Raw genomic sequence first — 46528 nt, forward strand, 5'->3', positions numbered from 1 at the left:
CTGGGCGACATGGAGCGGCTCTTCGCGGAAATCCCGCTGGAGCGCATGAACACCTCCATGACCATCAACGCCACCGCGCCCTGGCTGCTGGCGCTCTACATCGCCTGCGCGGAGAAGCAGGGTGTGGCGCGGGACCAGCTCACCGGCACGGTGCAGAACGACATCATCAAGGAGTATCTCTCCCGCGGCACCCACATCTTCCCGCCGCAGCCCTCCCTGACGCTGATCACCGACGTCATCGCCTTCGCCTATCGCGAGGTGCCGAAGTGGAACCCCACCAACGTCTGCTCCTATCACCTGCAGGAGGCCGGGGCGACGCCGGTGCAGGAGCTGGCCTTCGCGCTGGCCACCGCCATCGCGGTGCTGGATTCCCTGCGCGACTCCGGCCAGGTGCCCGAAGAGGATTTCCCCCGCGTGGTGGGGCGCATTTCGTTCTTCGTCAACGCCGGCCTGCGCTTCATCACCGAGCTTTGCAAGATGCGCGCCTTCACCCAGCTCTGGGACGAGATCTGCCGGGAGCGTTACGGCATCGAGGAGCCGAAGTACCGGCGCTTCCGCTACGGCGTGCAGGTGAACTCCCTGGGCCTCACCGAGCAGCAGCCGGAGAACAACGTCTACCGCATCCTGCTGGAAACCCTGGCGGTCACCCTCTCCAAGGACGCCCGCGCCCGCGCCGTGCAACTGCCGGCCTGGAACGAGGCGCTCGGCCTGCCGCGCCCCTGGGACCAGCAGTGGTCCTTGCGGCTGCAGCAGATCCTCGCCTTCGAGACCGACCTGCTGGACTATCCCGACATCTTCGAGGGCTCGACCGTGATCGCCGCCAAAGTGGAGGACCTGAAAGCCGAGGCGCGGGCGGAGCTGGCCCGCATCGAGGAGATGGGCGGCGCCGTCGCTGCCGTCGAGAACGCCTATATGAAGGAGCGGCTGGTCGAAAGCGCCACCCGGCGCCTGGAGGCCATCGAGGCCGGCGAGCAGATCGTGGTCGGCGTCAACGCCTATCAGGAGAGCGAGCCCTCGCCGCTGACCGAAGGGGCCGACGGCGGCTTCATGGCCCCGGATGCCGAGGCCGAGGCGGCGCAGATCGAAAACCTGACCGCCTGGCGCGGCGACCGCGATGGCGAGGCCGTCGCCCAGGCGCTGGCCGCCCTCGAAGCGGCAGCGCGCGAGGGCGCCAACATCATGGAGCCCTCCATCGCCTGCGCCCATGCCGGGGTGACTACCGGGGAGTGGGGGGAGGTCCTTCGCAAGGTCTTCGGCGAGTACCGCGCCCCCACCGGGGTCGGTGCCGCCACCTCCTTGGCAGCGGACGACGAACAGGCCCTGGCCGCCGTGCGCCGGCGGGTCGAGGCGCTGTCACGCCGCCTCGGACGGCGGCTGAAGATCCTGGTGGGCAAGCCGGGGCTCGACGGCCACTCCAACGGCGCCGAGCAGATCGCCGTGCGCGCCCGCGACGCCGGCTTCGAGGTGGTCTACGAGGGCATCCGCCTGACCCCGGCGCAGATCGTCGGCGCCGCCCTGGAAGAGGGCGTGCACGTGATCGGCCTCTCCATCCTCTCCGGCTCCCACGTCGCCCTGGTCACCGAGGTGCAGCGGCGCATGGAACGGGCCGGCCTCACCCGGGTGCCGCTGGTGGCCGGCGGCATCATCCCGCCGGAGGACGAAGCGGCCCTCAAGGCCGCCGGCGTCGCCGCCGTCTTCACCCCCAAGGACTACGACCTCACCGCCATCCTCGCCGAGGTCGTCGAAATCGTCGACCGCGCGACGCAGGAAGCGGCGTAGACCCAGGTCCCCCTCACCCAGCTCCGGCTAGGTTCGCTGCGCTCACCAAGCCTGCGCAACCCTCTCCCACGAGGGGAGAGGGATTCGAAGGGGCGCTCAACATAACCCTCTCCCCTGGTGGGAGAGGGAGGGGCCCGCGTGAGCGGGAGGGTGAGGGGGCCGACCCGCCGCTAGAATTTCCGGGGGAAGGCCGCTAGGCTCGCGGCCAACGCGGTTGGCTGCCACTGCGGCGCCGAACCAGAGAGTCTTGAGGGAGGAGACAGGGATGAAACGCCGGAACTTCATGAAGCGCGCGGGGCTGGCGGCGGCGGCCGGGGCGGCCTCGACCACGCTGGCGGCGCCGGCCATCGCCCAGGAGCGGTTCGAGCTGAACCTTGTCATGCCCTGGCCCAAGGGCACGCCGGGGGTGGGCGTCAATGCCGAGCGCTTCGTGCAGCGTGTGACGGCCATGAGCGGCGGGCGCATCGTCATCCGCCTGTTCGGCGCCGGCGAGTTGGTGCCGCCCTTCGAGAGCTTCGATGCGGTGCAGTCCGGCTCCGCCGACATCCTCCACGGCACGCCCTATTTCTGGGTCGGCAAGTCCAAGGCCTTCAACTACTTCACCACGCTGCCCTTCGGCCTCAACGCCATCGAGCTGCCGGCCTGGCTGACTTACGGCGGCGGCCAGGCGCTCTGGGACGAGGTCTATGCGGGCTTCGGCCTGAAGCCCTTCTACGCCGGCTCCAGCGGCGTGCAGGCCGGCGGCTGGTTCAAGACCGAGATCAACACCATCGAGGACCTGCAGGGCCTGAAGATCCGCATCGCCGGGCTGGGCGGCGAGGTGATGCGGCGCATCGGCGCCGTGGTCGTACTGCTGCCGCCGGGCGAGATCCTGCCCTCCATGCAGTCCGGCGCCATCGACGCGGCGGAGTGGATCGGCCCCTGGAACGATGTCGCCTTCGGCCTGCAGAAGGTGGCGAAGTACTACTACGTGCCGGCCTTCCACGAGCCGGGCCCGGGCCTGGAGATCACCCTCAACAAGGCCAGGTACGACGCCCTGCCCGCCGACCTGCAGGCGATCCTCCAGGCTGCCGCGGCGGCCACGGCGCAGGACACCACCACCGACTTCGCCTATCACAACATCCAGGCCTTCGAGCCGCTGATCCAGGACTACGACGTGGAACTCAGGGCCTTCTCCGACGAGATCATCGCGCGGCTGGGGGCGGTGACCCGGGAGGTGGCGGAGGAGATCGGCGCCACCGACGCCCTGACCCAAAAGGTCCATGCCTCCTACATCGATTTCGTGCGCAAATCGGCGGCCTATCAGGGCCGCTTCGAGGAGACCATGCTGCGCCAGCGCCGCGAGGTCTGGGCGTAGGGGGCCGGGGCGTAACGGATCGGGGCCGCGGTCCCCCGGGTTGACTTTTGTCCGCCGATCCATTCTGATCGGTCCGTTATGGACGTTCTCCGCCTGTTCGGCATCGCCATTCGAATTACGGACCCGGCACCCAGAGGGTAGCCGGGAACAGCCGATTCGACTTTGGTGACATCCGTTCAGGGGACTGAGAATGTCCTTTTCCATGACTGCCGCTTCCACGACTGCCGCGACCGCGCGGCCCCTTCCATCGCAGCACGACCTTAAACCGGCGCCGGGCGCCGCCGTCGTCGTCTACTGCTTTTCCATCCATGCCGAAGCCGAGCCCGGCGTCATGCCGCGGGTGCTGGAGCTTTTCGCCAAGCGCGGCCTGGTGCCGACGCGCTGGCACAGCGACGTCACCGGCCCCCTGAACGGCGATCTGGCCATCGACGTCCAGGTCGAAGGACTCGACGTTCGCACCGGCGACTACATCGCCCGCTGCCTGCGCCAGGTCCATCAGGTGGAAACCGTGCTGACCTCCCAAAAGCACATGGGGCGCGGGTAGAGCTCATAACATCGGCTTTGGGTGCCGTTTTCGGGGCCCGCTTCCGATCATTCCGTGATCCTGCTAGTCTTCTTCGGTTCACGCGGGGATGCTTCGGGCCCGGGCGCATTGCTCCGGGCCTGAAATGCAAAGAACCAACAAGACCCGAAACCATGGGAGACAGATTATGAGAGTGTCGTACGCCTTGGGCGCGGCCGTGCTTTGCGGCTTCGCCGGAACCGCCGCCGCCGATACCACCGACGTCACCTGGCAGACCAAGGTGGTGCTGGAAAAGCAGGGGGAGCACTGTGTCGACGATCCCAACTGCTTCAACCGCTATCACCCGGCGATCCCGCCGGCGGCGCGGGCCAAGCCGGGCGACATGATCGTGCTTCATACCCGCGACGCGCTTGATTCCGACTTGAATCTCGACTCCGTCGCCGACGACCTTGCGGCGGTGGACCTCAACCTGGTGCATCCCATGACCGGCCCCGTGCACATCGAGGGCGCGGAGCGCGGCGACGTCATCGCCGTCACCCTGGTGGACATCGAGCCGGATCAGTACGGCTACACCGTCATCGTGCCGGGCTTCGGCTTCCTGCGCGATCTCTACACCGAGCCCTATCTGGTGAACTGGAAGCAGTCGCGGACCCACGCGGTCTCCGACCAGATGCCCGGCGTCAAGGTGCCCTACGAGGCCTTCATGGGCTCGGTCGGTGTGCTGCCCGGCCAGCCGGAGGTGGAAAGCTGGCTGGCGCGGGAGGCGGCTCTGGGCGCGGCCGGCGGCATCGCCCTGCCGCCGCAGCCCGTAGGGGCGCTGCCCTCCGCCGTCTGCGGGCCGGAGGGCCCCCACAAGGACGAGTGCCTGCGTACCATCCCGCCGCGCGAGAACGGCGGCAACATGGACGTGCAGCAGATGCAGGTGGGCACCACCCTGCTGCTGCCCTGCTTCGTCGACGGTTGCGGGCTTTTCGCCGGCGATGTGCACTATGCCCAGGGCGACGGCGAGGTCTCCGGGACCGCCATCGAGACCGGCGCGGTGGTGACCCTCAGCGTCGAAATCCGCAAGGGCCAGGGCAGCGTCATCACCGGTCCCGAGGTGGAAGGCGGCACCCAGATCAAGGAGATCGAGCCCTCCAAGTTCTATCAGACCATCGGTCTGCCGCTGAAGGCCGCCGGCGAGGTCCCGCCGCCCCACGCCTATCTGGAGAGCGAGAAGATCGCCGACCTCACCAACCTCTCCGAGGACCTGGTGGTCGCGGCCCGCAACGCGCTGATCAAGATGATCGCCTATATCCAGCGCGAACACGGCCTCAACCGCGAACAGGCCTACATCCTCGCCAGCGTCGCCGTGGACCTGCGGATCGGCCAGGTGGTGGACGTGCCCAACTACATCGTCACCGCGGTGCTGAACGAGGACGTTTTCGAGGAGTGACCCGCGGGGATGTCCGGGGGCGTACCCGGCGCCTCGCGCGCCGGCACGTCCTGCGGCTGGGGGGCGGCTTGGCCGCCGCTCTGCTGCTGTGCGGCCACACGCCCTATGGCCATTGGGTTGTCTATCGCAAGAAGCACCTGCTGATCGGCTGCCACAGGGCGGACCCGGAGACCTATGCCCTGGCGAAGCGGGTGGTGGCCGAACTCGCCGCGCATCTGCCGGCGGCCAAGGCGCGGCCCGCCCGTGCCCCGGATGCCCGGCGCCTCGCCAGCCTGCTGGGAACCGAGCAGATGGACGTCGCGATCCTGAGCGCCGGCGACGCCGCCGCCATGGCGGGCGGCAGCGGCCCGTTCGAACCTTACGGCGCCATCGGCCTGCGGCTGCTGACCCCCGTCGGGGACCACCTGCTGATCTGCCGCCAGGACTTTCGCGAGCGCCACGCCTGGCTGGTCACCGGGGCTCTCTCGGGAACCTCCGTGGTGCCGGCGGGAGAGACGGCGGCGGGGGGCGCCATTCCCTGGCATCCCGGCAGCCGCGCTTTTCTGGAGGGAAAACCCGAACCGGCGCCCGACCCGCCCCCCGACGGGTCAAGCGCCGATCCGGACTGAGCGCTGGGATCGGGTAGTCAGCGCTTCAGCTTGCCGACGCCGGAGAAGCGGAAGGCTTCTTTTTCCAGGGCGTCGATCTCTTCCAGGCTCAACTGGTCGTGGGCGACGGTGATACGCCCGAGGAAGACCAGCGGCAGTTCCTCGGCCCGGCCCTCCATGTCGGCCTTGATGGCCTCGGCCGTCGCCGCGCCGACGTCGTCGCCCATGCGCATGGGCGTGGCGTTCAACTCGCCGCGGCGGATGGCATCGAGCTCCAGCCCGGTGCCGCCCCAGCCGGTGGAGAAGACCTCCTTGTGCTTGCCGGCGGCGACCTGGGCCTCCACCGAACCCATGGCCATGGCCGTGTTGGCGTTGTGGATGACGGTGGCCTCCGGATAGGCCTGGAGGATCAGGTTGGTGCCGTCGAAGCCGCCCTCGCGCTGGTATTCGCCATAGTGCTCGTAGGCGACTGTCCAGTTGCCCTTCTCCATGACGCAGTCCTTGAAGTCGCCGGAGCGCTGGTTGTCGGTCACCCCGGGGATGCCCCGGTTCATGGCGATGGTGACGTCCTTGCCCAGGCGGTCCAGCATGTAGCTGCAGATCACCTGCGCGCCGTAGGCCGAGGAGAAGTCGAACCAGACCGCCGGCTGCTGGTCGAACTGCTTCAGCGGGGTGTGGAAGGCCCAGACATAGGTGACGAAGCCGTCGTTCTTGGCCAGCTTGTCGATGTTGTCAGCCTGGGTCGCCAGCTCCGAAGGGCCGAAGATGACGTAGTCGTAGAGATCGGCGTCCTGCTCCACCTGGGTCGCGTAGGTCGACTGCAGGGAGTGCTCGATCTGGCGCGAGGCGAACTCGGTGGTGTTGTACTCGATGCCGAGCTGGTCCAGGCGCTTGGTCAGGGCGAGATAGTTGCGGGCCCAGAAGTCGGAGACGTCGGCCGAGGGATAGATCAGGGCGATCTCGACCGGCCGGTCCTGAGTGCCCTTGTACGTCACGGCCTCGCCGCCGGTGGCCGCCTGCAGGGCCTCCAGCTTGCCCGGCTCGTTGACCTGTTCCGGCAGCCAGTGGTCGCGCTCCGCATCGCCCGGCAGGGCCTTCAGCGGCAGGTCGGCGGAGAGCGCCGTGGTCGCCATCAGCGCCGAGGCGGCGAGGGCGAGGCCCGTCGTCTTGATCGTTGTCTTTCTCGTCATGTCATCCTCCCAGTCTTGGTTTTGTTTTCTGATTGAGTGTGTCCGCGGTCAGCCACTCGGGACTGAACCCGTGGAGAGCAGCATGCCGACGGCTGTGAGCAGCAGCAGGACCGCGACCAGCGCGCCGCCCAGCTTCAGCACCTTGAAATTGTCCGGGGTCATGAGGCTGTTGATGAGCCCCCGCGCGCCGTCGCGGTCCTTCTTCTGCAGCCAGGTGTAGAAGGCCACGGAGAGAATGATCACCACGCCGGAGGCCACCGACTGCCAGAAGAACTCGATGCGCAGGGTGACCAGGGCGTTGATCATCATGGAGAGCAGCAGCACGCCGGCCAGCGAGCCCAGCATGTAGGCGCGGCCGCCGAACAGCGAGGTGCCGCCCACCACCACGGCGGCGATGACATGGAGATTGAAGTAGGGCGCCGAGGTCGCCTGGATGGCGTTCAGCTTGCCGGTCAGCATCACCCCGGCGAGCCCCGCCATGGCGCCCATCAGCACGTAGGCATAGACCTTGTAGCGGTCGATGGCGATGCCGGTCATCTCCGCGGACTCCGGGTTGGAGCCGATGGCGATGGAATAACGCCCGAACCAGGTGCGCCGCAGCAGGATCGCGCCGATCACGAAGGTGGCGAGACCGACCAGCACGGGGATGGGCAGGAAGCCGGGAATGCGTCCGCGCCCCAGTTCGGTGATGAGGTCGGGAAAGCGCGCCAGCACCAGGCCCTTGGCCAGCACCAGCGCGAAGCCGCGGTAGACCAGGTCCATGGCCAGGGTGCCGATGAGGTCAGGCACCCGGAACTTGGTGATCACCAGACCGTTGATCAGCCCGAAGAGGCTGCCGATGACCAGCGCCAGGGGCAGGGCGACCCAGGCGGGAAAGCCGAACTCTTTGATGGCGAAGGCCATGATGATGCCGGTCAGCGCGGCGACCGAGCCGATGGAAAGGTCGATGCCGCGCTGGGTGATGACGAAGGTCATGGCCATGGCCATGGGCATGTAGAGGGCGGCTTCCAGCAGGATGATGTTGAGGTTGGAGGCGCGGAAGTAGCGCGCCGGCTCCGCCACCGCCATGAACAGCAGGATCAGGCCGATCATGGCCAGGGGACCGATGATCGCCAGATAGGGTTCCAGGCGCTGCTGGAGATCCCGGGGGGCCGTGTCCGCCATGCCGCGTTCCCCCCTCTAGGCCGCTTCTTCCGCCGCGCCGACGATCATCCCCAGGACCTCCTGGCGGCTGGTCTCGGCGGTGCGCACCACGCCGGCACGCCGGCCGCGGCGCATCACCTGGATACGGTCGGAGACGGCGAAGACGTCGTCCAGGGAGTGGGAGATCAGGATGATCGCCAGACCCTCCTCACGCAGCACCTCGATGAGCTTCAGAGTCCGCGCGGTCTCCTGCGGGCCCAGCGCCGCCGTCGGCTCGTCCATCACCAGCACCCTGAGGTCGGAGTGGTAGACCGCCCGCGCGATGGCCACCGCCTGGCGCTGCCCGCCGGAGAGGCTCTCGGTGGGCGCGTCCATGTTCTTGAGGCGCACGCCCAGGCGGTCGAAGAGCACGCGTTCGGCCTCAGAGCGCATCTTCTTGTTGTCGAGAAAGCGGAAGCCGAGGATCGAGGTGGTCAGCTCCGAGCCGAGGAACATGTTGGAGGCCGGGTCCAGATGATCGGCCAGGGCGAGGGTCTGGTAGACGGCGTCGATGCCCAGCGCGATGGCCTCGGAGTGGTTGCTCATGGAAAGCGTCTTGCCCTCCATCTGCACGGTCCCGCTGGTCGGCTGATAGACCCCGGTCAGGATCTTGATCAGGGTGGACTTGCCGGCGCCGTTGTCGCCGACGATGGCCAGCACCTCCCCGGAATAGGCGTCGAGATCGACGTCCTGCAGCGCCGTGATCCCGCCGAAGCGCTTGGTCACGCCGCGCATGGAAACGATCGGGTCCTGTACCGCCACTTTGCCTCCTCCCCATCCGGTCCGGACCTTTCGTTTCGGCCGAGAGCCCTCTCGCAAAGGCCCTCACAGGTCAGCGTTACCGGTAACGTTACGTTACCGATAACCCATTGAGAGTCAACCTCCACGACCGTTTCGGCCGATCCGACTTTCAGTCGGCGCCCCTGTCGCGGTGGCTCTCCTCAGCAGCGTCACGCTAGTCCCTTCGATACACGGCGAACGAGGGCGAAATCCGTGGCCAGGCTGTGCGGCAACGCGTAAGGTCCGCGCGCCGTGAGTTACCTTGATCGCATTGCCCGCTGTCATCGCTGGAACCCTGAGGACTACCTGCCCTTTCTGGTGGATGGCCGGCCGCTGGGCATGGTGGCGCGGGACTCGCTCGATCTGCTACGCGGCTTTCCCGAGGTCTTTGCGGTGGCCGACGCGTCGGTGGCCCTGGCACCCAAGCTGACGGGCTTCGAGGCGCGCAGTGCCGCCCTGGCGGCGGTGCTCGAAGGGCTGCGCGCGGAGCGCGGTGCCTTTCCCAACTGGCGCGGCGAGGACTATCCCATCGCCCCGCGCTGGGGCGAGGCGCCGCTGTTCAAGATGGAGCGCGCGGCGGTGCCCTTCTTCGGTCTGCCGGCCTACGGCGTGCACGTGAACGGCTTCGTGCGGCGGGCCGAGGGCCTGGCGGTCTGGGTCGGCCGCCGTTCGCGGCGCAAGCAGACGGCGCCGGGCAAGCTGGACCACCTCACCGCCGGCGGCCAGCCCTACGGTCTGGGTCTCATGGAAAACGTCATCAAGGAATGCGGGGAAGAGGCGGGTGTGCCGCCGGCGCTGGCGGCCCGGGCGGTGCCGGTCGGGGCGGTCAAGTACCGCTGCGCGATGCCCGACGGCCTGCGCAACGATGTCGCCTTCTGCTACGACCTGGAACTGCCGGAGGACTTCGTGCCGCAGAACCGCGACGGCGAAATGGAGTCCTTCGAGCTCTGGCCTCTGGAGCGCGCCCTGGCGGCGGTGCGCGACAGCGAGGCCTTCAAGTTCAACGTCGCCTTGGTGACCATCGACTTCGCCCTGCGCCACGGCGTCCTCGACCCCGACAGCGAGCCGGATTACCAGGCCATCGTCGAGGGTATCGGAGGGTCTATTTCTCCGGGAACAGCGGCGGGCGGTCGCCGTGCAGATAGTCGATCAGGCGCTGCGGCAGGGTGAGTTCGAAATATGCGTGGAGTTCTCAGTTGTCGGAATGGCTTTAGCTGCTAAACAACAACCGGACCATTGCTTGGATCAGGTCGATTGTACTCACCCAAGATGCGTGTGCGGTCATTACCAATCCCGGCTGTGCTCCAGCGATCAAGCCCGGTCCGATCGTCAAGAGTGCTGCTCCTCCGAAAAACCACAGCGCTGGTAGGTCTGGCCATGTGGACTGATCTGCCGCCCGTGGGTACATCTTTTCGGCGCGAAGATGAAACATGAGGATGAACAACGCCATCGCTATCCCAATCGTGACCGGTAGATAGGTGAGTAGGTTCTGCCCATAGATTGCGAATGCGTTGACACCATCTTCACAACGCAGCTTACACAGCTTCCGCGAACCCTTGGCTAGGTTCGATATCGTAGCCATTATTGTTCCGATGGCGCCAATCGCGACGACGACCGCAATGTTGTTGAATGCCCTATCGAGCAGGCTGATTCCAAACCGTTTATCTTCATGAGAGCTATTTAATACTATCTGTACTCGAAAATTACTGCGCGGTGAAATTGCCCGAAAGACAAAGTAAAAGAGATATATGCCTTTGAGAACCATCCATATAGAGAATGGTATGAAGAGAATTTGTATAAGAATCGCGAAGAAGATAAATGCGTAGAAATAGATATCTCCGTCACTTCCGTAATTTATCTTTCCGATCATCGAGATATTCTTGATACTCCATTGGCTAAATTCCCCTTCTTTTATTTCGCTCAAGCCGTCGATTCTTCGTCCAGAATCTTCTATTTCCTTTAGGTTTAGGTTCTCATAGCTCGAAATAAATGGCGCTTGCAGGTACCCAAAGGCTAGATGTTTGTAGTGCCCGGTTTTGCTATTGAACTCAGTAAAGATGACAACGAAGACTACGACCGTGAGCAGAGTAGTAGAAACGACAACCCAGATGAACCGAAGTGTATTAGTGCCTACGAGGCTTTGAATTGTTGGAGCGGACTGATCGATACGACTAACCAGCTGTCCTCTGTCTGCCAGATCTTCGAGTGCAATTCGCGCCCTCCAAAGGAAACGAGCGCCGAAAATGGCAAACAAAGGTGCGCCAAGTAAATAGAATGCTGCGGCGTTTAGCTCATATATGTAACCGAATTCTATGCGTTTACACCTTGGTTCTATGCAGTCTTCTATCTTACTTGCCTCTATTGAGGTCCCCATATAAAATTCTATTTGAATCAAACCTGCGCCAGAAACGACGCTTAACGTTGAGGTGACAAGGGCGAGAACAAAGAAGATCAACGCTATTCGGCCACCATTGAGGTCGCCTTCAGGTGTCAAAAAACGGGAGGCTTGCAATAGCTTTCGGATTGGGGCTGGCTTCCAATCAAATTCCGGAACAAGGGGGTTTATTTGGAAGCTACTTTGCGAAACCTGACCTTCTTGGGGCATTAAGAACACCCTTCATTTGACTCCACCTCGGACTCTGAAACTGGTTGAGTGGTTCAGCAACCTAGGTTTGCAGAATGGTAGAGCAATTTATCGGATTTCGCAATTACCAAGAAACTAGGTCAAGTATCGGAGGGGAAAATTGTGATCGCGGCATTATCGAAAGACGGACCTTCCATCGCGTAGACTTCTTTTTGGGGTTGGCTGAGGACTTTAAATTCGGTGATTGGAGTACCAGCTACTTTCTGATCAGTAACGATTTCTGACCTTGGAAGTCGGTGGCACGGTAAAGTGTTGGATGATGTCATTGCTCCACTAACTTCCCTAGTGTCTTCAGTCAGGCAAAGAAGCCACAGCCATTCTTATAGGGTTTCGAAGTTCGGACCGCAGAATTGAAATGAAAGGTTGGAGAAGTGTCTCGGCGAGATGCACCACAGCACTGAGAGGAGTTCAGGGGGCCCTCGCGGTGGTGCGCGACAGCGAGAGCTTCAAGTTCAACGTCGCTTTGGTGACCATCGACTTCGCCCTGCGCCACGGCGTCCTCGACCCCGACAGCGAGCCGGACTACCAGGCCATCGTCGAGGGGATGCGGGGAAACGTGGCGTGATCGCGCCAGAAGCTTGCGCTTAAGCTCGTCCTCCCTCCTTGCGGGGGAGGAAGAAAAATCTTGCGCTTGGCGGCGCTTCAGCGGCGTCAAGCGTTAGATTTTTCAGGAGGGGGGTGCGGTTGGTTTCCCCCCCCTCTTGCACAATCAAGGCGTTGCCCTCGGTGAGGCCAACACCATGATTCTGCTTTCTCCCCCGCAAGGGGGGAGAGGATCGGGTTAGCGCTCCGGGAACAGCGGCGGGCGGTCGCCGTGCAGATAGTCGATCAGGCGCTGCGGCAGAGTGAGTTCGACGGCCAGCCGGCGCACGTCCTCCTCGGCGTGTTCCAGGGAGCGGTTCAGGCGGCCGATCTCGAAGAGGTTCTCGCGCCGCGGGATGGCGATCAGAAAGCGGTTCTCCATGAAGGCGCAGTTGACCGCACCACGGCCGGCGGCATCTGCGATGGCCAGGAGCGAGTCCAACAGAGCCGGCTGCAGCAGGCCGCGCGCCTCCTCCGGCCGGTCGCTGTAGACCTGATAGCGGGCTTCGAAGGCCTCCTGGCCGGTCTCCACCGCCGAGAGGTTGGTCATCTTGGCGCGCAGCCAGTCGACGATCCGGTTGCCTAGCGCGCCCTTGTCGCCGACCAAGAGCACCGTGCACGCGAACGGCTGGGGCACCGAGATCTCGCAGAGCAGCCCGGCGAACACCGTGCGCTGGCGGCTCTTTCCCGAAGAGCGCCGGCGCTGCTTCAGCCGAGCCTCGACCATGCGGTAGTCGGTGTTGCGGTAGCGGCCGATGAGCAGGTCTTCCAGCTTGGCACGGTTGAACCCGGCGGTGATGCCGCTGCGCCTGAAGCGGTCGAGATCGAAACGCTCGCCGGGCTTGCGGTGGTACTCCAGCCCGCCGAGGAAGCGCTGCAGGGGTTCGATGACCAGCCCGCGCATGGCCTCGCGGTGGCGCCGGCTGGGCGCGGAGACCCAGAAGGCACCGCCCACGGCGCCGATGGCCGCGACCACGATGCCGATGGGCCAGGCATCGGTGAAGGCCGCGGTGATGGCCACCACGAGCGCGAGCACGAAGGCAAGGCCGGCGGCCCGGGTATAGGCGGACTGGCGCAGCTCCTTGCGCCCGGCCTCCACTCCCGGCAGGCCGGGCGCGATCTCGGCGGCGAAGAACGCGGCGAAGGATTGCTCGCCGCCATGCTGGTTGTCTGCCGGTACGGTTGAGTGGTCTTGGGTCATAGCGCCTTCTTAGGCCAAGGCCCGTTGTTCGGCCAGCGCGATGACCGCTGCCGCGCTCTGCCCCGCGTCGCGGAGGCTGCGCAGGGTGAGAGAGTCGTGGCGCTTCGCCAGGCGCTTACCTGCTTCGTCGGTCACCAGCCGGTGATGGTGATAGTCCGGCGCCGGCAGACCGAGGAGAGCCTGGAGCAGGCGGTGCAGGTGGCTGGCCTCGAAGAGGTCGGTGCCGCGGGTGACCAGGGTGACGCCCTGGGCGGCGTCGTCCACCACGACCGAGAGGTGGTAGCTGGTGCCCAGGTCCTTGCGGGCCAGCACCACGTCGCCTTCGCCGCGGGGATCGCAGACCTGGACACCGCGTTCGCGATCGGTCCAGGTGAGGGGGCCTCCTGCGTCCGCTGCGGCCATGGCCGCAGCCAGATCGAGGCGCAGGGCGTAGCTGCGGCCTTCGGCGCGGCGCGCCTCTCGTTCGTCTTCGCTGAGGCCGCGGCAGGTCCCGGGGTAGAGCGCGGCCTGCGGGCCATGGGGCGCCGCCCCCGCTCGCGCGATCTCCGCCGCGATCTCCTTGCGGGTACAAAAGCAGGGGTAGACCAGCCCCTGGCGCTGCAGCGTCTCCAGGGCGGCCCGGTAGAGGTCCATCCGTTCGGATTGGCGGAGCACCGGCTCTTCCCAGGTGAGCCCCAGCCAGGCGAGGTCTTCGAAGATCGCCGCCTCGAAGTCCGGGCGGGCGCGGCCCTGGTCGATGTCTTCGATGCGCAGCAGGAAGCGTCCGCCGGCTTCCGCAGCGGCGCGTGCCGCGAAGAGCGCCGAATAGGCATGGCCCAGGTGCAGATAGCCGCTGGGCGAGGGGGCGAAGCGTGTCACGGCCGAAGCGTCCATGCGATTGGCCCTAAGGCCTCGCGCCGCTAAAGTCCAGCCATGAGCCCCGATTCGAGTCCTCCCGAGCAGGATCCACCCGCGCCGCCGCCGGACGAGACCCTGCGCCCGGCCATCGAGTCCCTGGCCGCGGCGGACCGGGATATCGCCAAGGCCTATGCCCGTTGCGGCCTGCCGCCGGTGCGCGGCAGCGAGCCGGGCTTTCCCGGCCTGATCCGCATGATCGCCGGCCAGCAGGTCTCGGTGCAGTCGGCGCGGGCCATCGTCGGCCGCCTGGAAGAGCGGCTCGATCCTCTGACCGCCGAGGGTTTCCTGGCGCTGGAGGAAAACGACCTCAAGGCCATCGGCTTCAGCCGCCCCAAGATGCGCTACGGGCGCCTGTTGGCCGAGGAGATCGCTGGCGGCGGCCTCGACATCGACGGCCTGGCGTCGTTGGACGACAATGCGGCCATTGCCGCACTCACCCGCATCAAGGGTATCGGCCCCTGGACGGCGGAGATCTACCTGCTCTTCGCCCTGCGCCGGCCCGACATCTGGCCGGTGGACGACCTGGCGCTTTGCATCGCCGCCCAGCACCTGAAGAGCCTCTCGACACGGCCGGACCGCAAGGCGATGCTGGTCCTGGGCGAGCCCTGGCGCCCCTTCCGCAGCGCCGCGGCGCGCTTCCTCTGGCATCTCTACCGCCACCCCGGCGTCGCCCTGGGGCGCGGCGTCAGGAAGACGGCCTGATCCGTCGCCCACCCGCTTTTTTCCTCTCATCTGGAGACCGAAGCCTTATGGACCTGCCACAGCTCGACGGCCCGCGCCACGGCCCGCAACCGCCGGAGACGGCCGCCCGCCTGGTGGTCTTCCTGCACGGCCTGGGGGCCGACGGCAACGACCTCATTTCTCTGGGGCCGATGCTGGCGCCGGTCCTGCCGGAGACCGCCTTCGTCTCCCCCCACGCGCCCTATCCCTGCGACATGGCGCCCACGGGCCGGCAGTGGTTCAGCCTGCAGGACACCTCCAACGACGCCATGCTGGCGGGGGTCCAGGCTGCGGCCCCGGCGCTCAACGCCTTCCTCGATGCGGAACTGGCCAATCACGGGCTGACCGACGACCGGATGGCCCTGGTCGGCTTCTCGCAAGGCACCATGACCGCGATTCACGTGGCACTGCGCCGGCCCAAGCCCTGCGCCGTGGTGGTCGGCTTCTCCGGCGCCCTCATCAAGCCTGAGCTGCTGGCGACCGAACTGGTCAGCCGCCCGCCGGTGGCATTGGTTCACGGCGAGGCCGATCCGGTGGTTCCCTTTCCCGCCATGCCCATGGCGGAAATGGCGCTCAAGACCGCGGGGGTGCCGGTCGCCAGCCTCGCCCGCCCCGGCCTCGCCCACGGCATCGACCAGGACGGCCTGGAGTTCGCCGCCGCCGCCCTGCGCCAGAACCTTGTCGGGGAGACCGAAGCGGATTGAGCCGCCAAGCCGTTCCCTACCGGCGCCCTTTCGCGTGGGGGATGCGGGTGTGGTGTCTCCTGGGCAATCTAACGCATAAGTAGAAGATTCTCTTACTTTTTGGAGTTGGGGTCGTGTCGTCGCGCCCGCAGCGGGTCTCGGTTTGTTCATCGGGTTCTGGTAACATGAAACTTCGATGAAGACTGAGAAGGGCCGAGCCCCTATATCTTGTATGCCGTGCTCCCTTTTAGTATCTATGGCGCGTCCACTGGCCTGGCGATACAGCCCTTGGAGACGTAGCAGAGGAGGAAAGGACCGGTCATGACCGGTGCCGTACAGACCCACCCGGCGCTCGTCCTCAACGCTGACTTCCGTCCGTTGAGCTACTTCCCCCTGTCCCTCTGGTGCTGGCAGGACGCCATCAAGGCCGTGTTCCTGGACCGGGTGAACATCGTCTCCGAGTACGACACCGTGGTGCGCTCGCCGAGCTTCGAGATGAAGCTGCCCAGCGTGATCTCGCTGAAGCAGTACGTCAGCCTCGACCGGCGTCCCGCCTTCACGCGCTTCAACGTCTTCCTGCGCGACCGCTTCGAGTGCCAGTACTGCACCGAGGCGCTGCCGGCGGAGGACCTGACCTTCGACCACATCGTGCCGCGCTCGCGCGGCGGACGGACGTCCTGGGACAACGTCGTCACCGCCTGTCAGGAGTGCAATCTGATCAAGGGCAACAGGCTTCTGGAGGAGACCTGTATGACCCTCATGAGACCGGTGGAGGAGCCGACGACCTTTCAGCTCCAGCAAAACGGCCGTGCCTTCCCGCCAAACTTCCTCCACGAAAGTTGGCGGGATTTTCTTTATTGGGACAGCGAACTGGAGACCTGAGCGCGCGCCATTCTTTTCTTTTCCCCCTTGCGGGGGAGGAAGAAGACCATCGCCCTCTGGCTTCTCAAATCGTCATTGCCGGACTTGTTCCGGCAATCCATCGAAGTCCGGGTCTCGCTCTGTCCATGGACCCTCGGGACAAGCCCGAGGGTGACGATGTGGGTGGGAATGCGTTGTCCTCTGCGAGGCCAACACCATGATTTCGCTTTCTCCCCCGCCAGGGGGGAGATGGTTCGAGGGTGCCGGGACGAACGCCTAAATCCCCGCGCGTCAGAAGCGTTCCGAGAGCCAGATCGCCAGGCGGGAGCCGGCCTTGACGGCGCCGCTCAGGGCCTCGTAGGCAGGGGCCTCTTCGGCGCCGTGCTCCAGGCCGATGTCGCGGTGTTCCAGCTCTTCGGCGCGGAAGGTCTCGATGGTTTCCTTCAGGGGCGCGTCGTCCTCGCCGAGCTGTTCGGCCTGGCGGGCGTAGTGCTCGTCGATGACCTCCTCCACCGCCACGGTGCAGGCCATGGCCGCCTTCTCGCCCATCAGGGCGGTGGCCGCGCCCAGGGCGAAGCCGGCGACATGCCAGAGCGGCTGCAGCGCCGTCGGGCGGACACGCTTTTCCACCAACAGGCGCTCGAAGGTCTCCAGGTGTTTCAACTCCTGTTCGTGCATGTGGCGGATGGTCGGCGCCGAGGGCGACTGGCCGAGCACCGCGAGCTGGCCCTCGTAGATGCGCCGCGCGCCGTACTCCCCGGCGTGGTCGACCCGGATCATGCGGGCGAGGCGCTGGTCGTGAGTCAGATCGCCGGGCAGGTAAGTGTCCGCTGCGGGTCCGTCACGCTCCTCCGGCGATGGGGAGGAGGGCTGCGCCGGTGTACCTTTGTCGCTCATGACAGGGTCCTCTCGGCTGGGCTTTCGGGAACTCTCGCGGCCGCCCGGATGGCGAGCCCGGCGAGGACCAGCGAAGCGAGCACGTTGTAGCCGGCGATGGAGATCCCCAACAGCGACCAGGGCACCTCGTCGCAGGGGGCGAAGGGCTGGTCGAGCAGGAGCTGGCGCAGCTCCTCCACGCTGGCATCGGAGGGCAAACCCGGGGCGGTGCAGCCGGGCAGGCCCTCCCACCACTTCTGCTCCACCCCGACATGAAAGCCCGCGATGCCGGCGCCGGCCAGGAAGGCCGCGCCGCTGCCCAGCAGGGCAAGCCGGCGCAGGTCCGGGCGATCAGCCAGCAGCACCCCCAGGCCTGCCACCGCCAGCGCCGCGCCATAGGCATAGCGCTGATAGATGCAGAGCGCACAGGGGTGCAGCCCGCCCCAATACTGGGAGGCCAGCGCGGTCCCCAGGGCGCCGAGGCAGGCGGCGGCCAGCAGCAGCGGCCAGAAGCGCGGGTTCTGCGCCATCGAGGGGGCGGTGATCTCGGCCAGGGTCTCGATCCTCTTCGAGGTGTGTCCTCTGCCGGACAAACTTACTGCCAGCCGCCGCCTGGGCCAAGGCGCGTAGATGCCGCAGCGGGTTCGTCTCGACGGCGCCGGCCCGCTCCCCCGCCCGGCCACCCATAGGATGCTGGTGCTGGGTGGCCGGGCGGGGGAGCGGGCTGGAACCGATGCGACGTAAGTCGAAAACGCGCCCTAAAACAGATAGCGGATGGCGATGAAGCCGCCGAACAGCAGCACGAAGAAGAGGGTCGCCAGCAGCGGCAGGTGGCGCTCGATGAAAGCGCGGATCGGCGGGCCGAAATACCAGAGCAGGGCGGCCAGCAGGAAGAAGCGGGCCCCGCGGGAGAGCACCGAGGCGATCATGAAGACCATCAGGTCCAGGTTCATGACGCCCGAAGTGATGGTGATCACCTTGTAAGGGAAGGGGGTGAAGCCGGCGCCGGCGACGATCCAGGCACCCCATTCCTCATAGCCCTGCTGGAACTCCGCATAGCGGTCAAGGTAGCCGTAGAATTCGACGATGGGCTGGCCGACGGTGTCGAACAGTAGGGCGCCGATGGCGTAACCCGCCAGGCCGCCGGCCACCGAGGCCAGGGTGCAGACCGTGGCGATCAGCCAGGCGCGATGGCGCGCCGCCAGCACCATGGGGATGATCAGGATGTCGGGGGGAATGGGAAAGACCGAGGACTCGGCGAAGGAGATCACCGCCAGCGCCAAGAGGGCATGGCGATGGCCCGCCAGATCCATGGTCCAGTCGTAAAGACGCCGCAGCAAAAAGGCCCCCGCTTTGCCGGTTGCGCTCCGGGAGGCCCCACCACAAGCCCGCGTGCGGTCACGCGAAGGGCGCCCGGCGAGTGCCCGTGTAGCAGCGTCGCCCGGTCCGGGCAACCGGCTGATCTGCGGCTCGGTTCCGGCGGCTCTCAAAACGCTTTAGGCCCTTGAGGGCTTGGCGGCACCGGCCCGCTCCCCCGCCCGACCACCCATTAGGATACTGGCCCCTTGAACCAATCGGGGGGTGGTCGGGCGGGGGAGCGGGCTGGAACCGTTTCGACGTAAGTCCAAAATGCGTTAGCTTGGGAAATTCAGCCCAGTCAGGGCGCGGCTCCGCGGGACAGCATGCAGGAACACGCAGACGTTCTTTTCGCCAACGACGGCTTCTACGTCGCCTTTCAGACCAAGGACCTGGAGGCCATGGACCGGCTCTGGGCGGAGGACTTGCCGGTGGCCTGCATCCACCCGGGCTGGCCGGCGATCAGGGGCAGGGATGAGGTGATGCAGAGCTGGGCGGCCATCCTCTCCAACGCCGAGGCGCCGGCCATCACCTGCCGCGGCGCGCGGGCCTACCGTTATCGCAACAGCGCCTTCGTCACCTGCTACGAGCTGGTCGGCGACAGCCTCCTGGTGGCCACCAACGTCTTCGTGCGCCAGGCCGAGACCTGGAAGCTGGTCCACCATCAGGCCGGGCCCTGCAACGCCCCGCCGGGCGAACTGCCCGAAGACGAGGAGAGCAGCGTGCAGTAAGGGGTGATCGGCCACACCCCGGCAACAGCCCTGGCCGCAGCGGAGTGGCGGACCAATACCCCCTCACCCCGGCCCTCTCCCGCGTGGGGGAGAGGGAGAAACCAAGAGCCATGCCATCCCATCCTCGTCAGGGGGACAGGGAAGCTATTGAAGCGCATAAATAAATCTCCTCCCCCCTTGATGGGGGGAGGTCGGGAAGGGGGTGATTCTCGTGCGAGATAACCGCCTGTTTCTCTGGCCGGCAATTCTGTCCGGCCGTACGGAAGGCCGGCGCCGAAGTTGTGCGTGGCCTGCGCTCAGATCAGCTCGACGTGTTCCGCCATGGGGCCCTTCTGGCCCATGCGGGTCTGCAGGCGCACGCGCTGATTGGGCTCCAGCGCGCCGATGCCGAAGCGCTCCAGGGTGCGGCCGGACACGAAGACGTCCTTGCCGCCGTTGTCCGGGATCACGAAGCCGAAGCCCTTTTCCACGTTGAAGAACTTCACCCGGCCTTCGACCACCTCCGTCGCGCCCTCGCCCATCGGCTCACCGGCCGCGGGGGCCGAGACGACGCGGTGGATCTCCGCCACCTGCAGGCCCTTGCGGCCCTGCATCAGGTCGCAGACGATCTCCGTGCCCTCGACGAAATCGCGGTTGCCCGATCGTTCCACCACCGAGATATGGAGAAAGGCGTCCGGGGCGCCTTCGTTCAATTGGACAAATCCAAAGCCCTTGGTCGCGTTGAACCACTTGACCACGGCAGTGACTTCGCGGTGAGTGATCTCCTGCGACTCGAAATCACGGTCATTCATTCCTACGGCTACTCCACAACGCTACGTCTTCGCCCCCAAGCCCTTGCCCCGTTTTCGAACCGGGGTCTCGTCGGCCCGTCCTTGCGGGAAGCCGTTACCCGCCGCGCCCGCCGGACGCGCATCCCCAGAGGCGCATCCTTCGGTCAGCCCATCGTTTCGCTGGAAAACAAGCGCTCAGCCGGACCGCGCCTGGGCGGGGCCGGCCGCTCGTCCCCTCTGCCACGATTACGCCCACGATTACGCATGGTGGCGATGCCGGGTATCTTCCCATCTTGGCGCCGGATTAGCCCGCGCGGGGCCCGCGCCGGCGCCTATCCGTCATCAAACTTCCCCAATCGTCCCGCTCTCCCGGAGGTCCGCCGTTTCGGCCCTCCTTCTGCCGGCGCCACCCTCTTAACGGGAGTGTCGCCGGGTCACGCTGCACCGCCGAACGCCGATCCGCCGCCTTCGCGGCTTGACAGATGATCAATTTGTGCCATGCGGCATGACCGTTCCATTTAAGCCTGACTCTTAACCTAGTTCCATAGAAAAGCGTGGAGCGATGCAATCCCAGCGGTTCCGACCGCCGCAAGCCCTACAAAATGTTGGGTTTCAAGGCCTCCGAGGACCGAGACCGTGCCGCCCGCGTGCCACAGACCGGTTGCCAAGCCCGCCCGCGCGGCTATGATGCGCCGCGCCAAAACCCGGGGAGGCGCTCCCTCCTCATACGGTGGCATGCCCCTAAGGCGTGCAGGTGGCCCCTGTGGCGGAATTGGTAGACGCGACAGACTCAAAATCTGTTTCTCGCAAGGGAGTGCCTGTTCGAGTCAGGCCAGGGGCACCAAACGAGGTCGTCCGATAAGTCTTCGGACAATTTGACGGCAGCGCGACGGTGCGTCTCGTGGAAGGCCATCCCGTCCGCACCACCTCCACTATTGCACTTTCAGTCGCGGCTTGCTTGGAATCACCGGGCTGCGGCCTAGTTGGTTGCTGGGGTATGGGGGCCGGCCGGACGGCCGGCCTTGAGAGAGAGCGGGAGTGGGTGATGAACAGCAAGGTACAGTCGGTGCGCGAGGTCCTGGCGCAGGAGCGTGAGGCGGCGGCGGCCCGCCGGCCGGACCGGGCCGAGGCGGAGGAGGCGGTGCGCACTCTCTTACGCTGGGCCGGCGACGACCCGAACCGCGAGGGGCTCCTGGCCACGCCGGAGCGGGTGGTGCGCGCCTATGAGGAGTTCTTCGGCGGTTACCTCGTCGATCCCATCGAGATGCTGCAGCGGACCTTCGAGGAGACCGACGGATACGACGAGATGGTGCTGCTGCGCGACATCCGCTTCGAAAGCCACTGCGAGCATCACCTGGCGCCCATCATCGGTGTCGCCCATGTCGCCTATTTCCCGCGCACCCGGGTGGTTGGCATCTCCAAGCTGGCCCGGGTGGTGGAGGTCTATGCCCGGCGCCTGCAGATCCAGGAGAAGATGACCGCCCAGATCGCCAACACCATCGAGGCGGTGCTGCAGCCCCACGGCGTTGCCGTGGTGATCGAGGCCACCCACCAGTGCATGACCACCCGCGGCGTCCACAAGCCCGGCGTCACCATGGTCACAAGCCGCATGCTGGGCGCCTTCCGCAAGGACCCCAAGACACGCCAGGAATTCCTCGGCATGATCGGCAAGTAGACGGCGTACGGCCCGCCCTCATGCCGCACGACGTACACCCCGACAGACAGCTCAACGTACGCGAGGACCCGCAGCAAGGCGCGGCGGCGGAGCCGCCTCCCGAGCCGGCGATGCCGCGGGCGGCGCTGATCACCGGCGGCGCCCGGCGCATCGGCGCGGCGCTGGCCCGCGACCTGGCGGCCCGGGGTTGGGCGGTCGCCGTGCACTACCGCAGCTCCGAAGGCGCGGCCAAGGCCCTTTGCCGGGAGGTGGGCGAGGCCGGCGGCGCGGCCGCGGCCCTGCGCGCCGACCTGCGCGACGAGGCGGACCTCGCCGGACTGGTGGCGGCGGCGCAACGGACGGTGGGGCCGCTGGGGCTGCTGATCAACAACGCCTCGGTCTTCGACTACGACGACCTCGCAACCGCCGACCGCTCCTCCTGGCAGCAGCATCTGGAGACCAACCTGCGCGCGCCCTTCGCGCTCACCCAGGCCTTTGCCGAGGCCCTGCCGTCGCAGGCCCGGGGCCTGGTGGTCAACATGATCGATTCCCGGGTCTGGAACCTCTCGCCGCGCTATGTCAGCTACACCCTCTCCAAGTCCGGGCTCTGGACCCTCACCCGGACCCTGGCCCAGGCCCTGGCCCCGCGCATCCGGGTGAACGGGATCGGTTTGGGCCCGACGCTGCCCGCCAACGGCCAGAGCGAGGCGGACTTCGCGGAGCGCTGCCGCCGCCTGCCGCTGGCGCGTCCGCCCAGTCTGTCCGAGGTCTCCGCGGCCCTGCAGTTCCTGTTGGAGGCTCGCTCCGTCACCGGTCAGATGCTGGCCCTCGACGGCGGCGACCACCTCACCACCGCCGTCGGCGCGCCGGATGGCGCCGGTTGAGCCCGAACACTCGCGTTCGCCTCACCGCCTTGTGACTCGCTGTTGGGGGCACCGCCGGGGATGGCGCCCCAGATTCTTGCGTAGATCACCGAAAGGCCAGTGTCGCTTGGCCGCCCAAGCGGCGGCCGACCGCGGGCCTGACCGGCAACGCAAGGAAAGGAGGCAGTCATGGCTGCCCATCGAACCACCGCGACGGCCCTCGGCGCCGTTCTGGCAACTTTGGTCCTTGCCCTCACCCTCGGGTCGGCGGCGCCGGCCTCGGCCGGCGTCACGCTGGGTGCCCAGATCGCGTCCGGCACGGCGACGCATCTGCAGGACGGAGAGGTGCTGCTGCACAAGGCCCACCACCGAACCCTGCGCAAGGGGCACGGCCACAAGCACGTCAAGCGCCACGGCCACCACAGCCACCGCTTTCACAAGCACCGCAAGTTTCACGGGGGTCATTTTCGCGGGGGTCATTTTCACGGAAAGCGGCACTTCCATGGCGGGCGCAAGCTGCACCGCAAAGGCGTCGTCCGGCACCATGGGCGCCACGCCTGCCACGATGTGGTGAAGGTCGGCGTCTATCGCGGCCACAAGGCGCTGCTCGGCGGCGTCATGTGCTACGACCGCCACGGCCGCGGCTACATCCTGCAGGGCAGCCGCCACCTGGTGCGCTACCTTCACAGGTAGGAGTGTTGTTGCTCCTCAGACTCGAAAACGCATCACCGGCTCGCCGAGCACGTCTTCGCGCGGGGTGATGCCGAGGCCCGACGCCCGGCTGGCGGCGAAGGTGCCCTCGGACCGCTGCGGTGCGCCCTCGGCGATGGAGCGGGTGACGTAGCTGTTGAAATCGGTGGCAGTGAAGCGAAAGGCTTCCGGCGTCGAATGGGCCAGGGCGGCGATGGCGGCCGTCGTGATGTCGCCGCCCCAACTGTCCTCGATGGTCATGGCAAGCCCCAGGCTGACGCAGAGGTCACGGAGCTGGCGGGCCCTGGTCAGGCCGCCCACCTTGCTGAGCTTGATGTTCACCGCGTCCATGGCGCCGTCGCGCTGGGCGCGCAGCAGGCTCTCCACATCGCCGATGAACTCGTCCAGCACGAAGGGCCGGGCACAGGCGCGGCGCACGCTGAGACACTCCTCGTAGCCGAGGCAGGGCTGTTCGATATAGACGTCGAGGCCGCGCACGGCATCGACCACGCGGCGCGCCTGATGGGGCAGCCAGCCGGTGTTGGCGTCGGCCACCAGGATGTCGCCGCCGGTGAGGGCCGCGGCAGCCGCCTCGATCCGCTGGATATCCTCGTCCGGGTCGCCACCGACCTTGAGCTGGAAGCGCCGATAGCCCTCCGCCCGGTATTGGGCGACCCGTGCGGCCATGGCCTCCGGCCGGTCCTGGGAGATCGCCCGGTAAAGCGACACGCTCTCGCCGAAGCGCCCGCCGAGCAGCGCATGGACCGGCAGCTCCGTCACCTGCCCCAGGAGGTCCCAGCAAGCCATGTCCAGCGCCGACTTGGCCGCCGGCTGGCCCTTCAGGGTTTGGTCCATGGTCAGATAAACCGTATCGATGCCGCGCGGGTCGGCGCCCAGCAGCGCCGGGGCCAGCTCGGCGAGGGCGGCGCGGACACCGGCGGCGAAGACCGGCAGATAGACGGGCCCCAGAGGGCAGACCTCGCCGTGGCCGGTCAGGCCGTTGTCGCAGACCAGGCGGACGACGGTGGAATCGAAGACGTCCACCGACTTGCCGCCGGCCCAGCTGTAGCGGCCCTCGTGCAGCGGCAGGTCGACCTGAAAGACGTCGATGCGGATGATCTTCATGGCGGGGTCCCCTGGGTCGCGAGGGTGCCATCTTGCCGCCGGAGGGGCGCTCTTGTCACCGCCGCCGCCCCGCCGCTTGCCGCTGCGCCCCGGCGGAGCCTGCGCCTCTTAGGAATTCAAACCGGCGTCTTTTGTGCCTATCATGACGGGTCAAGATTGTGGAGCCGCTCTTTGGATCAAACTAAGATGGCGCCGGGCCGCAGCCTGCTGCTGGGCGCCGAACACCAGCTACGTCAGCCGTTCAACGCCATAAGCCTTCTGATCGGCGAACTTAGCCAAGGCGTTTCCGGGCGCGACCGCGACGCCGTCATCGAGGACCTGCGTTATGCGCTGCGCCTCAGCAGCAGCTGGCTGGATTCGCTGGTCGAGCTCGAGAAGGTCGGGCAGGGGCAGATTGCATCGCAACCGCACAACCTCCTCCTGTCCGATCTCCTGGCCCGTCTGCAGGATCACTACGTCCAGCGCTTTGCGGAACTGAAGCTCCGGTTCCGGGTGGTGCGCAGCCACCAGATCGTGCGCGCTGACGGCGCGCTCGTGCAGCGCATTCTCGCGATCCTGCTGGACAACGCGGCGAAGTTCACCCACCAGGGCGGGGTGCTGCTGGGATGCCGCCGGCAGGAGGGCGCGGTCAGGCTTGAGGTCTGGGACACTGGGCCGGGGATCGCGGCCGACATGCAGGAAAGGGTCTTCGAGCCCTTCTTCCGGCTGGAGAACGAGGTGCGCCCGCGCGAACGGGGCCTCGGCCTCGGCCTGCCCCTTGCGCAGGGCCTGGCGGCACTGTCCGGCGCAGAGATCGGACTCACCTCCCGCCCCGGCGGCGGCAGCTGCTTTCACCTGACCCTGCCCACCGCGGTCCCGCGGCCTGCACCGCGTGCGGCGGAGGGGGGCGGTTCAGGAGATTACAACGTTTCCACCAATCCCCTGGAGGGAACGCGGGTGCTGGTGGTGGACTGCGAGGACGCGGATATGCTGTGCCAACACTTTGCTCTGTGGGGCGCTGTGATAGACCGTGTGCCGGCGGGCCGGGCAGCCCTGGCCGACGGACTGGCGGCCGGCCCGGCCCTATTGATCTCCGAGCAGGACACCTTCGTCGCCTGCGGGGGCTGGAGTGTGATGGCGGCGGCTCAGCGCGGGCAGATGGCGGACACGGCCCTGATCCTGCTGGGGGAACAACGCCCGGAGAGCGAACCCAAGGCGGCAAAGGGCAGACTGCACCTGCTGGCCCGCCCGGTGAAGCCGGCCCGGCTGCGTGCCCTCAGCCTCTTTGCGATCAGTACCCGGTGACTACGACCCGGTGGTCATAGCCCTGGGCATTACCCGACGACCATTGCCACGAACCGCGGCCGATCGCTCGGTCGCCGATGCGGTGAGATTCGGGCCCCTAAGGGGCCGGGCTCAGAAGTTGGCGGCTTCCGCCTCGTCCTCGACGGCTCTCGCCTGGGCCGCGGCGCTGATCGCCGCCTGGGTGCGGCTGTCCAGGTTCAGGCGCTTGACGATGGCCGAGACATGGACCCTGACGGTGTGCTCGGAGAGCCCCAAGGCCTCCGCCACCTGGGCATTCGACATGCCCTGACCCAAAAGCTTGTAGACCTGAAGCTGCCGCTTGGTCAGGGCTGTGGCCACGTCCTCCAGAGACTTCTCGTTGCCGAAGGCATAGACCGCCTGCTTCTTGGCCGGGTTGCGCTGTTCCAGAAGGCGCCGCGGGAAAGCGACGCCGCCGGCCAGCACGGTCTGCAGGGCGGAGGTCACTTCGTCGCTTTGCGACGACTTGGGAATGTAGCCCATGGCCCCAGCCTCGATGCAGCGCAGGATTTCATCCCTATCTTCGATGGCGGACATCACCACCACCGGCACCTGGGGCAGGCACTCCCGGATGGCGCGCAGTCCTTCGAAGCGCTTCATGCCCGGCATCAACAGGTCCAGCAGTATCAGATCCAAGTCTGGATTGGCCGACGCCAGATCCAAGGCTTGGCGGAAGTCGGCCGCTTCCAGTAGCTCGCTGCCGCGCTCCAACCGATCGATTAGATGTTTTGCAGCGCTGCGAGTAATCCAATGATCGTCGGCGTAAAGGACCTTCATGATTTAGTCATTCCTGATTTGATTGCTGCTGCACGTGGAAGATATACCTTCCTTCCATTTTGTTATGGCCATGCCCAATTCGCGAGATAAACGAGATGGCAAGATAGCCCGCCGGGATCACGATAACCCACAACTAGCAGAGCAGTTAGTCATTCGATTCTGCAGAGCAACTATTTTCCGGTCTTTCGAAGAATTATCAACCAGAAAACATGGGTTCACCTTTGCGTTTTTTAGGAATTCCGCCAACAAACCCGATATCCACAGCCTCGGAACTCAATATATCCGGCACCTCGGGAGGCATCGAGCCTGCAACTTTTGGTTTATTTTTGACAGTTGCGCCCTTGCTGCAAACAGTGCGGTCGGACACTCCGACTAGCCATTCTCGGTAAGCAAGGCAATGAATTGATCAACACTGACCGGTTTTCTCAAGAGGCGCAGGCCGGCCTCCGAAACGGCCGCCGAGATCTCGCTCGAGGAATCGCCGGTCAGGATGACGCCTCTCACACGGCCCCCCATTTGCGCGAGCACGGCCTGGGTGGCGGCAAGGCCACTTTCGTCCGGCGTGAGCCAGTAGTCCGCGACGACCCAGTCGGGTGTAAGGTCCGCTGAACGCAGCACTTCCAGTGCCTGGCCGCTGCCGGAGGCCACGACGACCTGGGCGCCGAGCCCGCGCAGCAGGCGTTCCGTCGCCCGCCTGACGAGGTCGTCGTCTTCGAACAGCACGATCGTCTTCCCGGCGAGGGGGGAGCGGTTTGGGGTTCGGTCGCTTTCTTCGCCGCTGCTGGCCACAGTCGTCATCCGGTCCATCCTTTCTCGCCCGATTCTCCGGCGCGCGTGGCTGGCGTCCGCCCGTGCTGCCAAGCCGGCCAATCCGGCGAGGACTATGTCAATGATACAACCTTTTGGCGTTTGGCCAAAATACACGCACGCCTAAGTCGCCGATCCGGTCCGGGCCGCCAGTGGTCCGCGGGCAAGACCAGTTGGCGATCGGACGTTTTTGACAGTGACCTTTTGTACTATAGGACAGCAAGCCTGTATTGGACCGCAAGCCTTCTTTCGGCGCCGCGCGGGTCCGCCCCAATTTCCCGAATCCGGATTTTGGCCCTCAGCCAGGTTCTTGCATTGGCGGCGAGGCTGTGAGAGGCCTTGGCCCGATTGTTCCACCGCGACGCCCCGCGGCCCGCGCAGCCGGACAGCCTGATGACGCTCACTCTCTACGGTCTCAAGACCTGCGACAGCTGCCGCAAGGCGGTCGCGTTTTTGAAGGCGCGGGACTGCTCCCCGCAGTTTCATGATCTGCGTGCCGACGGTCTTGACGAAGACATGCTGGATCGCTGGATCGGCGTGGTGGGTTGGGAAGCGCTGCTGAACCGGCGCAGCACCACCTGGCGCGCGCTGCCCGATGGAGCCAAGGAGGGACTGGACCCGGCAGGGGCCAGGCGTCTGCTGCTGGACAATCCGACCCTGGTTAAGCGGCCGGTCATCGCGCTGGGCGACCTGCTGCTTGTCGGGTTTGCTGCCGCCCAGCAGGCGGCGCTGGTCGAGGCCTTGGAGAGTCGTGGGGCGGCAGCCGGCTGAGGTTCGGGTGGCGGGCAGCGCCGCAGTTGCCGGCAGGCGATCCAGTCGCCCGTTCGCGTCCTGCTGTTGGCGCGATTCCGACAGCAGCGCCCCAGGGGCGCAGGCATAAGCGAGAGATCGAGGCGCAATGGCAGGATCCCCGATGTTGGCAGCCGTCCGCTCCGCCTGGGCGCTTTTCGTCGGCCTCGGCATGATCATGCTGGGCAACGGGCTCCAGAATTCCCTGCTTGGCATCCGCGCGACGGCCGAGGCCTTCACGACTGAAACCACCGGTTGGGTGATGTCCGGCTATTTTCTTGGCTTTCTTGCCGGGGCCGTGGTCACGCCCAAGGTCGTCGGCAACGTCGGCCATGTCAGGGTCTTTGCCGCCCTGGCCTCCACCGCGTCGACGGCGGCGTTGGTCCATGCGGTCTTCGTCGACCCCTGGACCTGGGGCTGCATGCGGGTGGTGACCGGTTTCTGCTATGCCGGGCTCTACATCGTCGCCGAGTCCTGGCTGAACGACCGCGCCACCAACGAAACCCGCGGCTCCATGCTCTCGGTCTACATGCTGGTGGTGCTGGGCGGCGTCGCCGGCGGGCAGTTCCTGCTCAACCTCTCCGACCCGAACAGCTTCGTGCTCTTCGTCCTGGCCTCGGTGCTGGTGTCTCTCGCGCTGGTGCCGATTTCGGTCTCCGTCGGGTCGGCCCCCGATTTCTCGGCCCCCACGCCGGTGGGGATCCGCGCCCTCTTCCGGGCCTCGCCGCTGGGTGTCGTCGGGTCCTGGGGGACCGGGGTTTCCAACGGCGCGCTGTTCTCCATGGGGGCGGTCTATGCCGGGCTCATCGGACTGGAGGTCTCGCAGATCGCGGTCTTCGTCGGCATGGTGATCATCGGCGGGATGGCGTTTCAGTGGCCCATCGGTCGCCTTTCCGACAAGTTGGACCGGCGCCGCGTACTGGCCGGGGTCACCTTTTCGGCGGCCTTCATCGGTTTCGTCGCGCCGATCTTCTCCGGCGGCAATCTGATCGGGCTCTACGCCATTGCCTTCCTGCTCGGCGGCATGAGCTTTCCCATGTATTCGCTCTGTCTGGCCCACACCAACGATTACCTGACGCCCAAGCAGATGGTTGCCGCCAGCGGCACGCTCATGCTGGTGAACGGAACCGGAGCGATCTTCGGACCGATCGTGATCTCGCAGCTCATGGGCCGGATCGGGCCCGACGGCTTTTTCATCCTGATCGGCATTGTCCATGCCGCCATCGGCGTCTTCGCGCTCTACCGCATGGCACGGCGCGCCTCGGTGCCGCTGCGCGAACAGGGGCCCAGCATACCGGTGGCCACCTCCTTGAACGCGCCCACCGCGACCCTGCCGATGGATGCCTACCGGGATCACAGGGACCGCGATCTGGCCGCCATGGCCGTCGGCAGCCGCCCGCGCCGTTAGCAGATATCCGGCTTCCGTCGAATCGGTTCCTGCCTGTGTGCGACCGGCCCATGACCGCCCCCCTGGGTCGGCGGGGTTTGCTCATGCAAATCCCTTGGGCACTGCAAAAAAATGCCTAATCCTAAGGCAAATTTTACCAAACAGAGTGATACTTTCGCTGTCTTCGCATCCGCGAATTCGCACTTGCGAAGCGGTAAATGATCCACTAAGGTATTCATAACAATATTGCGACACGGCTGGGTAGAAAGAAATATAATTTCAATGGTAGAGGGCGTGATCTGATGAGGGAAAAGCACGGCTACTTCATCGAGGACCTGTCGGAGGGGATGACGGCGGTTTTCGCGAAGACGGTCAGCGAGGCGGACATCACCATGTTCGCCGGCATTTCCGGGGACACCAATCCGGTGCATCTGGACCAGAGCTTTGCCGAGCAGACCATGTTTTCGGGGCGCATCGCCCACGGCATGCTGTCCGCCAGCTTCATCTCCACGGTCTTCGGCACCCGCCTGCCGGGGCCGGGCTGCATCTACCTGCGCCAGGACCTGCGCTTCAAGGCGCCGGTGAAGGTCGGCGATACCGTTGAGGCCCGGGTCACGGTCAAGGAGATCCAGGCCGAGAAAAAGCGCGTCGTCTTCGACACGGTCTGCTCGGTGGTGGGCGGTCGTGTCGTCCTTGAAGGCGAAGCGACCCTGATGGTTCACAGCCGCCAGGACCTGCCCGTCTCTCCGGAAGAACCGCAGGCCGCCGAGTAACCCCCTCCGAGCCGTCGCAGGACCTCGTTTCTCACCCGCATCACGGCCGCGGCGCGCTCTGAAGGCTGCAAGAGCGCTACCCACAGCCTTTCCGGCGCGCTATCTTCTCGCCGCAATCGCGAATCCGCTGGGCCGTGACGATCGCCAGGTCGGTGCCTCCTGTTTGCGATCGTCGATTTTGGTGTTTTCGTTCACGTGAGACCGCGTTCTCTCCGGTAGACTTGAGGCTCCAGGCCGGCCCAGCCCATGGCAATTTTCCGACACAGCAGCGAGATTCCCGACGAGGCCAAGGGCTGCGTGGTCGTCATCGGCAACTTCGACGGCGTCCACAAGGGCCACCAGACGCTCCTGGCCGATGCCCGCCGCGCCGCCGAGGGGTTGGGCGCACCGCTGGCCGTGCTGACCTTCGAGCCGCACCCCCGCTCTGTCTTTCGGGCGGACGATCCGCCCTTCCGCCTGACCTCCCTGCGCTCGAAGGCCCATGCGCTTCAGGATTTCGGCGTCGACCACCTCTTCGTACTGCACTTCGACCGCGCCTTTTCGCAGAAGCCTGCCGAGGCCTTCGTCGAGGAGATTCTCTGCGCCGACCTGGCGGCGCGCCACGTGGTGGTCGGCTGGGATTTCTGCTTCGGGCATATGCGCCGGGGCAACGTCACCCTGCTGAAGTCCATGGGCGCCAGGCTCGGCTTCGGCCTGACCGCCGTGGACCCGGTGATGACGGCCACCGGGGATGTCCACTCCTCTTCGATCATCCGCCGCCACCTGCGCGAGGGCCGGCCGCGCGAGGCGGCCCAACTGCTGGGCCGGCCCTGGGAGATCGAGGGGCGGGTCGAGAAGGGCGACCAGCGCGGCCGCAGCATCGGCTTTCCCACCGCCAACCTGGCCCTCGGCGACTATCTCTGCCCGCAGCTCGGCGTCTATGCCGTCTATGCCGGCCGTGACCCCGGGGTGGAGCACGGCGAGGAAACCGCCTGGGCGGCGGCGGTGGCCAACCTGGGACGGCGGCCCACGGTGGCCGGCGAGGATCTGCGCCTGGAGGTGCATCTCTTCGATTTCACCGGCGATCTCTACGGCGAGACCCTGCGGGTGCGGCTCATCGAGTTCCTGCGTCCTGAAAAGAAGTTTGACGGACTTGAGGCTTTGCAGGCACAAATCGCCCTCGATTGCGATCAGGCCCGGGCAATTCTGGCCGAGCTGGGCCCGAACTGAGATCCAAATCCGAGACCCCGATCCAAACGGGGGAGCCGAGGCGCAGGCCGGCCTCGCCAGCACAGCCGATTGAAGAAGACCCACGCGATGAGCGTTGACTATCGACCGACCGTTTTTCTGCCGCAGACCGACTTTCCGATGCGCGCAGGCCTGGCCAAGCGGGAGCCCGAAACCCTGGCGCGCTGGGCGGAGATGGACCTTTTCGCCCGGCAGCGCGAAGCCTCCAAGGGACGGGAGCAGTTCATCCTGCACGACGGTCCGCCCTACGCGAACGGACACCTGCACATCGGCCACGCGCTGAACAAGATCCTCAAGGACGTGGTCAACCGCGCCCAGCAGATGCTGGGCAAGGATGCGCACTACGTGCCGGGCTGGGACTGCCACGGTCTGCCCATCGAATGGAAGATCGAGGAGCAGTACCGCAAGGACGGCAGGGACAAGGACGCGGTGCCGGTGCTGGAGTTCCGGCGCGAGTGCCGCGACTTCGCCGAGAAGTGGGTGGCCATCCAGACCGACGAGTTCAAGCGCCTCGGCGTGCTCGGCGACTGGGAGCGGCCCTATACCACCATGTCCTTCGCCGCCGAGGCGCAGATCGTCCGCGAACTGGGCAAGTTCCTGGAGAACGGCGGCGTCTACAAGGGCTCCCGCCCGGTCCTCTGGTCGGTGGTGGAGCGCACCGCGCTCGCCGATGCCGAGGTGGAGTATCACGACCACGTCTCCAAGACCATCTGGGTGCGCTTTCCCGTGGCCCGCGCCGGCGCGCCGCTGCTGGAGGGCGCCAGCGTGGTCATCTGGACCACCACGCCCTGGACCATTCCGGGCAACCGCGCCGTGGCTTTCGGCGAGGAGATCGCCTATGGCCTCTGGCAGGTGGAGGCGGTGGCCGAGGGCAGCCTGGCGCGGCCGGGCGAGAAACTGGTGCTCGCCAAAGACCTGGCCGAGGCGGTGCGCGAAGCCGGCAAGATCGAAAGCTGGTCGCATCTGGGCGACCTCGGGCCGGCCGAACTCGGCGGAACCGTCCTGACCCATCCCTGGAACGGCTTTGGGCCGGCCGACGGCGGCTACGACTTCGACGTGCCGGTGCTGGCCGGCGAGTTCGTCACCACCGAGCAGGGCTCCGGCTTCGTGCACATCGCCCCCGGCCATGGCGCCGACGACTGGGCCCTGGGCCTGAAGAACGGCATCGAGATCCCGCAGACCGTGGGCGGCGACGGCACTTTCTACGACCACGTGCCGCTAACGGGCGGTGCGGTGGTCTATGACGAGAACGGCAAGGCCGGCGATGCCAACGACCGGGTGGTCGCCGCTTTGGGCGAGGCCGGGCAGCTCTTGGGCCATGGCCGCCTGGAGCACAGCTATCCCCATTCCTGGCGCTCCAAGGCGCCGCTGATCTTCCGCAATACCGCGCAGTGGTTCATCTCCATGGAGACCAACCAGTTGCGCGACAAGGCCCTAAAGGCGATCGACGAGACCCGCTTCGTCCCGGCAACCGGGCGCAACCGCCTGCGCTCGATGATCGAGCAGCGCCCGGACTGGTGCATCTCCCGCCAGCGGCTGTGGGGCGTGCCCCTGCCGATCTTCGTGAACAAAGAGACCGGCGAGCCGCTGCGCGACCCGGCGGTGATCGAGCGGGTGGCGACGGCCTTCGAGGAAGAGGGCGGCGATGCCTGGTTCTCCAGCGATCCGCAGCGCTTCCTCGGCAACGAGTACAAGGCCGAGGACTACGAGCAGGTCACCGACGTGGTGGAGGTCTGGTTCGATTCCGGCTCGACCCACAGCTTCGTGCTGGAGGCGCGGCCCGAACTCAAGTGGCCGGCGGATCTCTATCTCGAAGGCTCCGACCAGCATCGCGGCTGGTTCCACACCTCGCTCCTGGAATCCGCCGGCACCCGCGGGCGGGCGCCCTACGACGCCGTGCTGACCCACGGCTTCATCCTGGAGGAACAGGGCCGCGAGAAGATGTCCAAGTCGCGCGGCAACGCGCTCTCGCCCCAGGACGTGGTGGACAATCAGGGGGCGGACATCCTGCGCCTCTGGGTGGTCGCCTCCAACTACGAGGAAGACCTGCGCTTCGGCCCGGAGATCCTGAAGTACCAGGGCGATGCCTACCGGCGCCTGCGCAACACCTTGCGTTTCCTGCTGGGCAACCTGGCCGGCTTCGAGCCGGTGGAGCGCGTCGCCGCGGAGGAGATGCCGGAGCTGGAGCGCTGGGTGCTGCACCGCCTGGCCGAGTTGGACCTGCAGGTGCGGCGGAACGTAGAGGACTTCCAGTTCCACGCCCTCTACCAAGCGGTCTACAATTTCTGCGCCGTCGATCTCTCGGCCTTTTACTTCGATGTGCGCAAGGACGTGCTCTATTGCGACCGGTCGGACAGCCTGCGCCGGCGCGCCTGCCGCACCGTGCTGGACGAGGTTTTCTCCTGCCTCACCGCCTGGCTGGCGCCGATCCTCTGCTTCACGGCGGAAGAGGCCTGGTGGGCCCGTGGCACGGGACCGGAGGAAAGCGTCCACCTGCGGACCTTCCCGGCGGTGCCGGAGGGCTGGCGCGACGCGGCCCTGGCGGAGAAGTGGTCTGCCGTGCGCGAAGTGCGCCGGGTTGTCACCGGTGCCCTGGAGCTGGAACGCGCCGGCAAACGCATCGGCTCCAGCCTGCAGGCCCATCCGGAGGTTTTCATCGAGCGTCCCGAACTGCTGGCGGCGCTCAAGGATGTGGCGCTGCACGATGTGGCCATCACCTCCGCGGTGACGGTGACCGAAGGCGCGGGCCCGGCGGAGGCCTTCCGCCTGGACGAGGTGGCCGGGGTCGCGGTCTCGGTGCGCTTGGCCGAGGGCAGCAAGTGCCAGCGTTGCTGGAAGGTGCTGCCGGAGGTGGGGGCTGCGGCGAACGCGCCGGAGACCTGCGCACGCTGCGCCGATGCCGTCCAGCACCTCGGCGCCGCGGCGCAGTAGGGCTGGAGAGGCCGGCCCGCCGCGATGCGCTGGACCCTCCTGATCGCTCTGGTGATCCTGGTCGCCGACCAGATCACCAAGGCGCTGATCCTCGGGGTGCTGGAGCAGCCCGGCAACCAGATCGTGGTGACCGGCTTCTTCAATCTGGTGCTGACCCACAACACCGGGGTCAGCTTCGGCCTGCTGCAAAGCGACTCGCCCTGGCGGCCTTACCTGCTCTCAGGCGTGGCCCTGGCCATTGTCGCGGCCTTGCTGGTCTGGGTGAAACGTCAGCCGCTGGGCCTGATCCCCTATGGTGCCGGGCTCGTGGTCGGCGGCGCCATCGGCAATGTCATCGACCGCATGCATCAGCCCGGCGTGGTGGACTTCCTTGACTTCCATGTCGCCGGGTGGCACTGGCCGGCTTTCAATGTTGCCGACAGCGCCATTGTTTGCGGGGTGGCCTTGATCGTGGTCGACGGCTTGTTTGACCACAATAGAAAGAGTAATAAAGAGGCGGGGATAGGGAGGTAGTCGACGATGGATCGCACCGTGACGTTACGTTTACTTGTCGCCAGCAGCCTTCTTTTTACGCTCGCGGCCTGCGGGGGATTCCGTGAGCAGCTTGGCTTGACCAAGCAGTCGCCCGATGAGTTTCGCGTGGTTTCCCGGGCCCCCCTGACGGTGCCGCCGGATTTCGCGCTGCGCCCGCCGGAGCCCGGCGCCCCGCGCCCGCAGGAGGGCACGCCGAGCCAGCAGGCCGAACGGGCCGTGTTCCGCAACGCAACCGGGCAGCAGGCCGCGGCGACGCAGGGCGTTGCGACGCAGACCGCCATACGGCCCAACCGCTCGCTGGGCGAGCAGTCTCTGCTGAACTCCGCCGGCACCCAGCAGGCCGAGCCCAATATTCGCCTGATCGTTGAGCGCGAGACAAAACAGATCAACGAAGAGTCCGACCGTTTCGTCGATATTCTGGTGTTCTGGGACAACCAGAGCCCGGCGGGAACGGTGGTCGATCCCCAGGCCGAGTTGAGGCGCCTGCAGGAAAACGCGGCCCTTGGACTGCCGGCCACCACTGGCCCGACCCCGCAGATCATCCGCCGGCGCAAGGCGCCTCTGGAAGGGATCTTCTAGCGCCGCATTGCGCCTGAGGGGGCGCCCGAAGGACAGACCGGCCGCCCCAACGGGCCGGCTCAGGCCAGCAAAGGGCGCGAAGCGCGCCCGGCTGGTTCACGCCGAGATGAACGAAGTTTCATCTCCTCGATAGGGCCGCCGGCTTGCGGCCCGTCAGGTCCGTGCCATATAGATCCCTGAGGCCAATCCTTGAGGGAAACCAGCAGATGACGCTTCCACGACGCGCCGGCCGTTTTCTGGCCATCGGCCTCGCGGTTCTTGCGGCCCAGCTCGCCACTGCGCTCGGCCCGCTGCAGAGCCCGGCGGCAGCCAAGGTCTTCGATCCCGTCAGTTTCACCCTGGACAACGGCCTGCAGGTGGTCGTGGTGGTCAATCGCCGCGCGCCCATTGTGCATCACTCGGTCTGGTACCGGGTCGGTGCCGCCGACGAGCAGGCCGGCGAGTCCGGCTTGGCCCATTTCGTTGAACACCTGATGTTCAAGGGCACCGAATCCTTGGCGCCCGGCGAATTCTCCGAGATCATCGCCGCCAACGGCGGCCGCGAGAATGCCTTCACCTCCTGGGACTATACCGGCTACTTCCAGACCGTCGCGGCGGACCGCCTGGAAATCATGATGAAGCATGAAGCGGACCGCATGGCCAATCTGGTCTTGAGCGACGCGGTGGTCGATCCGGAGCGCGATGTCGTGCTCGAGGAGCGGCGCAGCCGCGTCGACAACGAACCGCGGGGCCAGCTTGCCGAGCTGATCCGCGCGACCCTGTTCCTCAATCACCCCTACCGCATTCCCATCATCGGCTGGGATCACGAGATCCGCGAACTCAACACCGAAGCGGCCCTGCGCTTTTACGAGCGCTGGTATGCCCCCAACAACGCGGTGCTGATCGTCGCCGGCGACGTCGACCCGCAGGCGGTGCGCGATCTGGCGGACAAATACTACGGGCCGATCCCGGCCGGCGATTTCCCGCCGCGCCAGCGGGTGGCGGAGCCGCCGCAGAACGGCGCGCGGGAGGTCACGCTGCGCAGCCCGCGGGTGCGCGAGCCCTCCTTCTCCATCAGCTATCTGGCGCCCGGCTACCGTCAGGCGGAAGGTCCCGAGGCCTATGCCCTGCAGGTGCTGTCGGAGATCCTGAGCGGCGGCGCCACCGGCCGGCTCTACAGCCGCCTGGTGGTGGACCAGGGCACCGCCGCCTCGGCCGGCGCCGGATACAGCCCCATGGCCTACGACTATGCGACCTTCACCTTCTTCGCCTCGCCGCGGCCCGGCGGCGCCTTGGAGCCGGTGGAAGCGGCGCTGCGCGCCGAGATCGCCTTGCTGCTGGAAGAGGGCGTCAGCGAAGCCGAAGTGGCCGCGGCCAAGAAACGCCTGAGCGCTGGGGCGGTTTTCGCCCGCGACAACCTGAGCACCGCGCCGCGGATCATCGGCGCGGCGCTGACCACCGGCAGCAGCCTGGAAGCGATCGAGGCCTGGCCGGAGCGGATCGAGGCGGTCACGGCCGAGGCTGTCAACGCGGTGGCGAAGAAGGTGCTGCGCGAGGAACAGTCGGTGACGGCCTATCTGCTGCCCAAGCCGACGACCTGACCCGAGCCGATAACCTAATAGGAGCGCCGCAATGGCCCAGCGCAATTCGAACTTGGTGAGTCGGCGTCGGCCCCTGGGTCGGGGTCGGCCCCGGGCCGTGGCCCTCACGGCCGCCGTCCTTCCGGCCCGGGTTTTGGTCCTGGCTGCACTGCTGGCCCTGCTCAGTCTGCTGGCCGCCTTTCAGGCGCGCGCGGTGGAAGTCCAGCGGGTGGTCAGCCCCGGCGGCATCGAGGCCTGGCTGGTGGAGGACCACAGCAATCCGATCATCGCCCTGGATCTCGCCTTTCGCGGCGGCGCTGCCCTGGATCCGGCCGGCAAGCCCGGCCTGGCCTATATGGTCTCCACGCTTATCGACGAAGGTGCCGGGCCACTCGACTCTCAGGCGTTTCAGGGGGCCCTGGACGACCTCTCCATCAGCCTGCGGTTCGAGGCCGGTCTCGACAACTTCTCGGGCTCGCTGTCGACCCTGAGCGAGAACCGCGCGCGTGCCTTCGAGCTGCTGCGCCTGGCGCTGACGGCGCCGCGCTTCGATGAGGAACCGGTGGAACGGATCCGCAGCCAGATCCTCGCGCGCCTCTCCCGCGAAGCGGAAGACCCCAACATGATCGCCAGCCGCACGCTGCGCCGTCTGGTCTTCCAGGATCATCCCTATGCCCGCCCGACCCGCGGCACCGAGGCCAGCATCGCCGCCATCACCGCTGACGATCTGCGCGGCTTCGTGCGGGCCCGTTTCGCCCGCGACCGGCTGTTCATCGGGGTCGTCGGCGACATCACCCCGGATGAGCTGAAAACCTTGCTGGATACAACCTTCATGCCGCTGCCGGCGATGGGGGAGGCCTTCGAGGTGCCGGAGGCGGCGATCGGCAATGCCGGCGATCTGGTGGTCATCGAGCGGAACATCCCCCAGTCCGTGGTCTCTCTGGGCCAGGCCGGGATCAAGCGCGACGATCCGGACTACTACGCCGCCTATGTGGTCAACTACATCCTCGGCGGCGGCGGCTTTGCCTCGCGTCTGGTCGAGGAGGTGCGGGAGAAGCGGGGCCTCGCCTATTCCGTCTACTCCTACCTCAGCCCCCTGGACCACGGCGCCCTGATTGCCGGCGGCGTGGCGACCCAGAACGCGCGTGTCGGTCAGTCGCTCGAACTGATCCGTCAGGAGTGGCAGCGCATGGCCGAGTCCGGGCCGAGCGCCGCAGAGCTGGCGGCGGCCAAGAAGTTCCTCACCGGCTCCTTCCCCCTGCGGTTCTCCAGCTCCGGGCGCATCGCCGGCATGCTGGTGGGCATTCAGCTCGAGGATCTGGGCATCGACTACCTCGACAAGCGCAACAGCCACATCGAGGCGGTGGATCTGGCGACAGCCCAGCGCGTCGCCAAGCGGCTCTATCGGCCCGAGGCGCTTACCGTGGTGGTCGTCGGCGCCCCCGCCGGCGTTGAGCCGACCCGCGAGGCCCCCGGCGACGGAAGCTGAATTTCTCCGGGCTTGGCCGGGAGTTCCCTACGCTTCGGCCCAGGGGTCGTAGCTGCCGATGTTCCAGAGGTGGCCCTCGGGGTCGCGGCAGGAGAAGAGCCGCCCGCCGTGATCCTGGTCGGCAATCTCCATGACGATCTCCGCACCGGCCGCCTTGGCCTTGTCGTAAAGCCGGTCGGCATCGGCAACGACCACATAGGGGCTTTGGGTGGTGCCGCCCAGGGCCTCGGGGGTCGCCTGCAAGTCGCCGAAGGCGTCCGCGCGTTTGGAGCCGAGCATGATCATGCCCGGCCCCAGGGTGAGCTGGGCATGGGCGATGCCGCCGCTGCCGTCTTCGACCACGAGATGGCGCGCGAAGCCGAAGGTCTCACAGAGCCAGTCGATCATCTTCGGCGCATCCGCATAGCGCAGGCAGGGAACGATGGTGCTGCTCATGGCCTCCTCCCGTGCTGACGTCATGCTGTGACCTTAGCCGAGCGATCAGGCTTCGGCTCGGATAATCATCCCATCGCCGAATTTCCGGCCGCCCGCAGTTCGCCAAGGCCAGGCTGGCGGTGGCAGCGCTGTGTCAAATGGCGCCCCCTGGCCTGCAAGCCCCGGAAGAGTCGCCGTTTGCACTTATCGCCTCACGGTTTTGGCGGTACAACGCCCTGCGATATGACAGGAGAGGGGATGCTGGGTGCCCTGCTGCTTCGTTCTCTAGAGCATGAAGGAGAATGGATGACATGAACCGGCGGCACTTCTTGCAGGCAGGTGGGGCGATGCTCGCCTGCCCGCTCTGCGGCGCTCTCGCGGCCCGGGCAGCCCGGGCGGCGGGCAACAAGCCACACTGGTCCTATGGGGGCGCAAGCGGCCCCGATGCCTGGGGCACGCTGGATCCGGCCTACGGCGCCTGCGGCGCCGGCACACAGCAGTCGCCGATTGACCTGAACGCGGCCGTCAGGGCCGAACTGGCCCCGGTCGGCGTGCGCTGGCAGCGGGTGACGCTCGACTCGGTCGTCAACAACGGCCACACCATTCAGGTCAACACGCCTCAGGGCGGCCATATCGAACTCGACGGCGTCCGCTACGACCTCCTGCAGTTTCACTTTCATCATCTGAGCGAGCACACGCTGGAGGGCAGGCACTTTCCCCTCGAGGTCCACTTCGTCCACAAGGCGGCCGGCGGCGACGGTCTCGCGGTGATCGGGGTGTTCTTCGAAGAGGGTGCCGAGAACCCGGTGTTGGCCCCGGTCTGGCAGGCCATGCCGAGGCAGGAGGGCGAGGGCGCGAGCGCAGCCGTCATCGACCCGGCGGCGCTGCTGCCGGCGTCGCGGGCCGCCTTCCGCTATGCCGGGTCCCTGACGACGCCGCCCTGCAGCGAGATCGTCAGCTGGACCGTTTTCGCGGCACCGCTGTCGGCCTCCGGCGGGCAGATCGCCGCCTTCGCTGAGTTGTTCCCGAACAACTTCCGTCCGGTCCAGCCGCGCAACCGGCGCTTCCTGCTGACGGCGGGTTAGCCCCGGCGCACCTCGATCTTCTTGCCCGCCGGCTCGCTGGGCGCGTGCTTGGCGATCCTCAGGCAGAGCACGCCGTCGCTGAAGGCGGCGTCGATCGTGTCGCTGTCGGCATCCGGCGGCAGCCTAAAGGAGCGCTGAAACAGCCCGTACTCGCGCTCGGAAAAGAAGAAGGTGCGGCCTTTCTCCTCGCGGCTGTGGCGCTTCTCGCCGCGGACGATCAGGTTGTTGTCGTGCACCGAAACGTCGACGTCCTCGGCCTTCACGCCGGGCAGTTCGACGTTGATCTCATAAGTATCTTCCACCGCGGAGGCATCGGATCGCGGGGCGACCCAGTCGGCGACCTTCTGGCCGACATTGAGGAGGGGTTCGTAAAGCCGCGGCCACCAGCCGGCGGTATGGGATTGCTCGACCATGGATACCTCGCATCAGGAAAGGGGCATCAAGGAAGGGAGTTGTTAGTCCGATTTGATCCCGCCGCGCGTGCGGCTGCCATGATCCGCGTCAATCCGAACGTTTGTCTCTGAGCCGGCGGTCCGCTTGGTGGGCGGTCTTTTGTGCCGGCGGAGCATGGAATTGCGCTGAGTCAGGCCCCTCCCGTTCTGGTAGAGTGGATCGCATCGAATTTCATTTGAGGTGAAGATTCCCATGATCGGCGCAAGAGATCTCGCGTTCGTCGGCTGCCGCCTGCTGTCGCTCTACGTGCTTTGGGTCACCTTGACGTACCTGGCGCATAGCATCCTTCTCGTCTTTGGCGTGATGGCTTGGTCCTCTTACGCCAGCTCCAGTCTCATGTTGCTGGTGACGCATTTGGCCGTCTTCGTCGCGCTGTGGTTCGGTGCCGGCCGGATCGCGGGGATGGTCGCGTCGGAGACGGCGGCCACGTCGGAAGATCATGCGGGGGAGTGGTCGCGCCAAGCTGCCTTATCGCTGGCGGTGGTCGTTCTCGGGCTGTGGGTCCTGATCCAACAACTCCCCATCTTCGTTAGCTTCCTGCTGCAATTCATCGGTGAGGAGAGGCGGTTTGCGCTCAATACGGATTTGGACCGTCTCGTATGGGTCATCCTGACGACGGGCCTGGGCGTGCTCTGCGTCTTCGGATCCCGGGCAATCGCCCAATTCATCGGCAGGCTGCGGCGCTGGTAGCGGTCGGCTTTCCGCGACTCCGCTTGTCCTGTTAGTTTTGCCAAGACCAAAGGCTCAACTGGAACCTCAAGCCCCATGCCCATCCGCCGTCTGCCCGAGACCCTGGTGAACCGGATCGCCGCCGGCGAGGTGGTGGAGCGGCCGGCCGCGGCGGTGAAGGAGCTGGTGGAAAACGCCCTCGATGCCGGGGCGCGCCACATCGACGTGATGCTGCGCGACGGCGGGCGGGCCCTCATCAGCGTCACCGACGACGGCTGTGGCATGACCCCGGAGGAGTTGCGCCTCGCAGTCGAGCGCCACGCCACCTCCAAGCTGCCGGACGACGATCTGGTGCACATCGCCTCCCTGGGGTTCCGGGGGGAGGCACTGCCCTCCATCGGCGCCGTCGCCCGCCTCACGGTGACCAGCCGGCCCGCTGGCGCGGATGAGGCCTGGTCCCTGGCGGTGGAAGGCGGTGCCGTCGGCGATCCGCAGCCCGCCGCCCACCCGCAGGGCACGCGGGTGGAGGTGCGCGATCTCTTCTTCGCGACCCCGGCACGGCTCAAGTTCCTGAAGACCGCGCGCACCGAGGTCGCCCACGCCCAGGACACGGTGAACCGCTTGGCCATGGCCCACCCCCAGGTGGGCTTCACCCTGAGCGACGGGGATCGTAAGCTGGTGAACCTGCCGCCGGCCGAAGGCGAGTTGTTCGACGCCCGCCTGAAGCGCCTCTCGGCGGTGATGGGCCGGGACTTCGCCGACAATGCGCTCGCCATCGACGCGGTGCGGGAGGGGATCGGCCTCACCGGCTACATCGGCCTGCCGACCCTCAACCGCGGCAACGCCCAGCAGCAGTATCTCTTCGTCAACGGCCGGCCGGTGCGCGACAAGCTGCTCTACGGCGCGGTGCGCGGCGCCTATCAGGACTTCCTCGCCCGCGACCGCCATCCTCTGGTGGCGCTCTTCGTGGAACTGCCGCCGGAGCAGGTGGACGTGAATGTGCATCCCACCAAGGCGGAGGTGCGCTTCCGCGATCCCGGCTTGGTGCGCGGCCTCATCGTCTCCGCCGCCAAGCACGCCCTGGCCGAGGCGGGGCACCGCGCGTCGACCACCGTGTCCGATCTGGCCCTGGGCGCCCTGCAGGCAGGCGGCCAGCCGGGCGGTGGCTGGCGCTATCCCCAGGGGGTGCGGGGTAGCAGCCTGCCGCGCGGCCTCGCCGAGGCGACCGCCCAGTATCATGCACCGGTGGGCGTCGGCTCTTTGCCGGGTCTCGACCAGGCGCCGGCCGCGGCCGCGCCCAACGTCCATGGTGAGATTCCGCCGGAAGGCCGCGACGACAAGGCCGGCTTCCCCCTCGGCGCCGCCCGGGCCCAGGTTCACGCCACCTACGTGGTGGCGCAGACCGGCGACGGCATCGTCATCGTCGACCAGCACGCCGCCCACGAGCGCCTGGTTTACGAGCGCATGAAGCAGCAGCTCGGCGAGACCGGCGTGGCGCGCCAGATGCTGCTGCTGCCCGAGGTGGTGGAACTGGAGGAGCAGGCGGCGGCCCGGGTCGTCGCCCGCGCCGAGGAGCTGGCCGAACTGGGCCTGGTGCTGGAGGGCTTCGGCCCCGGCGCCGTGGTGGTGCGGGAGGTGCCGGCCCTGCTGGGCGAGGTGGACGTCGGGGGCCTGATCCGCGACCTCGCCGACGAACTGGCGGAGCTGGGGGAGGCGCTGGCTCTGCGCGAACGCCTGGAGCATGTCTGCGGCACCCTGGCCTGCCACGGCTCGGTGCGCGCCGGGCGCATCCTCAACGTCGAGGAGATGAACGCCCTGCTGCGCCAGATGGAGGCCACGCCCCACTCCGGCCAGTGCAATCACGGCCGCCCGACCTATGTCGAATTGAAGTTGGCGGACATCGAAAAGCTCTTCGGCCGGCGGTAGTCTCGTTTCGACTTGCGTCGCATGCAGGCCGGCACCGTCAAAGCCTGAGAGTCTGGCTGAAGTTAAGTGGCTTGAGTTCAATGGCTTGCCAAGGTTTTGCCGACCCCCATCGTCACCCTCGGGCTTGTCCCGAGGGTCCATGGAAAGAGCGAGACCCAGACCTCGATGGATTGCCGGAACAAGTCCGGCAATAACGGTCTGGAAAGGCCAGAGCAGGGGAGCCTTTGCCGGATGAGGTCAGGCCCTGAATGACTCTAAAGGATCACGGATGGACCCAAGCCTCACCCTGCAACTGGAAGCCCTGAAGCTGCTCCAGCAATGGACGGTCTGGCTGATCACCATCTCCGCCGGACTGCTGGGCGTCATGGGCTTCGCGCTGAAGAGCCTGCAGGGCAGCCGAGCGGTCTTCGCCGCGCGGGCCGCCATCCTCTGCCACCTGCTGACGGTCCTCGTCGCGGTGGTCCTGGTCGGCGCGATCCCGGATCTGGTGCAGCGCCTGGAGCCGGACAGCCGCAGCGTCTCCCTGCTCTTCGGCTCCGACTTCGAGGGCATCTACGGCCACCGCTACCTGGGCGTTGTGCCGCTCTGGGTGCTGGTGCTGCTGCAGCGCATCGCCTTCTTCCTCGGCCTCGCCTTCATGGCCCGCTTCGTCTGGCTCGCCGTCGGTCAGAACCGCGGGGAGTGAGCCTGCCCGCATGCCCCCTCACCCAGCTTCGCCTAAGTTCGGTCTTTGACCTCACCAAGGCTCCGCAACCCTCTCCCACGCTGGGGAGAGGGAGAAAAAAGGGCCGCTGCATTACCCTCTCCCACGCGGGGGAGAGGGCAACTAGGACGCCCCTTAGACTCCCTCTCCCCTGGCGGGAGAGGGAGGGGCCCATGAAATGGGAGGGTGAGGGGGACTACAGCGCGCGGCCTTTGGCGATGAGGTCGGCGAAGCGCGCCTCGCCGATGGTGCTGCCGCAGAAGATGACGCCGACGCGCTTGCTGGCGCAGGCTTCGCGCAGCGGGCCCATGACGGCGGCAGTGGCGGCGGCGCCGGCGGGCTCCAGGGCGATCTTCAGGGCGTCGTAGACCAGCGCCATGGTGCGCAGCATCGCCGCGTCTTCGATGCGCACCAGTTCGTCGACATGGGCGCGGGCGACGGCGAAGGAGTAGGGCAGGGCCCGGGGCGCGCCCAGGCTGTCGGCGATGGTGTCGACTTTTTCCAGCGCCTGGGGGCTGCCGGCGGCGAAGCTACGGGTGAGGCTGTCGGCGCCCGTCGGCTCGACGCCGATCACCTTGCAGTTCGGCTGCAGCAGCTTGAAGGCTCGCGCCATGCCGGCGATGAGGCCGCCGCCGCCGACGGGAACCACCATCACATCGAGATCCGGCATCTGCAGGGCGCACTCGCGCCCGCAGGTGGCGGTGCCGAGAACGGTGAGCGGGCTTTCGAAGGGATGCACGAAGCGCCGACCCTCCTCTTCGACGATGCGGTCGGCCTCGTCGAAGGCGGCATGGACGTCGTCGCACTGCACCACCTCGGCGCCTAGCGCCTTGCAGCCGGCGACCCGCACCGGATCGGCGGCCTTCATCATCACCACCTTGGCCGGCACGCTCCTTTGAGCCGCCGCCCAGGAGACCGCCAGGGCATGGTTGCCGGCACTGACGGCGGTGGCGCCGCGCTCGCGCTCCTCGTCGCTGAAATCGAGGAGGTTCAGGAGCGCGCCGCGGGCCTTGAAGGAGCCGGCGTGCTGAAAGAGTTCCAGCTTACCGATGACCTCGGCGCCTTCCGGCAGATGCGGCGAGAGAACGTCGCTGGTGAGGGCCACCACCGGGGTCTCGATGATGCGGCCCTTCAGCGTCTCCGCCGCGGCCTCGATCTCGGCCAAGCTGGGGGCGGCCGCCGCTGCGTCCGTCAGGGCTTGATCGCTCATCTCTCTTTTGCCTCTCCCGAATGCGGCGGTCCCGTGAACACGGTCATAAGCTCAGCCATCGAAGCGCAGGAAGATCAGCTTCGCCTTGCCGTAAGTGCGGGCGTCCAGCTCGCTGAAGCCCGCGGGCAGGGCGAAGGGCTCGCTTTTCATCAGCTCCACGGAGACCAGCGCGTCGGGCGCCATCCAGCCCGCCGCCCGCAAGCTCGCCAGTGCCTGCTCGGCGAGGCCCTGGTTGTAGGGCGGGTCGAGAAAGATCAGGTCGCAGGCCGCCGGCGCCGGCCGGGGATGCAGCACGTCGCAGGCCAGCAGCTCGGCCCGCTCGCCCTCGCCGAGGGCCGCGATGTTGGCGCGGCAGATCTCGATGGCCGGGGCGTAGTTCTCCATGAAGGTGGCCTGCTCGGCACCCCGCGACAGGGCCTCCAGCCCCAGGGCGCCGGTGCCGGCGAAGGCGTCCAGCACCCGCGCACCGGGCAGCCGCTTCATGCCCTCGTCGCTCAGCTTGCCGCTGGTCAGGATGTTGAACAGCGCCTCGCGGGTGCGGTCGGCGGTGGGCCGCACGGCGAGATCCGCCGGGGTCGTGAGGCTGCGCCCCCTATGACGGCCGGCGACGATTCGCATGGTTCTCGCGGGTCGCATGGCTCTTACGGGTCTGTTTGCCGGCGGCCGCTTTGGGCCGTTTCGCCGGAGCAGCCTTGCCACTGTCGGTCTTCGTCTGTTCGGCCTTCTTGAAGCCGCGGCGCGAACCCGGGCGGTTGGGCTTGGGTTTCGCCTTGGCAAAGCCCTTGCCGCGTTTCTTCGGCGCCTTCTTCTCCTCCAGTCCCAGGGCCTGGCGCAGCCGTTGCTCCGGCACCTCCTCCAGGGCGCGGTTCGGCAGCTTGCCCAGGGAGAAGGGGCCGTAGGAGATGCGGATCAGGCGGTTCACCGTCAGGCCCAGGTGGGCGCAGATCTTGCGCACCTCGCGGTTCTTGCCCTCGCGCAGCCCCATGGTGAGCCAGGCATTGGCGCCGGTCTGCTGGTCCAGCCGCGCCTCCACCGGGCCGTAGTCCACCCCGTCGACGCGCACACCCTTTTCGAGCACGGTCAGGCGCGCCGGATTGACCCGCCCGCGCACCCGCACGCGGTAGCGGCGCAGCCAGCCGTTGGCCGGCAGTTCCAATTGGCGCTTGAGGGCGCCGTCGTTGGTCATCAGCAACAGGCCCTCGGAGTTGATGTCGAGACGGCCCACCGCCTGCAGGCGCGGCAGGCCCTCGGGCAGATGGTCGAAGACCGTGGCCCGGCCCTGGGGGTCGCGGGCGGTGGTCAGCTCGCCGCGAGGCTTGTGGTAGCGCCAGAGCCGCGGCGGTTCGGCCGCCGGCAGGGCGACGCCGTCCACTTCGATGCGGCTCGCGGCGGTCACCAGGGTCGCCGGGCTGTCGAGAACCTCTCCGT

The 46528-nt window shown here is 66.8% G+C and carries 47 protein-coding genes and 1 tRNA gene; 29 read left to right on the forward strand and 19 right to left on the reverse strand.

Going from position 1 to position 46528, the window contains the following annotated elements; translation table 11 throughout:
* The 5 genes from Q0996_RS20340 to Q0996_RS20360 all read left to right on the forward strand — a co-directional run.
* Window positions 1-1779: protein meaA (locus Q0996_RS20340; RefSeq protein WP_299624116.1), on the forward strand; the 1779-nt coding region annotated here is incomplete at its 5' end.
* Between the two features lie 265 nt (window positions 1780-2044).
* On the forward strand, window positions 2045-3136 hold the full coding sequence (locus Q0996_RS20345) for a TRAP transporter substrate-binding protein (RefSeq protein ID WP_299624119.1): 1092 nt from the start codon (window positions 2045-2047) through the stop codon (window positions 3134-3136).
* Between the two features lie 202 nt (window positions 3137-3338).
* Window positions 3339-3680 (forward strand): hypothetical protein, encoded by a 342-nt coding sequence (locus tag Q0996_RS20350; RefSeq protein WP_299624122.1) that lies wholly within the window; start codon window positions 3339-3341, stop codon window positions 3678-3680.
* 166 nt (window positions 3681-3846) lie between these two features.
* Window positions 3847-5094, forward strand: a complete 1248-nt coding sequence (locus tag Q0996_RS20355) for an acetamidase/formamidase family protein (protein ID WP_299624125.1) — start codon at window positions 3847-3849, stop codon at window positions 5092-5094.
* Complete coding sequence (locus Q0996_RS20360; protein ID WP_299624128.1) at window positions 5091-5702, forward strand: hypothetical protein; 612 nt, start codon at window positions 5091-5093, stop codon at window positions 5700-5702. Before Q0996_RS20355 ends, Q0996_RS20360 begins: the two co-directional genes overlap by 4 nt.
* Before the next feature lie 17 nt (window positions 5703-5719).
* Here Q0996_RS20360 and Q0996_RS20365 read toward each other — a convergent pair whose 3' ends face one another.
* The 3 genes from Q0996_RS20365 to Q0996_RS20375 are packed head-to-tail and all read right to left on the reverse strand — an operon-like array spanning window position 5720 to window position 8815.
* Entirely contained in the window at window positions 5720-6871 is a 1152-nt protein-coding gene (locus Q0996_RS20365) for a substrate-binding domain-containing protein (RefSeq protein WP_299624131.1), read from the reverse strand.
* Window positions 6872-6919: 48 nt separating this feature from the next.
* Window positions 6920-8035: an ABC transporter permease gene (locus Q0996_RS20370; RefSeq protein WP_299624134.1), complete on the reverse strand. Its 1116-nt coding sequence runs from the start codon at window positions 8033-8035 to the stop codon at window positions 6920-6922.
* A gap of 15 nt (window positions 8036-8050) precedes the next feature.
* The gene (locus Q0996_RS20375) at window positions 8051-8815 is read right to left on the reverse strand and encodes an ATP-binding cassette domain-containing protein (protein ID WP_299624136.1); all 765 of its coding nucleotides are present in this window, start codon (window positions 8813-8815) and stop codon (window positions 8051-8053) included.
* A gap of 270 nt (window positions 8816-9085) precedes the next feature.
* Here Q0996_RS20375 and Q0996_RS20380 point away from each other — a divergent pair, with 270 nt between their 5' ends.
* Window positions 9086-10003: a DUF4743 domain-containing protein gene (locus Q0996_RS20380; protein WP_299624139.1), complete on the forward strand. Its 918-nt coding sequence runs from the start codon at window positions 9086-9088 to the stop codon at window positions 10001-10003.
* A 40-nt stretch (window positions 10004-10043) separates the two neighbouring features.
* Here the strand turns inward: Q0996_RS20380 and Q0996_RS20385 are convergent, their stop codons facing one another.
* On the reverse strand, window positions 10044-11438 hold the full coding sequence (locus Q0996_RS20385; RefSeq protein ID WP_299624142.1) for a hypothetical protein: 1395 nt from the start codon (window positions 11436-11438) through the stop codon (window positions 10044-10046).
* 463 nt (window positions 11439-11901) lie between these two features.
* Here Q0996_RS20385 and Q0996_RS20390 point away from each other — a divergent pair, with 463 nt between their 5' ends.
* Complete coding sequence (locus tag Q0996_RS20390; RefSeq protein WP_299624144.1) at window positions 11902-12042, forward strand: hypothetical protein; 141 nt, start codon at window positions 11902-11904, stop codon at window positions 12040-12042.
* 216 nt (window positions 12043-12258) lie between these two features.
* On the opposite strand, the gene Q0996_RS20395 is transcribed toward Q0996_RS20390, so the two are convergent.
* Both Q0996_RS20395 and gluQRS read right to left on the reverse strand, forming a co-directional pair.
* A complete protein-coding gene (locus Q0996_RS20395; RefSeq protein ID WP_299624146.1) occupies window positions 12259-13260 on the reverse strand; it encodes a DUF3137 domain-containing protein in 1002 nt (333 codons plus the stop codon).
* Between the two features lie 9 nt (window positions 13261-13269).
* Window positions 13270-14133 (reverse strand): tRNA glutamyl-Q(34) synthetase GluQRS, encoded by an 864-nt coding sequence (gene gluQRS / locus Q0996_RS20400; RefSeq protein ID WP_299624149.1) that lies wholly within the window; start codon window positions 14131-14133, stop codon window positions 13270-13272.
* 39 nt (window positions 14134-14172) lie between these two features.
* On the opposite strand from gluQRS, the gene Q0996_RS20405 reads away from it, so the two are divergent.
* The 3 genes from Q0996_RS20405 (at window position 14173) to Q0996_RS20415 (ending at window position 16442) form a co-directional block, all read left to right on the forward strand.
* The gene (locus Q0996_RS20405; RefSeq protein ID WP_299624152.1) at window positions 14173-14859 is read left to right on the forward strand and encodes a DNA-3-methyladenine glycosylase; all 687 of its coding nucleotides are present in this window, start codon (window positions 14173-14175) and stop codon (window positions 14857-14859) included.
* 47 nt (window positions 14860-14906) lie between these two features.
* Window positions 14907-15581 (forward strand): alpha/beta hydrolase, encoded by a 675-nt coding sequence (locus Q0996_RS20410; RefSeq protein WP_299624155.1) that lies wholly within the window; start codon window positions 14907-14909, stop codon window positions 15579-15581.
* A 300-nt stretch (window positions 15582-15881) separates the two neighbouring features.
* Window positions 15882-16442 carry an HNH endonuclease gene (locus tag Q0996_RS20415; RefSeq protein WP_299624158.1) on the forward strand — a complete coding sequence of 187 codons (561 nt, stop codon included), beginning with the start codon at window positions 15882-15884 and terminating at the stop codon, window positions 16440-16442.
* Window positions 16443-16712: 270 nt separating this feature from the next.
* Here Q0996_RS20415 and Q0996_RS20420 read toward each other — a convergent pair whose 3' ends face one another.
* From Q0996_RS20420 to Q0996_RS20430, 3 genes are all read right to left on the reverse strand, one after another.
* A complete protein-coding gene (locus Q0996_RS20420) occupies window positions 16713-17201 on the reverse strand; it encodes a demethoxyubiquinone hydroxylase family protein (protein WP_322096770.1) in 489 nt (162 codons plus the stop codon).
* Window positions 17202-17314: 113 nt separating this feature from the next.
* Complete coding sequence (locus Q0996_RS20425) at window positions 17315-17890, reverse strand: disulfide bond formation protein B (protein ID WP_299624164.1); 576 nt, start codon at window positions 17888-17890, stop codon at window positions 17315-17317.
* Between the two features lie 165 nt (window positions 17891-18055).
* On the reverse strand, window positions 18056-18637 hold the full coding sequence (locus tag Q0996_RS20430; protein WP_299624167.1) for a YqaA family protein: 582 nt from the start codon (window positions 18635-18637) through the stop codon (window positions 18056-18058).
* A gap of 342 nt (window positions 18638-18979) precedes the next feature.
* On the opposite strand from Q0996_RS20430, the gene Q0996_RS20435 reads away from it, so the two are divergent.
* Complete coding sequence (locus tag Q0996_RS20435; RefSeq protein ID WP_299624170.1) at window positions 18980-19384, forward strand: nuclear transport factor 2 family protein; 405 nt, start codon at window positions 18980-18982, stop codon at window positions 19382-19384.
* 296 nt (window positions 19385-19680) lie between these two features.
* Here the strand turns inward: Q0996_RS20435 and Q0996_RS20440 are convergent, their stop codons facing one another.
* Complete coding sequence (locus tag Q0996_RS20440) at window positions 19681-20175, reverse strand: cold-shock protein (protein WP_299624172.1); 495 nt, start codon at window positions 20173-20175, stop codon at window positions 19681-19683.
* Window positions 20176-20911: 736 nt separating this feature from the next.
* Here Q0996_RS20440 and Q0996_RS20445 point away from each other — a divergent pair.
* The 4 genes from Q0996_RS20445 to Q0996_RS20460 all read left to right on the forward strand — a co-directional run bounded on the left by Q0996_RS20445 (window position 20912) and on the right by Q0996_RS20460 (window position 23364).
* Window positions 20912-20998 (forward strand) — tRNA-Leu (locus Q0996_RS20445).
* Between the two features lie 201 nt (window positions 20999-21199).
* Window positions 21200-21829, forward strand: coding sequence for a GTP cyclohydrolase I FolE (gene folE, locus Q0996_RS20450; RefSeq protein WP_299624175.1), 630 nt, complete (start codon window positions 21200-21202; stop codon window positions 21827-21829).
* A gap of 110 nt (window positions 21830-21939) precedes the next feature.
* Complete coding sequence (locus Q0996_RS20455) at window positions 21940-22692, forward strand: SDR family oxidoreductase (RefSeq protein WP_299624230.1); 753 nt, start codon at window positions 21940-21942, stop codon at window positions 22690-22692.
* Between the two features lie 168 nt (window positions 22693-22860).
* Entirely contained in the window at window positions 22861-23364 is a 504-nt protein-coding gene (locus tag Q0996_RS20460) for a hypothetical protein (RefSeq protein ID WP_299624177.1), read from the forward strand.
* A 15-nt stretch (window positions 23365-23379) separates the two neighbouring features.
* Here the strand turns inward: Q0996_RS20460 and Q0996_RS20465 are convergent, their stop codons facing one another.
* Complete coding sequence (locus Q0996_RS20465; RefSeq protein WP_299624180.1) at window positions 23380-24486, reverse strand: cis-3-hydroxy-L-proline dehydratase; 1107 nt, start codon at window positions 24484-24486, stop codon at window positions 23380-23382.
* 171 nt (window positions 24487-24657) lie between these two features.
* On the opposite strand from Q0996_RS20465, the gene Q0996_RS20470 reads away from it, so the two are divergent.
* On the forward strand, window positions 24658-25770 hold the full coding sequence (locus Q0996_RS20470; protein ID WP_299624183.1) for a sensor histidine kinase KdpD: 1113 nt from the start codon (window positions 24658-24660) through the stop codon (window positions 25768-25770).
* 111 nt (window positions 25771-25881) lie between these two features.
* Here Q0996_RS20470 and Q0996_RS20475 read toward each other — a convergent pair whose 3' ends face one another.
* The 3 genes from Q0996_RS20475 to Q0996_RS20485 all read right to left on the reverse strand — a co-directional run bounded on the left by Q0996_RS20475 (window position 25882) and on the right by Q0996_RS20485 (window position 27363).
* Window positions 25882-26565 carry a response regulator transcription factor gene (locus tag Q0996_RS20475; protein ID WP_299624186.1) on the reverse strand — a complete coding sequence of 228 codons (684 nt, stop codon included), beginning with the start codon at window positions 26563-26565 and terminating at the stop codon, window positions 25882-25884.
* 196 nt (window positions 26566-26761) lie between these two features.
* A complete protein-coding gene (locus Q0996_RS20480) occupies window positions 26762-26932 on the reverse strand; it encodes a hypothetical protein (protein ID WP_299624189.1) in 171 nt (56 codons plus the stop codon).
* A gap of 5 nt (window positions 26933-26937) precedes the next feature.
* Window positions 26938-27363, reverse strand: coding sequence for a response regulator (locus Q0996_RS20485; protein WP_299624191.1), 426 nt, complete (start codon window positions 27361-27363; stop codon window positions 26938-26940).
* A 402-nt stretch (window positions 27364-27765) separates the two neighbouring features.
* Here Q0996_RS20485 and Q0996_RS20490 point away from each other — a divergent pair, with 402 nt between their 5' ends.
* From Q0996_RS20490 to Q0996_RS20530, 9 genes are all read left to right on the forward strand, one after another.
* Complete coding sequence (locus Q0996_RS20490) at window positions 27766-28143, forward strand: Spx/MgsR family RNA polymerase-binding regulatory protein (RefSeq protein WP_299624194.1); 378 nt, start codon at window positions 27766-27768, stop codon at window positions 28141-28143.
* A 142-nt stretch (window positions 28144-28285) separates the two neighbouring features.
* A complete protein-coding gene (locus tag Q0996_RS20495; RefSeq protein ID WP_299624196.1) occupies window positions 28286-29569 on the forward strand; it encodes an MFS transporter in 1284 nt (427 codons plus the stop codon).
* A gap of 281 nt (window positions 29570-29850) precedes the next feature.
* Window positions 29851-30321, forward strand: coding sequence for a MaoC family dehydratase (locus Q0996_RS20500; RefSeq protein WP_299624198.1), 471 nt, complete (start codon window positions 29851-29853; stop codon window positions 30319-30321).
* Window positions 30322-30567: 246 nt separating this feature from the next.
* Window positions 30568-31530, forward strand: a complete 963-nt coding sequence (locus Q0996_RS20505; protein ID WP_299624200.1) for a bifunctional riboflavin kinase/FAD synthetase — start codon at window positions 30568-30570, stop codon at window positions 31528-31530.
* Between the two features lie 87 nt (window positions 31531-31617).
* On the forward strand, window positions 31618-34479 hold the full coding sequence (gene ileS, locus Q0996_RS20510; protein WP_299624202.1) for an isoleucine--tRNA ligase: 2862 nt from the start codon (window positions 31618-31620) through the stop codon (window positions 34477-34479).
* A 24-nt stretch (window positions 34480-34503) separates the two neighbouring features.
* Window positions 34504-34992 carry a signal peptidase II gene (gene lspA, locus Q0996_RS20515; protein ID WP_299624204.1) on the forward strand — a complete coding sequence of 163 codons (489 nt, stop codon included), beginning with the start codon at window positions 34504-34506 and terminating at the stop codon, window positions 34990-34992.
* Window positions 34993-35088: 96 nt separating this feature from the next.
* Window positions 35089-35592: a DUF3035 domain-containing protein gene (locus Q0996_RS20520; RefSeq protein ID WP_367575676.1), complete on the forward strand. Its 504-nt coding sequence runs from the start codon at window positions 35089-35091 to the stop codon at window positions 35590-35592.
* A gap of 206 nt (window positions 35593-35798) precedes the next feature.
* Window positions 35799-37172, forward strand: a complete 1374-nt coding sequence (locus tag Q0996_RS20525) for a pitrilysin family protein (protein ID WP_299624208.1) — start codon at window positions 35799-35801, stop codon at window positions 37170-37172.
* A gap of 97 nt (window positions 37173-37269) precedes the next feature.
* On the forward strand, window positions 37270-38640 hold the full coding sequence (locus Q0996_RS20530; RefSeq protein ID WP_299624210.1) for a pitrilysin family protein: 1371 nt from the start codon (window positions 37270-37272) through the stop codon (window positions 38638-38640).
* Window positions 38641-38667: 27 nt separating this feature from the next.
* Here the strand turns inward: Q0996_RS20530 and Q0996_RS20535 are convergent, their stop codons facing one another.
* On the reverse strand, window positions 38668-39075 hold the full coding sequence (locus tag Q0996_RS20535; RefSeq protein WP_299624212.1) for a VOC family protein: 408 nt from the start codon (window positions 39073-39075) through the stop codon (window positions 38668-38670).
* Between the two features lie 290 nt (window positions 39076-39365).
* Between Q0996_RS20535 and Q0996_RS20540 the strand changes: the two genes are divergently transcribed.
* A complete protein-coding gene (locus Q0996_RS20540) occupies window positions 39366-40139 on the forward strand; it encodes a carbonic anhydrase (RefSeq protein WP_299624213.1) in 774 nt (257 codons plus the stop codon).
* On the opposite strand, the gene Q0996_RS20545 is transcribed toward Q0996_RS20540, so the two are convergent.
* On the reverse strand, window positions 40136-40552 hold the full coding sequence (locus Q0996_RS20545; protein ID WP_299624215.1) for an Hsp20/alpha crystallin family protein: 417 nt from the start codon (window positions 40550-40552) through the stop codon (window positions 40136-40138). The two genes, Q0996_RS20540 and Q0996_RS20545, sit on opposite strands and share 4 nt — an antisense overlap.
* Before the next feature lie 232 nt (window positions 40553-40784).
* Between Q0996_RS20545 and Q0996_RS20550 the strand changes: the two genes are divergently transcribed.
* The 3 genes from Q0996_RS20550 to Q0996_RS20560 all read left to right on the forward strand — a co-directional run bounded on the left by Q0996_RS20550 (window position 40785) and on the right by Q0996_RS20560 (window position 43872).
* Window positions 40785-41282 carry a hypothetical protein gene (locus tag Q0996_RS20550; RefSeq protein ID WP_299624217.1) on the forward strand — a complete coding sequence of 166 codons (498 nt, stop codon included), beginning with the start codon at window positions 40785-40787 and terminating at the stop codon, window positions 41280-41282.
* Between the two features lie 75 nt (window positions 41283-41357).
* Window positions 41358-43187, forward strand: coding sequence for a DNA mismatch repair endonuclease MutL (gene mutL / locus Q0996_RS20555; RefSeq protein WP_299624219.1), 1830 nt, complete (start codon window positions 41358-41360; stop codon window positions 43185-43187).
* Window positions 43188-43455: 268 nt separating this feature from the next.
* Window positions 43456-43872, forward strand: a complete 417-nt coding sequence (locus tag Q0996_RS20560; protein WP_299624220.1) for a hypothetical protein — start codon at window positions 43456-43458, stop codon at window positions 43870-43872.
* 214 nt (window positions 43873-44086) lie between these two features.
* Here Q0996_RS20560 and Q0996_RS20565 read toward each other — a convergent pair whose 3' ends face one another.
* From Q0996_RS20565 to Q0996_RS20575, 3 genes are all read right to left on the reverse strand, one after another.
* The gene (locus tag Q0996_RS20565; protein ID WP_299624222.1) at window positions 44087-45100 is read right to left on the reverse strand and encodes a threonine/serine dehydratase; all 1014 of its coding nucleotides are present in this window, start codon (window positions 45098-45100) and stop codon (window positions 44087-44089) included.
* A gap of 51 nt (window positions 45101-45151) precedes the next feature.
* Window positions 45152-45718 carry a 16S rRNA (guanine(966)-N(2))-methyltransferase RsmD gene (gene rsmD / locus Q0996_RS20570; RefSeq protein WP_299624225.1) on the reverse strand — a complete coding sequence of 189 codons (567 nt, stop codon included), beginning with the start codon at window positions 45716-45718 and terminating at the stop codon, window positions 45152-45154.
* A partial coding sequence (locus Q0996_RS20575) for a pseudouridine synthase (protein WP_299624228.1) occupies window positions 45693-46528 on the reverse strand: 836 nt, incomplete at its 5' end. The genes rsmD and Q0996_RS20575, both read right to left, overlap by 26 nt.

Origin of the sequence: Pelagibius sp. (genome assembly GCF_028289705.1) — a bacterium.
GTDB lineage: Bacteria > Pseudomonadota > Alphaproteobacteria > Kiloniellales > Kiloniellaceae > Pelagibius.

Bases quoted from the DNA above. Each gene is read 5' to 3' on its own strand.
- Q0996_RS20410 (WP_299624155.1), top strand. From the start codon at position 14,907: ATGGACCTGCCACAGCTCGACGGCCCGCGCCACGGCCCGCAACCGCCG.
- Q0996_RS20490 (WP_299624194.1), top strand. From the start codon at position 27,766: ATGACGCTCACTCTCTACGGTCTCAAGACCTGCGACAGCTGCCGCAAG.
- ileS (WP_299624202.1), top strand. From the start codon at position 31,618: ATGAGCGTTGACTATCGACCGACCGTTTTTCTGCCGCAGACCGACTTT.
- Q0996_RS20355 (WP_299624125.1), top strand. From the start codon at position 3,847: ATGAGAGTGTCGTACGCCTTGGGCGCGGCCGTGCTTTGCGGCTTCGCC.
- Q0996_RS20455 (WP_299624230.1), top strand. From the start codon at position 21,940: ATGCCGCGGGCGGCGCTGATCACCGGCGGCGCCCGGCGCATCGGCGCG.
- Q0996_RS20565 (WP_299624222.1), bottom strand. From the start codon at position 45,100: ATGAGCGATCAAGCCCTGACGGACGCAGCGGCGGCCGCCCCCAGCTTG.
- Q0996_RS20365 (WP_299624131.1), bottom strand. From the start codon at position 6,871: ATGACGAGAAAGACAACGATCAAGACGACGGGCCTCGCCCTCGCCGCC.
- Q0996_RS20475 (WP_299624186.1), bottom strand. From the start codon at position 26,565: ATGAAGGTCCTTTACGCCGACGATCATTGGATTACTCGCAGCGCTGCA.
- Q0996_RS20405 (WP_299624152.1), top strand. From the start codon at position 14,173: ATGAGCCCCGATTCGAGTCCTCCCGAGCAGGATCCACCCGCGCCGCCG.
- Q0996_RS20395 (WP_299624146.1), bottom strand. From the start codon at position 13,260: ATGACCCAAGACCACTCAACCGTACCGGCAGACAACCAGCATGGCGGC.
- Q0996_RS20525 (WP_299624208.1), top strand. From the start codon at position 35,799: ATGACGCTTCCACGACGCGCCGGCCGTTTTCTGGCCATCGGCCTCGCG.
- Q0996_RS20385 (WP_299624142.1), bottom strand. From the start codon at position 11,438: ATGCCCCAAGAAGGTCAGGTTTCGCAAAGTAGCTTCCAAATAAACCCC.
- Q0996_RS20545 (WP_299624215.1), bottom strand. From the start codon at position 40,552: ATGGTCGAGCAATCCCATACCGCCGGCTGGTGGCCGCGGCTTTACGAA.
- Q0996_RS20465 (WP_299624180.1), bottom strand. From the start codon at position 24,486: ATGAAGATCATCCGCATCGACGTCTTTCAGGTCGACCTGCCGCTGCAC.
- lspA (WP_299624204.1), top strand. From the start codon at position 34,504: ATGCGCTGGACCCTCCTGATCGCTCTGGTGATCCTGGTCGCCGACCAG.
- Q0996_RS20415 (WP_299624158.1), top strand. From the start codon at position 15,882: ATGACCGGTGCCGTACAGACCCACCCGGCGCTCGTCCTCAACGCTGAC.
- Q0996_RS20540 (WP_299624213.1), top strand. From the start codon at position 39,366: ATGAACCGGCGGCACTTCTTGCAGGCAGGTGGGGCGATGCTCGCCTGC.
- gluQRS (WP_299624149.1), bottom strand. From the start codon at position 14,133: ATGGACGCTTCGGCCGTGACACGCTTCGCCCCCTCGCCCAGCGGCTAT.
- Q0996_RS20370 (WP_299624134.1), bottom strand. From the start codon at position 8,035: ATGGCGGACACGGCCCCCCGGGATCTCCAGCAGCGCCTGGAACCCTAT.
- folE (WP_299624175.1), top strand. From the start codon at position 21,200: ATGAACAGCAAGGTACAGTCGGTGCGCGAGGTCCTGGCGCAGGAGCGT.
- Q0996_RS20460 (WP_299624177.1), top strand. From the start codon at position 22,861: ATGGCTGCCCATCGAACCACCGCGACGGCCCTCGGCGCCGTTCTGGCA.
- Q0996_RS20535 (WP_299624212.1), bottom strand. From the start codon at position 39,075: ATGAGCAGCACCATCGTTCCCTGCCTGCGCTATGCGGATGCGCCGAAG.
- Q0996_RS20435 (WP_299624170.1), top strand. From the start codon at position 18,980: ATGCAGGAACACGCAGACGTTCTTTTCGCCAACGACGGCTTCTACGTC.
- Q0996_RS20550 (WP_299624217.1), top strand. From the start codon at position 40,785: ATGATCGGCGCAAGAGATCTCGCGTTCGTCGGCTGCCGCCTGCTGTCG.
- Q0996_RS20505 (WP_299624200.1), top strand. From the start codon at position 30,568: ATGGCAATTTTCCGACACAGCAGCGAGATTCCCGACGAGGCCAAGGGC.
- Q0996_RS20440 (WP_299624172.1), bottom strand. From the start codon at position 20,175: ATGAATGACCGTGATTTCGAGTCGCAGGAGATCACTCACCGCGAAGTC.
- mutL (WP_299624219.1), top strand. From the start codon at position 41,358: ATGCCCATCCGCCGTCTGCCCGAGACCCTGGTGAACCGGATCGCCGCC.
- Q0996_RS20420 (WP_322096770.1), bottom strand. From the start codon at position 17,201: ATGATCCGGGTCGACCACGCCGGGGAGTACGGCGCGCGGCGCATCTAC.
- Q0996_RS20500 (WP_299624198.1), top strand. From the start codon at position 29,851: ATGAGGGAAAAGCACGGCTACTTCATCGAGGACCTGTCGGAGGGGATG.
- rsmD (WP_299624225.1), bottom strand. From the start codon at position 45,718: ATGCGAATCGTCGCCGGCCGTCATAGGGGGCGCAGCCTCACGACCCCG.
- Q0996_RS20345 (WP_299624119.1), top strand. From the start codon at position 2,045: ATGAAACGCCGGAACTTCATGAAGCGCGCGGGGCTGGCGGCGGCGGCC.
- Q0996_RS20485 (WP_299624191.1), bottom strand. From the start codon at position 27,363: ATGACGACTGTGGCCAGCAGCGGCGAAGAAAGCGACCGAACCCCAAAC.
- Q0996_RS20560 (WP_299624220.1), top strand. From the start codon at position 43,456: ATGGACCCAAGCCTCACCCTGCAACTGGAAGCCCTGAAGCTGCTCCAG.
- Q0996_RS20350 (WP_299624122.1), top strand. From the start codon at position 3,339: ATGACTGCCGCTTCCACGACTGCCGCGACCGCGCGGCCCCTTCCATCG.
- Q0996_RS20495 (WP_299624196.1), top strand. From the start codon at position 28,286: ATGTTGGCAGCCGTCCGCTCCGCCTGGGCGCTTTTCGTCGGCCTCGGC.